The sequence below is a fragment of the Geminisphaera colitermitum TAV2 genome, from assembly GCF_000171235.2.
Classification (GTDB): domain Bacteria; phylum Verrucomicrobiota; class Verrucomicrobiia; order Opitutales; family Opitutaceae; genus Geminisphaera; species Geminisphaera colitermitum.
In genome coordinates this window covers 35,001-92,671 of record NZ_ABEA03000104.1, presented here as the reverse complement: position 1 = coordinate 92,671, position 57,671 = coordinate 35,001, and the positions used below count along the sequence as shown (strand labels likewise).

The window sequence follows — 57,671 nt, the reverse complement described above, 5'->3', positions numbered from 1 at the left end:
CGATGGTTTCTTTGGCGATGTCGGGGAAGAAGCGTTTGACGAAGGCGATGGCGCAGAGGCGTTCGTCGGGATCGAGGTTGAGCGCGTTGTGCGTTATGGCGGCGGCGTTGGCGCGGAGTTTTGCCCAGAAGACATCTTGTTTGGAGCGTTGTTGCGAGCGGATGAAACCGGAGAGTTCCTGATAATCCGGCATGAGCGTGCAATGGTCGCCGCCTTCGGTGGTGAGTGGTGGCGTGCGCCAGTTTTTGCGGCGGTCGAGGAGGCTGCCGTCGGGATTTCCATTTTTGTCAGGTGTGCCGATTGCCCATGAGATTTCCCAGAAATTCTCGGTTTGGCGTTCCCAGATTTCGGTGGCGGACGCGCCGGTGACGGCACTGAAAGGGGCGACTGGGGCGAGGAACTTTTTCCAGACAACGGCGGCGATTTTTTGCCACTCATCCTGCAATGCTTTGGTGGCTGATCGGGCGGCGGTGGCGGCGGCATTTTCGTCGGAAAATTCGGCGACAAAACGGTTGGGTGCGCCGCCGTGTTTTGTGTTGGGGTCGTCGGCAAGTTTTTGGAGCGCGTCGAATTTTGGCAGGAGGATTTTTCCGCCAGCGTCGTTGGTCGCTTTCATTGCGGCTCTCGCGAGGTGCGAGAGCAAAAACGAACCGGAAAAAAGGTCGCGTGTGCGTCGCGCTTGCGCGACAAAGCCCTGAACCGGGCCAAAGGTGAAGTGCAGGTGGGTGCTCATGAGTGCTGCCAAAGTTGGGGGTTGGTAAATTTAACTTTTCCGCTGCCGTTTTGAAGGCGGGTCAGAAAGTCCGTCACGGGTTTCCAGAATGCCACGCCGCCATTGTTACCGAGTGGAACATTCATGCCACCGACGGAAATTTTGTCGTGGTTGGGCGGAAGAAATAGTGATGGCAGGAAGGTCAACACGCCGAGTGGCGCGTCGTCTGGCCCGGCTTGGTGAATGTGGAAAAAAAGTGCCGAAGCGCGGCGGTCAAAGTCGTGTTCGGCGGGTTTTACGCTGTCAGAATCGCGTTTTCCGTAATTTTGCGGAAGTCCAAACGCGACACGTTGCGGGTGAGTGCGCCGCTGATTTGGGAATTGTTTCATCAAGTCGTGATCGTGTTTGAAGTTCCCTTCGCGAGGTTCGCGAAGGACCTTTCCCTCGTGTCCCCAACTGCGGAAGAACACCAAATCGCGTCCGATTTCAGAGAGCGTTTCCAATGGAGCGTATTTAGATTCGTCTTGGAGCAAAAGAACCTGGCTGTTCCCGGCGGCGAATGCAGTCCAAAGCGGTGTGGAAGTGTTTCGGGAGGTTTGGCGAGGGAACAGAAGGTTCAAGGCGTGCGTGAATGCGGCGGTATTTCTTGGTGCTGCCCAAGTTTCTGCGCCGGACAATTGCCTCAGCGTCAACGAGCCGTAGCCGCGCCGACTGCGGCTACCGAGACCACCGCAAAGTCCGAGCAGTTTGAGCGCGTCGGCAACAGCGCGGATTTCCTCGCCGGATGTTTGTTTGGCGAAGGAAACGCTTACTGTGAACTCGAACGGCACGGCGAAACACGGACGGGTGAGCTGGCCCGCCTTTGTGTTTTTCTTGGTGGACTCAAGCCCGTAGCCAAAGTATCGCGCACCGTCGCCGACTGCATCGTCTTTTCCGGAGACGGCACCCGATCCTTGGGCGTTTAACACGCTGCCGATGGGAATTATTTGGGGTAGGTTTTCACTTTCGACGGAGAGCCAGACGCGGCTTTGTCCCGTATCGCTGCTGCCGAAGAGCGCTGCCTCTTGTTTGTGAAGCTCCTCCACGTTTTGGATGCCGCGTCCCCACATCAGTGCCCGCCACCAGAAGCGCAGTGCGCCTTTGATGCTGGCAGGGCGCAGTTCGGCTTCCCCGTTGGGATTGGCTCCGCCAAGAAACATCGGCGTGGTAACTCGGAAGGTGGCTGTGATGGAATTGTTCATAAAAAAGAGGGGGATTGAGCAAACGTGTGCAGGCAGGGGGGGGGGAGGATGGACAAGTCAGGATTGGGTGATGCGGGATTCCCAGATTTTCATGAGCGGCGTCCAATCGGATTTGTCCGCTGCTTCAAGCGCACGAAAATAGGTTTGCCGAAGGTAGTCGGACTCCGGCTCAAGATCGAGGCGGGGGAAATCAAGACGACGAAGCACAATGCGTAAAAAAAGCCGGATTACCCGCCCGTTAAAATCTTGAAAGGGATGAATGCTGAGAAACCGGCCTTCAATGAAGGCGAGCATTTCCAAGGTCTGATCGGTGAGGTCTCCCGCAAAATATTCCCATCGGGTTTTTGTATCCTGAAAATAATTACGCATCTGAACGGACACTTCATGGGGCGGTGGAGGCGTCCAGTTGCCGACGGTCACCGGGATGTCACGCCAGCGTCCTGCCCAGTCAGGAACAAAGGGGGCGGCGATCTTGCGGTGAATGTCCAGCAAGAGGGTTTCGTCAAATGGGATATTGTCGTAGTCCCCCTTGTAGATCGCCGCCTCGACGGTTTCGATCTCGCGAGCAACCAGCGGGGCCAGTTGGGCGTTACTCAGGATGCCTTGCGTTGTTTCAATATAGCGGGTGGCTCGATCCGGGCGTGGTGCTCCTGAAGCATTCTGAGGCTGACCGGCTCCTGTTCGAATGCCATGCTGCGCGCGACGTCCTCCGGAATCCCGTTCCAAAAAACATGAGCTTTCTGCTCCTGCGGAAGGGTTCTCCATTGTTGAACTTTTTGCTGCCAAGTCATGGGGAGAAACTGTGGTCTGATTTGTATTTGTGACAAGTCGTGATCCTTCTGCGTCGGCGGCGCGGAGAAGGGTTTCGAGCCAGGCGAGGCGGAAGATGCCGAGGGTGGGAGCGTCGCGGAGGGCGAGCATGCGCGTGGTCCATGATGGGGTGCCATCAGAGGCGTCGCCCATCTGCATTGGCGTTAGATCGAGTTTGAGCGGGGTTGAGGAATCGAGGGGGACTTCTTCGATGGAGAGGGTTTTTGTGGGGTCGCCGGGAAGTGGATCGTCTTGCCAGACACCGCGGGCGTAGAGGCAGTCAGAATCAGGCGGGCGTTCGCCGGGAAAGGCGCGGAGGGAGAGACGGACTTTTCCGTGATGCGTGGCAATGAGCCAAGCAACGAGGTTTTGGGTCTCGCGGTCGTGGGTGTTGGCTGAGAACTGGAGCCAGGCGAGAGTAGAGGCGAGTTCGTGACGAAATTGAGGGCGTTCGTTTTTTACGCCGGGTAGCCAAGTGGATTTGGCAAGGTAGCGATCACGGAGTGTTTCGGGGATGTCGTCGCGGGATTGGGTCAGGTAGTGCTGGAAACTGGCATGGGCTTTGCCGGTGTCGTGCCAGCGAGCGGCTGTGATGAGTTGCGCGGTCCAAGGCGCGGCAGCAGGAAGGGTTTGGAGTTTTTCGTCGAGAGCACGGAGGACGGCTTCGGTGTGCTGCTCGATGCTTTGGTAAGTGTTGGCGAGTTGGCTTTCGTCGTCGTGTGCGCCGTCGCGAGGTGCGGGTTTGGCAGTGGGGGGGGGGGGGAGGGGGATCGGTTCTTTGGTTTTTTCACCGGTCCAGCCGAGCGTTTCGGAGTAGCCGCCGCAGGTGGCGTTGATGAGATAAATCTGGCCGGGCGCGATGCGCCAAGTGTCACGAAATTCCTGCCACTCACCTTCAAGCGGTACCCATTTCCAGATGTTTTTGTCGCCTTTGTTTTTGTCGGCGAATTTCTTGAAGTCGGCGACGGAGACGCGGACGAGTTCGGGACGCTGGGGTTGGATTTCGGGCAGAGGGGCGGCGGAGGTGTTTTTGTCGGTTTTGGGGAGTTCGCGCCAGAAGAGTTGAACGTCGCGGTCCTCGCCGTCGCGGATGTAACGGCCAACGTCGATGTCGAGGCCGGAGAGGTCGGGGGTGGTGTCGAAGAGTTCAACGAGGTCTTTGCAGCGGAGGATGCTGGTCTCGGGGAGGGCTTCTTCGGCGTGGAGTTTTTCGAGAGCGGCAGGCGAGGCGTCGGTGGTTTGGCGAAGGAGGGCGCGGGCGATGTTGAGTTGTTCGGGAGTATAGGGAAGGGCGAGGGAGTCGGCGGTCTTGGCGTCGCCGGGAGGGGATTCGAGGTTGATCCAGAGGATGTCGGCGCCGCCGGTGGGGTTGTATTCGCCTTTGCGGTTGCAGCGTCCGAAGCGTTGGACGAGCGAGGACCAGGAGGCGAGTTCGGTGATGAGGGTGCGGGCTGAGATGTCCACGCCAGCTTCGATGGCTTGGGTGGCAATGAGGATTTTGCCGGGGGGGGGGGGGGGGGAGTTGAGGGTAGCAGTGAGTTTTTCGCGTTCCATAGGACGGAAGCGCGAGTGGATGAGGGTGAGTTCGGGTGTGTCGTTAGCGTTGGCGCTCGCAGATGTTGCGAGGGCGGCGGATTTTCGCGCGGGGCGAAGGGTTTTTTCGAGGGTAGCGTAGAGGTCGCGGGCGCGGTTAACGCGGTTGAGGATGACGATGGTGAGGGTGCCGGGTTGGTGTTTTTCGAGAATAGTGGCAGTCAGGGTATCGATGTAGGGCGCGACAATTTTGGCGGAGTCGGCGGTGAGGGTGAGTGGTGTGGATTGTGAATCGGCGAGAGGAGCTAGTTTTTTATTCGAATGCGTGCGTGCGGAAACGGAGGTCGAGGCGTGATCGTTTTCGCCGAGTGCAAGAATCGGGGGGAGGGTGAGATGATCGGGCGTAACGAGGAGGCGTTGATCGAGAGTGGCGCTGGCCCACCAGGTGACGGAGTTGGCGGCGAGGCCGAGGCGTTGACGGAGTCCTTCGAGTTGAGCGGAGGTGCGGACACCGACGCCCATGAGTTGGGTTTCGTCGAGAACCCAGAGGGCGTCGTTGTTGAGGAGGCCAAAATGCATGGGCCAGCGGGCGCGGGTCATGCCGTAGCCGCGGTTAAGAGCGCGGGAGAGGAGCATGTCTTGCGTGCCAATAAGGATGGCCGGGCGTTCGGGGTAGATGTCCCACTCACGGCGGGCGTCGTCGTTTTCCTCGCCGCCCATGAGAATCACGGGCGAATGGTCGCGAAGCCAGATGAGTTGCTCCCGGATGCTTGGGGCGAGGCCAAGTTTGTCGGCATGGTCAATAAGGTTGCCGATCCATTTCGAAACTTCACCACGGGTTTGCTCAACGAGCGTGCGCATGGGGAGGCAATACACGAGGCGGCGGGGCCAGTCTTCTTTTTGGAGAATAGCACGATTCCACAACCACGCAATCACGACAGCCGCAGTTTTGCCGAGGCCGGTGGGAATGGTGATAAGTTGCGAACAACAGGGAGTGTCTGGCGCGGCGCAGGCGAGACGGGTTTGATAGTCGTAGGGGGCGTTGCCGGTAGCCGCGTGGAAAAAGTCAGCGTAGGGAGGCATGTTCGTTAGTGTTGGCTGATGAGCGGTTATGTAAGCAATGATTTTATTGGTTTTGAAATATTATGTCAGAGGGAGTGGGACATATGGTGGCACAGTCTCTATTTTTTTGATTATTTTTTGAGGGGACTTTTGGCAGTGCGTCTGGCGGGAGATTGCTGGGTGTGGTTGACGGCAAGGGCGGCGGCTTCGGTTTTTATGGAACGAACGAGGGCGGCGGGGGAGAGGGCGCGGGCGTGGCGGCCCCAGCCAAGAATGCGGCGACGAACGTCAATGAGGTTGTTGAGGTGCAGGGTGACTTCGATCGCGCCACGAGGTGATGTCAGATCGCGGATGGTTTGCGATGCATGCCAGGGGCGTTCGCGAATATAGGGGGCGGCGGTAGCGTCGAATTGGATACGAACAGCGTTTGCTCTCTCTCCGGTGAAAAGGCCCATGTTGCCGGTGAGATGAGCATGGGCGTCAAAATCGGGAGGCGGAGTGAAGGTTGCTCCGGTTGTCGTTATTTTTTCGATACGCGAGAGCAGGAAATTGCGCAAGGCGCGGCGTTGCATATCGTGGGCGACGAGCAGCCAGCGGTGCTCAAGGATCGCAAGGTGGAACGGGTGAATGAGACGCGGCGCAGGGCGTCGAGCGCGGGGTTTTTTGTAGGTGATACGAAGTTCACGGTGGTTGTGGATCGCGTCGAGCAGGCAGACGAGGTGGCCTTGCTCGGCGTCCGTGGCCGCATCGATTTCAGGGTTGCTGTCGGGTTCGTAAACGAGGCGGTTCAGCTCGGCTGGATCAAGTGAGATGGCAGAACCAAGGGCGGGGGCCATTTTTTCCAAGACGGCAGCAAGTGTCCGCCCAAGCGTCGAACCTCGCCAGGCAGCGAAGGTGCGTCCGGCAAGGATCAGGGCAAGGGCTTCGTCGGCATTGATGCGGGGAAGCGGGCTAAGTTGCAGCGTGTCGTAGGGGCGAGTGTAGTAATAGGTGCGACGGGAGGCATTCCACTCAACGGGGGCATTGTGAAAATCGCGGAGGTGCTCGATGTCGCGCTTGATGGTGCGTGAGGAAATGCCGGACCATTCACGAACAAAGGATTCGGCGGTGAAGGAACGCCCAGTGGAGAGATATTCGTGAAGACGACGGATGCGAGCGATGCAAGCAGGGCCTTCTGAATGGTTGGCAGGTGACAGGCGGGCAGTGAGGGAACTGGCTCGAACCATGATGATGCCATCAATGGCATCGATTGAATTATTTCAAGGCCAATTCCACTGCGTAGTTGCATGTAAGACACAATAGGCCATCTCGGCCAAAAATCAAAAACGTAGAATCACTCGTTCCTCCCCTCCCTGTCTGTTGCTTCTAGAGCATTTACAATTGAGATGTAGCCGTTGTCTTAACGGTAGGGAGGCCTCTCCGAGGCCTCCGAAACCACGCTCCATCTACCTATGAATTTCGCATTCTCGCACTACGCACGGCGGAGGTCTCGGAGAGGCCTCCCTACCAGGTATCAAATGGCTCCAGTTTAAATGAAACTGCTCTAGCGAATCGTGAGGGAGGCGATGTCGATGTCCTCCGGGAGGGTGAGATAACTGACCGAGGTGGTCTTGATGGTCACGCTGCCGCCATTCGGAAGGCCGGGGCCGGTGAGGGTGAACGAGGCGGATGCATCGGTGGTCCAAGTGGCGAGGACGGGCCGGTTATCCTCGGCGCGTCGTAGGACAAGAGCCCAGGCAGTGGCGGTGGCGATAGCAGTATCGGCAGGGGAAATACGTCGGATGAGAACGGGGGAGGAACCGAGCTGACGAGTCATTTCAGTGTAGGCGTGGAATGCGGGTTTCGGTGACCAATCCCAGCGAGTGAGTCCGAAGTTGTGTTCGCGTTCGCCGCGTTTTTGTCCGTCGTCGTGAAGGTCGTAAATGAAGAGGCGTTCCACGCCGGATTCGGGCGTGCCAAGGTAACTGAGATAAATGCGCGGGATGAGTTCCGCCTGTTCCTCTTCCGTCCAACCGCCACCCAGCGAAGGCGTGGAAGCAAGCAAGCCGCCTTTCCAGTCGGCGTAAGTGTAGAGCGCCACGGCAGCAGCATCCGGGATCGGTTCACCACGCGTGTTGCGAATGCTGAGAAGCGGAGTGAACGTGTCGCCAGGTTGGAGACGTGCAGGGGAAAAGAAACGGTTCACGTAAACTTTGGATACAGGCGGGATGCCAGCAGCCAGGGCGGCGTCGGGAACAAAAACATTTTCCGTCTGGTCCGGGATTCCCTTCGTGTTCCAGTGCACGGCAAGGCCCATGCGAAAGATCGGGTAAGTTTCGCTGACGGCATCACGACGTTGCCAGATACCGTTGGCGTCCTGCGTGTTCAGAACGTAAAAGGGCGGGTGTCCGATGGCGACAAGGAGGCCGCCGCGCGCAATCCAGTCACGGAGGGCGGGGAGAAGTGGCGCGTCGATGTGTATCCCATTTTCCGTGACAAGAACAGGACAGTCGTCAGGTGAGAGTGTGGCGATTTCGTCGAACAGGACGCGCCGGAATTGAACTCTGGGAAGCCAGCGACGAGTTGCATCAATCTCGTCACGGTTGGCGCGAATGATGCGTGGAGAGAGCGCAAAACCCGCAGTGATCGGCACGTCGTCAGCGAGCGGACGCCCGATGCGGGCCAGCGCGTGACGAATGGCTTTTTCCATGAAGAGAGGCTGTTGCGAGAGGAGCGGAGATTGGAATGTGCTGCCGCCGCTTTCCAGGAGCCAGACGGGGATGTGAGCTTCGTTATTCGCAGCCATGAGGGCGCGGAATTCGCGCATGGTTCGACGAACGACCGGACTGGCGTCGGGACCGGGACCGTAGCGGTGGACGCCAATGATGTCGTAGTATCCAGCGGCTCCGGCGCGATACATGTCGCGCAAGTATTCACTGTTCCAATACTCAAGTCCGCCAGTGATGACTTTTGCACCGGGATCGATGCGCTTGATTTCCTCATGCGATATTTTGAGGAGCGACACGTATTCGGCTGCGTTGGGTCGCCCGCCCCAGAAGCCTCCGTCCTGTTCGTTCCAGATGACCCAGTGGCGCACGCGGTCATGGTAACGGCCAACCATTGACCGGACGTAGATGCGCCATGCCTCGGGGTGGCGATGGATGGGCACGATGTCGGCGTGTCCTTTTTGGCGGAGATCGCTGTCGAAGGCGCTAAGGATGCCAACGGTGCCGACGCCTGCTTTTTCAAGGCGGTCAACGAGCACGTCGAATTTGGAAAAATCACGTTGGCCGTTTCGGGTGAGAATGCGTGGAAAGGAAAAATCCTCGCGCAGCCAAGTCATTCTGGCCTGACCCACGCGCTCGACCAAGGTGTCGAGGTGATCCCATTCGGTGCTGCGCAAGGGGTGGGAGGAGATGCCCCACGGGCTGCTCGTGGGGGGCGGCGTTGCCACCGCGACAGGCGCAGTGGCTGGAGCGGTTTTGGCGAGGGTGAATTCGATCTGGAAGGCGGAGTCGGCAGCGTTGTCTTTTTTCAGGAAATTCCAGCGTGCGCGTCCCCATTTGTAGGCGACAGGTTTTTCCGCAGTGAATTCCACGCGGTAGCGAATCAGCGTGGCGGGGGTAGGCAAATTGACTTCGCTGGTGGCGGGCGGCGGGGCAACGAAGCGTGTGCTGTTGAGGGATCGCAGTTCGTGCCAAGGGCCTTTGTCGTCGGCTCGCCAGGATACTGTGATGGCAGCCCAGTTGTCGGGTTCCGGTTCAAGGCGGAGCATGTCGCGCACGTTCATGCGGACCACGCGCGAGGTGCTGCGGCTGAAGTCGAATTTGTATTCGAGCACGGCGGTTTTGACTCCGGGCCGGACGTTGACCGTGCGGATGCCGTTGGCGGTGTCGTTGCCCACGCTGAATCCGGAGACGTGCTCGGCGTCACCGAAAAAGGTGCCGGCGGCTTTGGCGCGTTCTCCCGCAGATTCGGGGATCAGGGAATCCCAGCCTGCGGTGTAGGTGTAGCGTCCTGCGTTGATGTCTTGTTCTTCCACTGGCGGCAGCGCGGCGCGGCTTGTCACGGCGATGAGCGCGAACAGGAGAGCGAGCAGGGGGGATGTTTTTAATGGGTTCATGCAATCGCAGATTCAAAGATGGGATTGGATACGGAGAGGACGCGGTGTCCGGTGGTGTCGGGGGCGGATTCGTTGTAAAAAATTGTGGAGCCATCGGGGCTGAAAATGGGATGCGGGTGGAGATGGCAGTCGTTGCGGAGGCGGCTGCGAGCGAGAAATTGGCGGCTGCCAGTGGCGGTGTCGATGAGGAGGATGTCGCTGATGTCGGCGGCGTTTTCCCAGCCGCGTCCGGGGGCGTCGTGCGGACCGGTGGTGTCGATGACGAGCCAGCGTCCGCAGTGGCTGGGAGAGACGTGCCAGTCGCGGTTGCCTTCGCTGATGAGGCGTGGGGAACGGGTGTCGTTAAAAATTTGATACACACCGCGCGGGGAGCGGGGGCTTTCGCCGTAGGCGACGGCGTAGGCGCAGGGGGCGTGAAAGGCCCAGCGTTCGTGTCCGATGGCGAGGCCGACGGCGGCGTTGTCAAAGAGGGTGCGTCCGTGCGGAGCGTGTTGCGCGTGCCAGGCCCAGACGCGTGCGGCGATCTGAAGAGCAGGGCCTTCGTGGCAAAAGCCGATCCAGGATTCATCGGCGGGGCAGAGGTGGAAATGGTTGGCGGACCAGTCAAAGCGAGCGAGGGGGGGGGGGGGGAGGGTGTTGGCGAAACGGCCGTGCGGAGGGAGGGGGATTTCGATGAGGTCGATGGTTGCGTGTCCGTTGATGCCGATGCGTTGACCGAGGATGACGCGGGTGCCGTCGGCAGTGATCGAGGGGAGCGGGATAAGCGTGGCGTTGGCAGGCGGGCGATAGACGAGTGTGGAGGCGGAGCGAGAAAGCCAGGAGTGGCGAGAGAGGCGGGAGGGGGGGGGGGGGGGAGGGACAGATCGAGGATGTGTAGTGCGTTTTCTATGACAAGGGCGAGGAGCTTGGCATGGCTGGCGATGTCGAACCAAAGCATGTCACCGGTGCAGTGAGCGCGGGGCCAAGTGGCGAGGTGCGTTTCGTTGCCAGTGGCGAGGTCGTGTTTCCAGAGGCTGTATTCTGTCGTGCCACGTTGTCCGAGCACGAGGCTGCGTCCCTTGTCCGCAAAGCCGTTGGCGTGCGGATATGTCAGGTAACGGCGTTGCGCGTGGGCACAGAGTGGCCGGGGCACAGGCGTCGTGGACGCGAACGCAGGTGATGGTACGATGAGGGCGGGCATCTCAGGGTTTGAGCATTTCTTCAGTGATGTCGTCGGGGCGGACGAGAGTGACGTGGCCGTCGGCCCAGAGGACATGGCCTTTGCCGCCAAAGGGAGCATCCATGCGGTCGGACATGGTACCGAGCGCTCCGCTGCCCATGCCCCACTTGGTATCGTTGGCAATGGAGTCGAACATCATGATGATGCGCGAGGGGGAGCGGAGGCTGGAAATAGGAACAGGGGTGACAGGCGCTCCAACTGTTACATCTGTGCCGTGCGACATGACCCAGTAGTTGACGCGGTAGGGATAACCGTAGGCGCTGGTTTTTATAATGCTGGTGTCAAGACGGTTGAGCGGACTGATGGTAATTTGGTTGAGTGCCCGCCAGTCGCTTACAGGTGTGCTCAGGTAAGCGCCAAGGGGTGTTTCATAACGAGCGGGGTTGCTCTGGTCGGCGTATTTTTGTCCGTACCAAGACCATTGGTAGGCATCTTTGTTGATGGCTTCTCCCTTGGCTGGCATATAACGGTCTTTGTTGTCGCCGGCCCAGAGCATGACGCCAGCGTGGATTTGTCGGAGGTTGCTGCCGATGGTTGCTGCGCGGGCACTCTGGCGGACTCGGCCCACCGTGGGGATGAGGATGGCGGCGAGGATGCCGATAATCGCAATGACGGTGAGCAGTTCGATAAGCGTGAAGCCAGTCACCTTATGGCAATCCGGGGCAGATGTGGCTTTGTTTTTCATGGGGCGGAAATCTCAATGATCAGGAGCGGCGTTGACGGGCAAGCATGCAAGCAACGACGCCAAAGACGCCGAGGAGAATCGCCGTGGTGGCGGGTTCGGGAATGGCGTTGTTAGCGCGGATTTCAACGTTGTCGATGCGCACGCTTCCGTTGCCAACGAGGCTGGCCAGGGACCAGGTGAGTTTCACGTTGGATTGATTGTTGAGGGCAACGATGGAGGAGAGGTCGGCTGTCCACTCGTAAAATTGGTTGCTGCCTGTAGTAAAAGAAAGTGTCGCCGGAATGGCAACAGGAGCGGCTCCGTCGATGCTGTAAGTGAAAGCACTGAATGTCTTGAGAACGGATGTGCCGGTGTTGGCAGCGCGAACATCCAAGCGGACGCTGAGATCTTTGAGCCCCGTGGTGTTGAGCGTGACGGAAAATGAATTTCCCGTGCTCGGATCGCCCCACGAGATGGAGTGTCCTGGTGTTCCTGAAGCACCGCTGCCTGTCCAAGTGTTGCCAGCCGGATCTGTGTATGTGGCTGCTCCACCATCGGTGCCCAGTTTGCTGCCGGCGTAAGAGATGTTGGATGTAGCGACAAATCCACTACTGCCGCCTGGCGCCAGCGTGAACGCGCCCGTGCCATTGGCCGTCGTGTCAAAGGTGTAAAAAACGTAGGCGGCATAGGTTGCCGGAGCCGAGAGAACGGTGCCGACAAGTGTCAGCAGGGCGGAAAACAGGATGCGTTTAAGGATAGTGGTTTTCATGGGATTTGAGGTCGGTGTCATGGACTGCGGGCAGGCTGTAATGCGCAGCAAACAAGCTCAACGGCAGCAGACTGCGACACGTCGCATTTTTGTCGCAAGGCGCGGGCAACTGCTGTGTTTTTTGCGGGTATGAGCACTCGCCCGCAATCCGGTCCTGTATCCGAAATATCAGCACAAGCGAATCCGCCGACGGTGCGCGAGCTGGCGGCGGAGTTGGGCTTGCATCACGCGACGGTGGCGCGCGCGCTGGGCAATCAGCCCAACGTGGCGGCGGCAACTCGCGAGCGAGTGCTGGCGGCGGCGAAGGCGCGGGGCGGGTATCGGGCAAATGCCTTGGTCAATGCGCTGATGGCGCAGGTGCGCCGGCATCATCGTTTGAAACCAACTGGCGAGGTGGTGGCGTTCTTGACGGGTTTTGAGAGCGAGGAGCGGTGGCGCGAGTTGCCGTCACACGTTGCGCAGTTTGAAGGCGCGAAGCTGCGTGCGTCCAAACTGGGTTTTAGTTTGCAGCCGATGTGGATGGGGGAACGCGGAGCGCAGGCGCGTCAACTGGGTCGGGTGCTGGCGGCGCGCGGGGTGCGAGGTGCGTTGCTGGCCCCGCCGCCATCGGGCGAAAACGAGGACGAGGCGCAGAAGTGGGCGGGCGAGTGGGAGGGGTATTGGGAGAAGCATGTTTTTGTGGCGATTGGATACGGGTGGCGTTGGATGCGTCTGCATCGGGCGGTGCATGACAGCGTGAGCTTGGCGTCAGAATGTTGTGCGCGTTTGCATGGCGCGGCTTGTCGTCGGGTGGGGCTCGCAATCCCTGAGCAATACGGTGCGCGTGGTCGCCATTTGCTGGTCAATGGTTATCTGGGCGCGTGTTGGTTTCATGAGCTGGCAGCGGTGCCACCCTTGTTGTTAACGGGCACAAACGACGCGGGCGACGAGGCGGCTTTTGTGCGGTGGTTTAAGCGACACAAGCTGGATGCGGTGATCGGAATGTGGCCGGACAAACCGCTGCGGTGGTTGCGCAAGCAGGGGCTGCAAGTGCCCCGGAAGGCGTGTTATGCGACGCTCGATCTGGGCGACCGACGCGGGCAACTGGCCGGGATGGAGCAGGACAATCACACGATCGGCGCGGCTGCGATGGACTTGTTGGCGAGCCAGCTTTTTCTCAACGAAATGGGTTCGCCCCAAACGCCAACCGTCACGCTGGTCGATGGCACATGGCGGGACGGGCCAACAGTGCGGCGAGGGACGTAGTGGGGACAATCGAGTTCCAGCGACGAAGGACATCGGCGGCGGGTTTTCCGGCGAGGGTGAAACCGGTGTCGCCCGCTGGGTCGGTGGCGTATTGGGGACGGGGTTGTTGTTCGTCCCACTTCCACCAATACTGGGCCCTTCACGCCTACCGCATGGCCGCGAACGACGCCTACACCGGACTCGAATACAGCAACGACCAGCGCGACAACAAACGCTACCCCGACACCAACCGGATCCGCCTCTACAAACACTACCTCGACCCACGAAACGACAACACCCCGCCGCCTGCGTATGACCGCACATTGCCCGACGCGCGCGTCCCGCAAACTCCCCCCCCTCCTCCCTACGTGTTGTCTGTTGTTTCCGCCAAAAACCAATCCGTCAAAATCACCTGGGTTCCCACGCCCGACACTCAAAACTACTCCATCAAACGAGCCCTTTCAGAAACCGGTCCCTTCGAAACCTTCGCCGAAATCCCAGCCACCAAGCAGCAATACGTGATGGACCACACCGACACGACCGCCTCTTCCGGCACGAAGTATTTCTACGTGGTCACAGCATCAAACCCCCACGGCGAAAGCCCCCCCAGCAAAGCCACCACCCCAAGCGCCAACTAACCCCCAAGTGGTGTCCTAAATGTGGCGCGGGCGTCTCGCCCGCGCACGCTATTCGATGCCACATCCTGCATACGCGGGCTTCGCAAGCGAAGCCCCTACGCACGCAACGCGTGCCTCACACAAACGCCCCCTGCTCGCGCAACGTCTGCCGTAACAAAGCCGCGTCAAGATCACGCGTGCCGGACAAGCCCTGTTTCACACAAAGCGCCGCCGCCGTTCCCGCGCCCTGCCCAATCGCCATCACCTGCGGAGTAATGCGAATGGCGGCGTGCGCCTCGTGCGTGCAGTCAATGCAGCGCGAGGCAACGAGCAAGTTGTCCACACCCTGCGCGCAAATACTCCGGTAAGGAATCTCGTACCACCTGCCCGCCGGCGGATGAATCCGCACCGTGCCCTCACCAGACGGATTGTGAATGTCGATGAACCAGTTGCCACGCGCAATGCAGTCCGCGAACTCCGGCACCTTGATCACATCGTCCGCCGTCAACGTATAGTCGCACGTGATGCGACGCGATTCGCGGACGCCAATGTGCGGAGCCATCCCCGACAAATACGCATTTTCAAAACCCGGCACCCGTTTGCGCAGAAACGCGCTCACCTCCGCCACCTGACGCCGCCCCTCCAACATGGCCGCCGTCACATCGCCCAACTTCGTCGGATCGCGATTGATGATGCGCGTCACATTAAAACTCCACTGACCACTCCGAGGCATATTGAACGCCAACACATCCTCACGCGGCACAGTGATCTCACCACACGCCTTCGCCGCCTTCCACGCGCGAGTGAAACCCGGATCCTCCTTCTTGCTGATCTCCGCGCGCGCATCGTCCGCGCCATCCATTGTGAAAATCATGCTCATCGGCTGACAGCCCTGATCCGAATCGCGCCCCTGCGCAAAAGGCACACCGGCGAGCACGCTCACATCACCATCGCCCGTGGCGTCGATCACCATGCGACCCGTCAAAACATGACGCCCCTGCTTGGACTCGATCACCACGCCACTGATACGATTGCCCTCACGAAACACGCCTGCCACCTGCGCGAAAAAATACGGACGCACCCCGGCCTCCGTGACGAAGCGATCCAGCACAATCTTCGCCACCTCGATATCATAAGTCGCGCCGGAGCCGTAGGTGTTCTTGGTGGATAACCAGCCGCCTGCGTCCCGAAGACGATCGGACAACTCCTCGAACAATCCGCGCACAAAGGGAAACGGCATAATCGCGCCCAAATGCCCGCTCGTCCAAGTGCCGCCGATCAAACCAAAACGTTCGACGAGGATGACGCTGGCTCCGTTGCGCGCCGCAGCGATGGATGCCGCCACGCCACCGGGACCGGCTCCGAGGACAAGGACATCGGCCTCGTCGAGAACGGAAAGCTCACGGGCCGGCTCAACAAAAATGCGAGGAGTTTGCTTGCCTTGGTTTTTCATAAAAACGTCATTCCATGCTGAACGACCCAAAAGAAAACAGAGAGCAAACAGAGTTGCAGAAACTTTTAAAAAAGTTGCAAAAATCACAGATCAAATGAATCCCCGCAACGCCACTCCCGCACGGCTCCCCTCCCCCCCCCCCCCTCCCGCCAACGCAAGCACCACCGCTCAGGGCGGGATTGCCGGTGCGCGTTCATTTGCGCGATGGCAGGCCATTTATCCGCAACTGATCTGGGCCTACGCGGGACGCGTCGATGCGCCAACGCAACACCTGCTGGAAGTGTTCACCCGGCGCATGACAGCGTGGCTGGTCACACGCGGCCACGTGCAACTCGTATCCGATGATACGATACTCACGGTGAAACGCGGCCAATGGGTTTTCTTTTGCGGACGATTTCAAAAACACGATTTCAGCCCGGCAGCCGAGTTGGTTTCGATCAGCCTGCGCATCCCCGCCGAAAGCGAGACGGAATGGCGTCATGCGCCCTTTGTCGTGAAGGCGGCGGAGCATCCGCAACTGGAGAAAACCGCCCGCGCACTCATCGCGCTGGTGACGCGCAACAGCCCCGCGAGCAACAGAAGCGCCTTGCAACGACCAATGCCATTTGCGGAAGCCTTGCGAATCAACGCCCGCGCCTTCGAGTGGGCGGCGGCGTGCATGGATGCGCGAATGGCCGCAGGTGTTCCGATGGGCGAACCCCGCCGCGGACACCCCAAAGTGACACGCGCCCTGACGGTGTTGATGGGAACGCCCTTGCACGAGGCTTGTTCGGAGACGCGACTGGCGGCGGAAGTGGGTTTGAGCGCGGGACATTTGGAGCAACTTTTTGTGCGCGAAATGGGCACGACACCGCGACGCTTGCGCGAACGACATCGCCGCGACGAGGCGGCGCGCCGTGTGCGTCACGACGACACAAGTCTCAAACAGCTTGCCTGGGAACTCGGCTTCGGCAGCCCCTCCCATTTTTCCAACTGGTTCCGGCGTGTATTCGGAATGTCACCACGCGCATGGCGTCGCATGGAAGGATGAAGGAAGGGGGGGGGGGGGGGGACGAGGGACGGGGAAAAACGAAGCTAGGATGTGTCGTATTTCTGGAAGCAAATGACGTAAAATCGTAAATATGGTCGAGCCCGGATCGGTTAACATTTGTCCACTTTGACAACCGTGAAACCATTACCCGATTCCACCTCAGAAACGGTCCAAACCGCCTCTGGAATTCCCTCCGGAAGCCTCCCCGCTGGAAGCACCACCGGACGACGGCTTGTATTCACCGCCCCAAGGCAAGCCGTCTTGCAACCGTTCGCGTTGGATTCGCTTTCTCTTGGCGACGATCAAGTGATTGTCCGCGCCGAACGCACGCTGCTGAGTCCGGGCACCGAGCTTGCGTTTTATGAAGGCACTCATCGCGGCTTGCCCGATCCCGCCAACACATGGGCCAAGTATCCGTTCAAGAGCGGTTACTCCGCCATCGGCACCGTTATTGCCGCCGGCTCCCGCGTCACGTCGCCGCGCCTTGGCGACCGTGTGATGCACTACGGACCTCATGCCACATGGTCGCTGTTGTCTCCGGAAAAGGAACCGTGGGCGCCCGTCACTTCCGACCTGCCGGATGACGCGTGGTTGATGGCCCGCATGGTGCAAATCGCGGAAACGGTTTCCTATGGTCTTCGTGCGACGCCGCAACGCGCGCTGGTTCTTGGCGCCGGACTTGTCGGCGTGCTGGCCGCGCAAGTTCTGTCAGCGCACGGCGTATCGGAAGTGGCAATACTCGACACCGTGGCCGACCGCGTTGCACTCGCCCGACGTTGCGGACTTGAACGTGCGGTGGCCGTCCGCCCCGGCGATTTAGCGCCCGCGCTCGCGCTGTTGAGCGACGCGCCCGATTGCGTGGTGGAGGCCACCGGCGTTTCCTCGCTCATCCCGCTGGCGCTCGGCGCGGTGCGCCGTCGCGGCGACGTCGTGTTGCTCGGTTCGCCACGCGTCCCCGTCGAACTCGATGTTTATGCGCACATCCATTTCAAAGGCGTTGCCCTTCTCGGAGCGCACGAAGGCATGGTTCCGAATCGCACGACCGATAAAACCCCCTCGCGACAAAGCGGACTGGAGCAAGCCATCGCGTGGATGAAGGCAGGCCGGGTTAACATCGCGCCACTCATTTCAACCGTGATTCCGCCCGAAGATCTGCCCGCGACCTACGCCCGGATTTCCGCCAACCGCGACAAGCTCCTCGGCGTGGTCGTCGAATGGAAATGATAAAACCATAACAATCCTCCCATGAGCACTCCCTTGACCACAGTTCCCTCCCCCCTTCGCATTGCCATCGTCGGCTACGGCAACGCCGGTTCCAAATACGCCGGATTGCTTGAGCGCGGCGCGATTCCAAGAGCCGTGCTTTCGGCGATTGTTTCCCGTTCCGCAAAACAAGCCGCGCCGTCTGCAACGCCGCGTTTTTCCAACCTGGCCGCGCTTGTCGCCGCGCAAGCCGCCGACGCGGTTATCATCACGACACCGCATCCCAGCCATCCCGCGCTCGCAGAGGAAGCCGCCTCCGCCGGACTTCACGTGCTCGTCGAAAAACCGCTGACCGTGACCATTGACGAGGCCCGGCGTCTTGCCGCGTTGCCCGCCCCCCCCCGGCAAGTGCGGGCCGTGATGCTCGATCGCCGGACAAATCCGCTTTGGCGCCATGTGCGCGCGGAGGCACGATCCGCCGCATTCGGGCCGCTGCGCCGACTCGGCTGGACGGCCACCGGCTGGTTGCGCACCGACGCCTATTATCGCAGCGCCGCCTGGCGTGGCACGTGGTCGGGTGAAGGCGGCGGCGTTCTGATCAACCAGGCCCTGCACGATCTCGACCTGTTGGTGTGGATTGCCGGCGGTCTCCCCAAACGGGTTTTTGCCCGCGCGACATTTGGCCGCGACCATCCGATTGAAACGGAAGACAATGTTCACGCGCTCCTCGAATGGGACAACGGTTGTCTTGGACATTTTGTCGCGTCAACCGGCGAGGCACCCGGAGTCCAGCGTGTGGAACTTGCCGGTGAAGGCGGCCTCCTTCAGATGGAAAACAACTCGACCACGATCTGCCGCAACGCCACCCGCACCTCGGAACTCCTGCGCACATGCCCGGATGCGTTTCCACAATTTCGGGCACCCCGAACTCTGCAAACTTTCGCCGCCGACTTTGACACGACAGCCGCGACCATTGCCCAATTCGCGTCTGCCTGTCGTGGCGACCCTGCGCCCGATCTGCCGACGTGGGACGATGCACTGGCGTCCGTGGAACTGGCCAATGCGTTCATTCTTTCCGCCGAGACGGGCGCGTTTGTCGATTTGCCTCTGCCCGCCGGAGCGGCCACCGCCTGCCTGCAACGGCTTCAAGACGGGACGATGAGCCGCGGTCGAGCAAATCGAGTTTCATGAACTGGTGTTACGCGGGCAGCACCAAGGAAAGCGGGTCTCCCGACCCGCCAGACGCGGCGTAGCCGCGCCATCCGGAATTGCGGTGCTTCGCACCGTCGGCGGGTCGGGAGACCTATACGCGCTAACATCTTTTCAATCGCCACGCATTTCTTGAGATTATTTCAGCAGAAAACAGCGATTTTTAGATTTAAAAGGCTGGTTTGAATCAAAAAATGAAGAAAAAAACGAAACATGTTAGCGCGTATAGGTCGGGAGACCCGCCCTCCACCCTCTATGAAGGAGTCGTTGGAACCGGTTTGCTGCGTATTCTGGCAACCGTTTCCAACTGTGCGCGCTGGCAGCGTTGCGGGGGCAGACCCTTCAAAATCTGCTCAAGATCATCCACGACCAAACGCCCCATCCACGGCCAGATTTCCGGGATGTTGCCCGCGCGATGCGCTTGCAAAAGGGTGTTTGGCGTGACGCGGGCGCGATGGCCGGCGGGGATCGGCTCGTCGGGCCACACATCAATGGCGGCGCGTATGCGACCGGACGCCGCAGCGTCGAGCAAATCGTCGAAATTCACAATGCCCGCCCGGCTGGCCAAAACAACAATGGCGCCGGGCCGCATGGTGGAAAAATAACGGGCGTCAATGCCCCCGGCATTCTCCGTGGTGGTCGCGGCAAGCAGAAACACGACGGACGCCCGCCGGAAACATTCGTCGAGCGAGGCCGGGATGACGCCCGCCTCGCGCAGAATCTCAGGATGTATCCAGGGATCACATACGAGGATTTCCCCGCCAAAGGGTTTTATGAGAGGCAGCAGGGCGCGGCCCAGGTTGCCAAAGCCGACAATGGCGAGTGTTTTCCCGGAAAGGAGAATCGAGTCATGATTGTCTCCCTCCCCGTAAAGCGTCTCCTGCCCGGCGCGGATGGACGCATCCGCCTCGTGGATACGGCGTGCCGAGGAGAGCGCCATGCCCAGGGCCATTTCGGCAACGGGCCGCGCAAACACCGGCCCGGTGGAGAGCACCGGGATGCCGCGGCGATGACATTCGAGGTAGTCGATGTTGGGCAAAAAATTGCTCTCAACATTGAAGACCGCCTTCAATTTTGGCGCGCGATCAAGACGTTCTTTCGGCAGCGGAGACTGGCCGATAAGCGCCACGGCTTCGGGCAGATAACGGTCAATGTGCTCCGGCGGGGCGGGCGGGCCATCGTGCCAGATGACCTCGCCAAGTGATTCGAGGCGGGCCTTGGTCGCCGCGTCGAAAATCAGGTCGAGCGGGCGTGGATGCGGATCCAACAGGATGAGCGGGCGTTCGGATTTCATGAGTTGCTAATTTTATGCGGAATTTTGTGGCGCGGGCGTCCCGCCCGCGCCGCTCCGTTGTAGGGGCTTCGCTTGCGAAGCCCGCGACTGCGTTGCGGCCTGCGACTGCTCTTCTGATATTCGGTAAATCTGTCCGGCTGACGCGGGCGTCGCAAGCGACGCCCCTACAGCGGGCGGGACGCCCGCGCCACTTTTGGGTCAAAATAGACGGGCCATGAGACCGGTGAGCGTGGCGTTGGCCGGGATGCGAACCACACGCGTATCCGCCGCCCACATCGTGCCCGACTCGCCATTGAGTCCGCGAGGGAGTGTCGCAAATGTGATGTCGAGTTGAGTTGCGTCAGCGGGGAGCGCGTCGAGTTCGAGGAGGACGGCTTGCGTCTGGTCGGCGAGCGGGAAACGCGCCGAGCGCACCGTCAGAGGAGTGGTTCCCGCTTTGAGCTGGATTGTTTTCGGTGTGAGCGAGGCAGGCTCCAGCGGTGTTGAGAAAAACACGGCAAGCGTTGTATCGCGGGCAAAGATACGGACGATGCGGGGGCGCTCTTTGTAGAGTGCGCCGCCGGGTGGTTCACGATAGAGAAAGGGCGGGCCGTAAACAGGCTGGTCGCCGTCGTAAGCGCCCGCGTCTGGAGCGCGTCCGGTGTGCCAGAGTGTGAAGCCGTCGATGATTTTTCCGGCGTCGCGGGCGGCGCTGTCGGGCGCAGTGCGATAGTCGTTCCGGGCGGGATCGACAAACTTGGGATCGGTGGCCGCGATGCCGTGCGTTTCGTAACCGGCGGCGGAAACATCGGGCTGAAAGGGCGCGGAACTGATGTCGTGGTCGAACTGGCAATCCTGGCCGGGCCATTCAATGAGACCGAGATGGGAGTCGCCCTGATGTGTGTAGGCGTTGTTGAAGTGGCGCAGGTGGTCGTCGGCTTTGCGCACTTTGCTGCCACGCGCGAAGGCAGCGCCGTAAGCGAAACTGTTGTGGTAAATGTGCAGAGGGTAATTGAGCGTCTCCTTCTTGTTGTAGTCGGCAAATTTATACACGGTCCATGCTCTGACTTCAGTGGCGCCATCCTGATCCCAGCGTCCGGTGTTGCCGTAGATGTAGATTTCTCCGCCCGCAACGCCGTCGATGGAAAAGACACCTCGGGGGCAGGAATCCAATCGGTTGTGATAGACGTGGAGGTTCCAGGTGAAGTTTTCCGGTTCGATCACGTTGTCGCGGAAGTGGTGAAAGTGGTTGTCGTAGATTTCGATGTTGGATTGGTGGCGCGCCTGCGCTCCGGTCGCCTCGCCGAGCCACCAGCGCAGGCCGTTGAAACCGTAACCGGCGTTGTTGTGCCGGATGACCGCGCCCCCCGCCGCCGCGCCGCCGCCGTAGATGCCGCCGTTGTAGTGTTTGAACACGCCGTGGTGGAGTTCGGCCCAGTCCCAGGTGGTGTAAACGCGCGTATCCTGAGTCCACTTACAGGCGTCGATGAGGATGTGGTGGGAACGGTCGCCGCGGGCGGAGATGGCGTGCTGGCCGGTCTCAAGAATGTCGCAGCGGAGGATGGAGATGTAACTGGAGTCGTTGATGGTGATGGCGTCGGTCCAGGCGTTACGGATTTCGACGTCTTGTAATGTCACCCAAGATACGTTTTCAAAGGCGAAGGCTTGGTTGCGTTTTCTCGATCCGGGTTCCGCACCGCCGTCGATCACGGGTTTGGTTGTAGTTCCGGATGCGATACCGGCGATGATAAGGGGGCGTTCGGGTTCGCCGGAGCGGGTGACGCGCACGGTGCCATGATAGGTGCCGGGCTGGAGTTGAATGATGTCGCCGGGCGCGGCGGCGGCAATGGCTCGCGTGATGGCTTCGGCGGGGCCGGGCGGGACGTGGTGAACAGCCGCAAATGTCGTCAGCGGCAGGAGCAGGGTCAGGGCAATGGAATACAGGCGGGGAATACGCATGAGGGGGGGGGGGAGGGGGGGATTAAGGGGTGGAAGAGCTAGGGTGCTGTTTTAAGGCAGCTACGTGGCCGTCGGCGTAGAGGTAATTGCGTGTGTTGCCGTGAGCCATCGGTTCAATGGAGTAGGTGGCGGTTTTGATTTTGGAATCCAGATCAACGAGCACCCATGCGCGGCTGGGCGACGCGATGTCTTGCATGGTCCATGGCAACTTAAGTGGATCTTGTGGATCGGCTTTGTAGCCGAAAACAGAGCCCGTGCTGCCGTCGGCTTTGCTGACGTTGGCGTTGGTGTAGTAGGCGGAGTAATCTTTGAGTTTGTCGTCCGCACCGATGATTTTTTTCCAAGCAGGACATTCGAGGAGGATGGCGTATTTGACGCCGTCGCGTTCGATGGTCTGGCCGGACATGTAGGGGAGAAGTCGGTCGGGGCTTGCGAGCTGACCGTTGCCTCCAGTGGTCGAGGCTTTCTGGTTGCTATAGAGGGGGCCGGGGAATTTGCCGTCTTTGCGCTCGTTCATGTAGAGCTGCATGGCGGTGCCGATTTGCCGGAGATTGCTGGTGCAGGTGACCCGATCGGCCTGCCGTCGCACGCGGCTGACGGTCGTCACCACGAGCATGGAGAGGATGCCGATGATCGCGATGACGGTAAGCAACTCAATCAGTGTGAAGCCGAAATGATGGGGTGAGCGATGTTCACAGGTTTTCATAGGGTGGTTGCGGTAGTTGGGGGGGGGGGGGGGGGGGGAGGAGTTGTCAGCGGCGTTGTTGGCGGAGACGGATGGCGAGCGCAAGGGCGCACACGCCGAGCAGGACGGCGAACGTTGCGGGTTCGGGGATGTTCCCGGCGGCAACGAAAAATACGCCCGCCAGTTCGGCGAAGGTCAGCGTGCCGGAAAGTTTTTCCGCGCCGAAGTTGACATAGTTGAGCGTGGCGTCGGCGAAGGCGTTTGTACCGACAACGGACAGGAGATTGGTGTAATCCACGTCGGTTGCGCCAGTACCGAGGAAGTCAACGGTGAACGTCGCCTCGCCCGTGCCGTTTTGGATGAGATTGCCGGCGATTGAGAGGCTGGCATTGGCACCGAGGTCGAAGCCGAGAATCGCGCCGCTGGCGAGCGTGACGTTGTTGACAGTGAGCGCAGTGCCCGCCGCGAATGTCGCATTCGAGGACACACTCACATCGCCCGTCGCCGCGAGGCTGCCTGTGACCATCAGCGTGCCTTGTTCAATGGTGGTGCCGCCTTCGTAGGTGTTTGCTCCGGCAAAAATCTGTGTCGCCACGCCGGTTTTTTTCAGGGCAACGGCTCCGGTGCCGGTGCCATTGGTGATGGTGCCGGAGTAGGTGCGAACGGTGTCGGTGGTGTCGCCAGTTTCGCCTGTGATGGCGAGCGTGAAGGTCGCGCCCGTGCCGGTGGTGGTTTCGCCAATCGTGCCGCCTGTGCCGCTCAGGCTGCGCACGAAAGTTGTTTTGGTTTCCGTATTTTCGACGCCGCCAACGTTGAGATTGAGCGTGCCGCCGTTCATGATGAGGGTGCCAAGTGAGGCATCGGTTTTCATGCGGAAATTCATCGTGCCCGCGGTGATTTGCGTGATGCCGCCAATAGTCAGGGCGTTGAGACGATTGGAAATGCTGCCACCCGTGGTACCGAAGTTAAGCGTGCCATCGAACAAGGAAACGTTGCCGCCAATTGCGAGGCTGAATTCGGCGGTTGCCTCAGCTGTGCCGCGATGCCGGAACGTCAGAGTGCCTATGTCGTATTTGGTGAGGTCGCCGGTGATCGTCAGGGTGCGGGCCACAGCGCCGCTGGTGCGAAACACGATGCTCCGGGTAATATCCGTCACCACATCGGCGGTGCCGTAAATCAGCGACGCCACAGTGCCGTCGCTGGTAAATGACACTTCGGTGTTAGCACTGAGGGTGGTGCTGGTGATGGCGATCTGGTCGCCAGAAGCGGGACGTGTGCCGGTGCCTGACAGCCGCACCCACGTGGCATCTGTGGTAAAACTACCATTGGTATCCGAGACATTGAACACAGACTGGGCCGGAGCGACGGCGACGCACATCAGCGAGAGCAAAAGAGGAAGGGCGAAACGGCTGCGAGATATGGAGACAAAAACAGGGGAAGACATGGATTGGGAGTGCATGAACGAAAGATACTACGATGGGGATTGGATCGACAATATCGACTATCCGTAAAAATTAGGATTTTGTGCTTTCCTGAAGAGTGAAATGGAAACACGATTTGGCCCGCCGGTCTCATGCCGGATGCACAAGTCCTTCGCCACGCAGCTTCCGTTTGCCCATTCAGTTCCCGAGTCTGTTTTCGAGCCGTCTGTTTTCGAGCCGTCGCCTCACATCATGTGCCGAGATAAAAATCCTGTTGATTTCCGGTTTCATTCGTTTTGCCGCCACCGCTTGCCGGTGGAGTCAGGCGAGGGGCTGTCGTTGCCGGTCCGGCCCGGGTTCACGCGCAGTCTGGTGACGCTTTGCGGCATCGCCCGCGTGGAGTGGGCGGAACACCAGTTTTTGTTGGAAACGGACGTGGCGCTGCATCTGGGCGGCGGGGAAGCCACACGGCTCGCCGCCGCGGAACAGGGGCGATGCGTTGTGGCTGAGGTGTTGTTTGAGGGCAGGCGTCCGGCGGAATACGCCGCGTATCTGAATGCCAACTACGGGATGGGGTTTCCCGCCGCGGATCGGAAGGAACTGGCCGCATGTCTGCGAGCGTTCGCCCGTCACGCAAGACGGGAAGGCGCGGGGGACGCGAGGGGGGGGGGAGGGGGGGCACAGATCGCTTTTCGGTGGTTTTTGATGACGCATCGCAATGCCCGGAAGCGTCGGGATAATCTTGGCGGTTTTCTTAAGGGGGGACGCGAGGAGTTGACGCGTGTTGCCAGCGAGCACGGTTTTTCGCTCGCCGTGCTGGCGCAGCATTTCGGGTGCAGTCCGTCGCACTTCGCGTCGCAGTTGCAACACGTCTGGCAACAGCCCGCCGCCGCGCTTTTGAGGGAGGCGCGGTGGGCTTGCGCGCTGCGCCTCATGGAGACAACGGGGCTGCATTTGCGCGACATTGCGAAAAAATGCAGTTACGCCTCGGTGCCTGCTTTTCACGCCGCCTTTAAAAAACGTTTTGGTCTGTCTCCGGGCGAGTTTCGAGCGCATCCGGAGCGGTGGCCGGACTTGGCAAATCCAGCGTCGGAGTCGCAACAAACACCGGCACGCACAGCGGTTTCAGCGATGAACGACAAACGTCCGCAACGGAGCGGCCAGCAGGTAACGCTTGTGCCCATCAGGGTTCCGGTCGCAACGACGCCGGCGGTGGTGCCAGAGGCGCCCTATTACCACTTCGATGGAGGCGAGGTGGATTATCCGTTCAAAAAACCTTTCCGGCTTTCGATTCAGACGATTTCCAACGCAATGCAATGGGGTCTTACGCTGGAGGGATGCGGGGTATTTGAGGTTGGGGGACATCGCATCACGGTCGGACCGGGCATGGCGATCATGTTTCCGCAGCCGATCAATGCCACATGGGTTTCGCCCGACGAGAAGCCGTGGCATCGTGTGTGGATCAAGATGCGCGGGGCGTGGGCGATCCAGACGATGGAACGGTTCATCGAACAACATGGCTGGCTGGTTTCGATCCCGGTGCGTTCGAAGCCCGTGACGCTGGCGCGGAAGTGGGTGTCGTTCTGGCATCAGGAAAACGGGCGGCTTTCGTTCGACGGGTGCGAGGCGGCTTTCGAGTGGTTTTTGAGCTGGAGCGATTTGGTGGAGAGCGGACGCGTCACACCGCTGGCGGCGCCCAATATGCGGCAATTTTCGTCGCGGCAATTTTTCCGGCAAATCAAGTCGATCACCTCCTATGCGCGCGAGGTGGGTTATTCGCGTTCGCACCTGAGCCGGAAATTGAAATATCAGTGGACCGAGACGCCTCAACCCGGCACGTTTTTGCGAAAACAAAAGCTGGCCGAGGCGGCGCTCGATCTTCGCACCACGTCGCTCTCCGTGGAGAAGATTGCGCGTCGCGCGCACTACGCGCATACGAGCACATTCATCCATGCATTCACCCGCGAACACGGCACGAGTCCGTTGCAATACCGTCTCCACGCGCAACGCCAGCAATGAGGACCAGCCATGCGACTTCGACATAAGCCTGTAAAAATTGCCTGTTTCACCTCCGGCATGAGCCTCGTGGGCCGTCGCGTGTGGAACGGCGTGGTGGCTTTTGCCCGCGATAGGCGGGATGTAATCGTGCAGCAATGGTCACTGGCCCGGCTGGCCGACCCCGGATTCATGGCGGCGTCCGGATGCGATGGGGTGGTGATGATTGACGGACGCGCCGGGGATTTTGCCCGCCTGCCGCAAGGACTGCCGGCAGTGACAACCAGCGCCTATTTGAAGTCCGCCGGCATACCGCGAGTGTGCGACGACCAACGCTGGCTCGGCGAACTGGCGGCGGGGTATTTCACGCGCCGGGGATTCCAGACGGTGGCGTATTGCGGCTATCCCTTTCATCACGGCTCGCAATTGCGCGGAGCCGGGTTTGCGGAGGCTGCCGGGGCGGCGAGGGCCAGGGTGCTGGTTTACGAGGTGAAGGGTTCGCCGGAGGAAGACGTGGCGTTCAATTCCGCCAGGGAACAACGCCGGCTGCGCGCGTGGTTGCGCCGGCTGCCGAAGCCGTGCGCGCTGCTGGCATTCAGCGACACGCTGGCGGGACTCGTCATGCAACTGGCCCTGGATGAAGGGCTGCGGTTGCCGGAGCATGTCGCGCTGCTGGGCATCGACAACGACATGCTCCTGCAACGGGCGCTTCCTCTGGGACTGTCGAGCATTGAAATCGGTTCGGAGAAAACCGGAAAAAAGGCAGCCGAAGTAGTATTAAATTGGATACGCGATGGAACGGCCCCGGCTGCGGAAACCCTGGTGCGTCATGCGCGCCTGGTGCCGAGGCAGACCACGGACCGGCATTACACGGAGGATGATTTTATCGCGCAGGCGCTGGATTTCATTCACGAGCACAAGACCTCGGCACCGACGGTGACGGAGATTGCGGCCCACATGGGTTGCACCCGGCGAACGGTGGAGCGGAGGTTTCGCGCGGCGCTGGGAAATTCCGCGCACCAGGTGATGCAGGAACTGCGGCTGGAACGAACGCAGGCGTATTTGCTGGAGTCGCAGGCGCCACTAAAGGCGGTGGCGCTGGCGTGTGGTTTTTCGAACGACCGGCATTTGTGCACCGCGTTTCGCCAGCGATTCGGCATGACACCGGGCGGGTTTCGACTGTCCGGCGCCGGTTGATTGAGCCCGAAAGATGTGGTCAAAAAATCCATGTTTTTGGCACGACTCTCCATCCTGTTCGTCGATCGATTTCTGTAAGATGGGCGACTTTCACTCTAATATACATGAGCAAGATCCCCGTTTCCCTCCAACTCTGGTCCCTCCGCGACCTGACCAAAGATGACTTTGCCGGCACCATGCGCAAAGTCGCTGAAATCGGCTTCCAAGGCGTCGAGACCGCCGGTTACGGCAACCTTTCCGCGGAAGACGCCGCCAAGGCCATCGCCGACGCCGGTCTCAAAGTCTCCGGCCAGCACATCGGCCTCGCCGCTCTCCGCGCCGACCTCACCAAAGTCGCCCAAGAAGCACTGCTCCTCGGCACCAAGCACGTCATTTGCCCGTCCTCGCCGCGCGCCCTCTTTGTCAGCCCCTCCGCCTGCGCGCAGATCGGCGAAGAACTCAACGAAATCGGCGCGAAGCTGCGCGGTTTCGGTCTCGAATTTCACTATCACAACCACGCCTTCGAACTCGTTGAACTCGCCGGACGCCGCGGTTTTGACTGGCTCCTCGACGCCGCCGCGCCGCGCAACCTGCTCTGTCAGGCCGACGTTTATTGGGTCCACACGGGCAACAAAAACCCCGCCGAATTCATCCGCGAACAAGGCCGCCGCATCAAACTCCTCCACATCAAGGACGAGAAGGAAATCGGTCTCGGCCCGGTAAACTTCCAGGAAGTGTTCACCGCCGCCGAAAGCATCGGCTCAGTCGAGTGGTACGTCGTCGAAGTCGAACGCTACAACCACGCCCCGCTCGAATCCGTGCGCCTTTCCTTCGAACAACTCAAAAAGTGGGGCAAAACATAAGCAGTGAACAGTGAACAGTGATGCAGTGAACAAAACACATCACTGCTCACTGCTTCACTGTTTCACTGCTCACTGTTCACTGCTCACTGTTTCTTCCCATCATGGCTAAATCTACCAAAACCAAATCCACCAAAACTGCGTCCGCCCCGGCGTCCGCGTTTTCGCAAAAAGACTCGTTCAACGTCGCCGTGATCGGCGCCGGCGGAATCGGCCTCGACCACATCAACTCCTTCAAGCAACACCCGGCGGCCAAAGTCGTTGCCATTGCTGAAGTGTCGCCCGAACGCGGCAAGGAAGCCGCCGACAAATTCGGTATCCCCGAAGTCGTTACCGACTACCGCAAGCTCCTTGCGCGTCCCGACATTGACGTATTCTCAATCGCACTACCCAACTACCTGCACGCGCCCGTGTCCCTCGCCGCCCTGCGCGCCGGCAAGCACGTGATGCTCGACAAGCCCATGGCGACCAACGCCAAGGACGCCGCCGCTCTCGTCGCCGAAGCGAAAAAGCAGAAAGTGCTCCTCATGGTCGGCCAGAACAACCGCTTCACGCCCGAAGTGCAGACCGCCAAAGGCCTCATCGCCCAAGGCGTGCTGGGCGACGTTTACCACGCCAAGACCGCCTGGACCCGCCGCTCCGGCATCCCGCGCATCGGCTCCTGGTTCACGCAGAAAAAGTTCGCCGCTGGCGGCGCCACCTACGACATCGGCGTCCACGCGCTCGATCGCTGCCTGTATCTGATGGGCGAATTCGAAGCCGCCGCCGTCAGCGGGCAGACCTACGCCAAATTCGGTCCTCGCGGCCTTGGCGACGGTTCATGGGGCAAGGGCGAGATTGATCCCAACAAACCCTTCGACGTGGACGATCTCTCTGTCGCGCTCATCAAGCTCAAGAGTGGCCGCACCGTGTTGCTCGAAGCCTCTTGGGCCGCGCACCAGCCCTTCGCTGATTTCAACGGCACGCAAATGTTTGGCACCGAGGCCGGCATCCTGTTCCCGCCGCTGCAACTCTTCCGCAACACCCCGCTTGGCTACTCCAGCGAACTCGTCAAAACCTCGACCGCGCTCGTCAATGGCAACCGCATGGTTCACTTCATTGACTGCCTGCTCGGCAAGGCCGAACCCTACGTGAAGCCCGAGGAATCGCTCGCCGTCCAAAAGATCCTCGACGCCATCTACCTGTCCGCGAAGACCGGCAAGGAAGTGCGGATCAAATAACACCGCCTGCCTGACGCAGCCGCGCCCTGCCGCGCGCGGCATCGCCAAAAAGTCAGGGCCCGCCGATTACCCCTAACGGCGGGCCCTTTTGTTTTCTCGTCCGGTCCCTTGCGGGCCGGACGTCCATGTTACCCCTTTAACCCTGCTGGGCAGGGAAAGAACACCTCAACTCTGAGCAACCCGCGTGCCAATCCGTGGCAGTGCTAAAATTTTTCGCGTCGTTTCCAAACCACGCTTCTCCCCCCGCCATTTTTTCGTCTTGTTCATGCGCATGACTCAGCCGCCTTCGACTACCACCAGGCGCATTCGTCGCCCGTCTTTTGTCGCCGCCTTCGGCCTCTGCCTCCTGCTTGCAACTGGCTCTCGCCTTCACGCTCACGCCGACCACCACGACACCACCCTCGCAACGGCCACAACCACCTTATCCACACCGCCCGCTGCCAAAAACGAAGGCTATGCCACGGGCGTTGTCATCAAACCGTTGCTCAAAACCCGCACGGACAACGCCGGCCACCCGCTGGTCTACCCGGCCACCGGCCCGGCTGAAGTCACGGGACTCATCGTGGAAATCCCCGCCGGACAGGAAACCGGCTGGCACCGTCATCCCGTGCCCTGCCTCGCCTACGTGCTCGAAGGTGAAATCCGCGTCCACCTGCGCAATGGCGACGTCAAAGTCATCCAAGCCGGCCAGGCCATCGCCGAATTCGTCGATCTCGACCACAACGGCGTAAACCCCGGCCCCGGTCCGGCGCGTCTGGTCTTCTTTGTCATCGGCACCGCCGACCAGCCCTTTACGGTCAAGACGCCCGCCCAAACCAGAGAAGAATAAACCACAGAGACACCGGGCACCCGAGGCAGCCATTCGTCATTCGCCTTTCGCCTCACGCCCGCTCCAATACGAGCATGGATTCGGCGCCGTTGAAAAACGCGTAATCCACCGGCACCTCGCGTGCACGAATGCCCTCCGCCGCCAAGCTGTCGCACAACGCGGCGAGTTTCGCATACGGCAACCCATCCGGACCGCAAACCGGATGAATGCGCACTTCGCCACGACTCACGCGCATCATCTCGCGGCACGCCGCCAGATGAAACGCCGCATCGAACTGCGCCACGTGCAAAAACAGCAAATGCCCGCACAGCACCAGGTCGAACTCTCCATCGGCAAACGGCAGCGCCGGCAGGCGCGCGCCAACATAGCGCCCTGAGACAAACCCGCCATCGTAGTCGTCGAGGAAGCGCGCCGCTGCCGCGCGTCGGTCGGCCTCGGCTTCGTCGATCGAACCAAACACCGGACCGCAACGCACCAGCCCCGGACAAGCCCGGAGCTGCTTGAACATCGTGGCATAGTCGATTTTCACATACGCCTCAAGTGTGCCCGGTGTGCAACCGTAGAGCGGATCGACCGCCGTTACGTCGATGCCCAGTTCGCCCGCCTCGACGGCAAACGACGCCGGCCCCGCCGCCACATCAAGCACCCGGCGTCCGCGCAATGTGACAAGGTCGTGCTCAAGCGCGAAGAACCGGACATACTCCGCCAGCGTCCGTCCGAAAAACCGGACAACCGGCGTCTCCAGCGAAAGCGGTGGCGGTCCGTCCGATTCATTTTGGAGGGCGGGTCTCCCGACCCGTCGGCCCGGCGCAGCCGGGCCATCCGGATGGGCGACGCTTCGCGTCGTCAGCGGGTCGGGAGACCCGCTCTCCACTAACAAGGCGGCATCGGCTGATTCAGCAATGGATACAGTAGCAGTCATGATTTTTTTACTTTGGAAAACAGTTGGATTGGGAAACGAGACGGAGAGGAAAACGGACGGGACTGATGGATTTTTCGGGAAAACAAAAAGCCCGGCTCTGGTATTCAAGAGCCGGGCCCGGTTTGGATGGGAAGCACCGCGTTATCGCGGTCTGCGTGTCATTGCGCACGCGTCACCATCGCCGGGCCGGTCGCCACCAGCCGTAACCGTAATAGCCAAAAAAATACACCGCTGGCACGAAAGGCGTGGCGGTGCAGACTGGCTCAAGGTTGCTGGCTGACTTCATAAAAGACGAAAACGAAGGAGGCATGAATGCCCTTTCCGAACCAAAACGCAAGCACGACGACAGCCCCCGTATTGTCGGAGGGCGGGTCTCCTGACCCGCCGACGAGGTTCGCGTCAGCGAGCCTCGTCCATCCGGAAAGCGCGGCTGCGCCGCGTCTGGCGGGTCAGGAGACCCGCCCTCCGATGTCTGACATCACGTCCAGCCCCCCCTCCCCCCCCCCTACATCCGAACGAGATGTTTTATAGGTTGGCCGGTGCACGAAATTTGCTTTCCTCCCCATTGTGCCCACCACCCAAACATCCTCCCTAAAGATCCTGTTTGTCTCCCCTGAAGTGGAGCCCTTCGTCAAGGTTGGCGGACTGGCCGACATGGTCGGGGCGCTCCCCAAGGCGCTGGCGGCCCTGGGACATGACGTGCGCATCGTGTGCCCCGCCTACGGCTGCGTGAAGATCGGCGGCCCCGGCTGGCGTCCGCGCCAGGACCCGCTCGGCGTCGATGTCGGCGATCAGGCGGAGTGGGCCCGCACTTGGGAAACCACGCTGCCGCGCGCCACGACACCCGTGCCTGTTTATTTCCTCGAACACCACCGCTTCTTCGGCCGCCCGGAGGTTTACACCGGTCCATGGGGCGCGCACGAAGACAACGACCTGCGCTTCGCCTTCTTCTCGCGCGCCGCGCTCACCCTCTGCCTGCAACTCGGCTGGACCCCCGATGTTGTCCATTGCCACGACTGGACCACCGGGTTCGTCCCCGTGTACCTCAACACCGTTTTTCAAAACACCGCGCTGCGCGGCACGGCTTCGGTCTTCACCATCCACAACCTCGAGCATCAGGGCACCTTCAGCCGGCGCGCCCTCGACTACGCGCGCCTGCCCGCCTCGGAGTTTCGCCCCGACAGCGTGGAGGCGCTCGGCGGCGTCAACATGATGAAAGCCGGCCTCTACCACGCCACCAAGCTCACCACCGTGAGCCCGACCTACGCGCACGAAATCCGCACGCCCGAGGGCGGCTGCGGACTGCACGATGTGCTCACCTTCCGCGGCGCCGACCTCATGGGCATCCTCAACGGCATCGACACCTCGACGTGGAGCCCGGAGATCGACATGAGCCTGCCCTCGACCTACAGCGCGGCGAACTTCAACGGCAAGGCTGTATGCAAGGCGGCACTACAACGCGAATTTGGCCTCAAGGTTGACCCGGGCATGGCGGTCTTTGGCATCGTATCGCGTTTCGCGCACCAGAAGGGGCTCGATCTCGTGGCCGAGGCCCTGCCCCACATCGTAAAGCGGATGCATGTGCAATTTGTAATTCTCGGCGCGGGCGATCCGGGGCTGGAATATGCGTTCCGCGGCATCGCGGAGGACTACCGCGGACAGGTCGGCACTTATGTCGGATACAGTCCCGGCCTCGCGCGGCTGGTGCAGGCAGGCAGCGATTTTTTTGTCATGCCGAGCCGCTCCGAACCCTGTGGACTCACGCAACTCTACGCCATGCGCTACGGCACTCCGCCCATCGTGCGCGCCACCGGCGGCCTCATCGACACGGTGGACCGGTATAACCAAGAGACGGGCGACGGCACTGGTTTCTTGTTCAACGACGCCACGCCTGCCGCGCTCTACAACACCGTGGGCTGGGCATGCTCAACCTACTACGATCGCCCGCATCACATGCGTCTGTTGCGTCGCGCCGGCATGTCGCGCGACTTCACCTGGCGTCGCAACGCCGAGCTCTACGTGGACGCCTACCACTGGGCGATTCAGTCCCGCCGAGAAGGGCTGAGCGCAGGACGCACCGACGCGAAATCGAAGGCAATTTAGAGCAGTTTCATTTAAACTGTAGCCATTTGATACCTGGTAGGGAGGCCTCTCCGAGGCCTCCGCCGTGCGTAGTGTGAAAATGCGAAATTCATAGGTAGATGGAGCGTGGTTTCGGAGGCCTCGGAGAGGCCTCCCTACCGTTAAGACGACGGCTACATCTCAACTGAAAACGCTCTAACCCGCATATTTCACACACTTACCAATCAGTCATCACGGAAACTGTTCCTTGCGCATCCGCCCTCCCCCCCCCCCCGGCGTCTGCGGTTTTACTGAGGACGCGGTTTTCGCGGGCGGGAGGAGGACTTTGCTTCAGACACGTTCTTGATTGTGACTGGTTTTTTCGTGACGGGTTTTTTCCCTGCGCGTTTGGATGGGGGTTGAGGTGGCCTTTTGCGGGCAGCAGCTTGAGCAGGCGCAGGTGTGGCAACGGGAGCGGGAGTTGGAGTTCCTGGGTCGATTTCGATGCCGAAGACGTCGCCGAGTTGATCGGCGGCAAGCGCGGAGGTGTCAGCACCGATCTGGACGGCACCCGTGGTAGCGGCGGCAAGGAGCTCCATGTGGTCAACGCCGCGCAGCGTGAAAAGGAGTTCGGGTTGCGTGTCGAGACGCGCTCCCACCCCGTAAAGAACGGCAGCAAGGTGTTTGCAAAGGCTGGCCATGTCGGGGCAGGTGCACTCCATTTTGATTTCAGAGGGCGCGGGAAACAGGCCGTCCTTGCGGTCGGTGATCACTTGCATGACGCCGTCGGACAAGCGGCCTTTTAACAGATCAACGAGTGAATTGATGTTGCCTGCGCAGCGTTGTTTGATCGCGTCCCAGCGCGCAGGGGCGAGCGGGGCAATGGTGATGGTTTGCCGGTAAAGTTGGGAGCCCATGACTTGCGCCGTGATGCGCCCGGGGACGATTTGCAGGTCGATGACAGAGCCGTTGCGCACGTAGGTGCGGCCTCGCGGGAGCCGGTTGGCATAGTCGCTGAATGACTCCAGGTGCTGGCACCAGGCATTGCCCCAAAACGTAGTGGAAATTTTCTTGCCAGTGATGTTGACGGGGGAGAGGGGTTCCCCGTTTTTGGCTGCTTTTCTGGCTTCTTTTGCCGCCTTGGCGCGGCGTTCGGCAACGGGGACGTAGGGGGCAAATCCTCCGTATCCATAGTCGGATACATAAAAGCCACGAGAGCGGTTGGATCGGGTGGTGGTAGTGCGGCGGCTGGAGGTGCGCATGTGGTGTGTGTGGACGCCTTAAAGCAGGCAGGAGGCAGGGGAGGCAATGTAACATTTTTTTGGAGACGGAATGCAGGGGGGGGGGGAGCTTTTTTTGAATAAGTGGCGCGGGCGTCTCGCCCGCATCTCACAAACTCAGAGCGGGCGGGACGCCCGCGCCACGCGCTTTCATCGGGGGGGGGGTTATTCGTCTTGCATGGCGGCGCGGAGGTCGAGGCGGACGAGGTTGAGGAGGTCGGTGTCGTTCATCTCGGTGAGGAGGGTTTCGCCGCCGGCTGCAGGACCTAGGATTTCGTCGGCGAGGTTTTTTTTATTGTTTATCATGGCGTCGATTTTCTCCTCCAGCGTGCCGGCGCAGATGAATTTGTGGACAAGGACGTTTTTTTTCTGGCCGATGCGATAGGCGCGGTCGGTGGCTTGGTTTTCAACGGCAGGGTTCCACCAGCGGTCAAAGTGGATGACGTGCGCGGCTTGCGTGAGCGTAAGGCCAGTGCCTCCGGCTTTGAGCGAGAGAATGAAAAAGGGCGGGCCGTCTTCGCGCTGGAATTGTTCAACCAGGGTGCGTCGTTCTTTTACGGATACACTGCCGTGCAGCACGAGGCCGGGGCGTCCAAAGATGCCGGCAAGGTGGTGGTGGAGGGGCGTGGTGAGTTCCCGGAATTGGGTGAAGACGAGGGTTTTTTCCTGTCGGGATGCGATTTCGGAACAGAGTTCGGCGAGGCGTTGGAATTTGCCGCTGGCATCGGGCGCGTAGTCGCCGGAGCCGGTGAGTTGCGCGGGGTGGTTGCAGAGTTGTTTGAGACGCAGGAGGGTGGCGAGGATGAGGCCGCGGCGTTGCATGGCGTCATTCGTGGCGGCGGCGGGAGGGGTGTCGGCGGCGGCGCGGAGTTTTTCGCCGAGGTCTTTGACGATTTGCTCGTAGAGGACGGCTTGTTTTTTGCTGAGTTGGCAGTGGGTGCTGAGTTCGGTTTTGTCGGGGAGGTCGGCGATGATGGCGCGGTCGCTTTTGAGGCGGCGGAGGATGTAGGGGCGCACGATTTGGCGCAGGGGGGCCCAGGCGCCGGGTTCAGTGTTTTGGGCGAGGCGGCGGGTGAAGGTCGTAAATTGTCGGGCGGCTCCGAGGAGGCCGGGGTTGAGGAAGTCGAAGAGTGACCAAAGGTCGCCGAGGTTGTTTTCGATGGGTGTACCGGTAAGTGCGATACGCATGGGGGCGCGGAGTTCTTTGACGGCGCGGGTTTGGCGGGTGCCGGGGTTTTTGATGGCTTGGGCTTCGTCGAGGATAACGTGGCTCCACTCAATGCGGCGGAGCCAGTCTTGTTTGAGGAGCATGCCGTAGGTGGTGAGTACGATGTCGGGGGAGTAGCGAGTAGGGACGAGTTGTGTGGTGAGTTCGGCGAGGGGATCCGTCGCAGCAGCCAGGGCGGAGAGGGTCGCGGGTGGGGCTTCGGAGGGGTGGATGGCTACGAGTTTGAGTTCGGGGGCAAAGCGGGCGGCTTCAGCGAGCCAGTTTCCGAGTAGTGAGGCTGGCAATACAATGAGCGCGGGGGCGGCGGCGGGAGAGGTGGCGGGAGGGGGGGGGGAGGCAGGAGGAGTGGAAATGGCGGGAGAGGAAGCGGCGGGAGGGGCGGGAGGTGTAGTGCGTTTTTGGCTACGGGCGCGGAGGAGGAGGGCGAGGATTTGGATGGTTTTGCCAAGGCCCATGTCGTCGGCAAGGCAGGCTCCGAGGCCCAGGGTGGTGAGGAATTGGAGCCATTCGACGCCCGCCATTTGATAGGGGCGCAGGGTGGCGTTGAGGCCGGGGATCGTGGTTGGGGCTTGCGAGGATTGGGAGGAGGGGTGGGGGGGGGGAGGGGCTGCGGAGTTGCGCAGGGTGGCGAGGGTGGTGGATAGCCAGTCGCCTGCGTTGATGTGCGACCATTCGCGGAGGGTGGCGTTGGCGGGTTCGGGTGTGGCGGAGTCGGTCGCGGCACCGGCAAGCAGGCGGAGGCCTTCGGCGAGTGTTATGCCGCCGTCACGTCGGGCGCGTTCAAGGGTTTTCCAGTGTTCGAGGACGTGACGGATTTTTTCGGGGTCCACTTCGACCCAGCGGCCTTTGAGGAGGACGAGTCCGCCGTCGCTGGCTGCAATGCGCGCCCATTCTTCCTCGGTGATGGGTTCGCCGTCGAGCGAGAGGCCGATGTCGAAGTCGAGGAGGGCGTTGAGGCCGAGTCCGCCGGGGGGCTTGCCGCCAATGGTGACGTTGACGCGGGGGCGCGTGGGTTGGCCGTTTTTCCACCAGTCGGGAACGCGCACGAGGAGTCCGCTTTCCTCAAAGGCGGAGATGTCTTTCAGGAAGCGGTGGGCGTCGCGTGGGGTCCAGGTTTGGGGTTGGAAGATGCGTTGCGTGTCCACGAGTTCGCGCACGAGGGGGCTGCGGGTGGCGGCGCGTTGCACGGGAGCAAGGAGGGCGAGGAGGGTGTCGCGGTGTCCGGCGTATTCTTGGAGGGCGCGGCCCAGGGGGAGGTATTGGGGACGGGCTTGGTCGGAGATGCGGTGGGTGTAGGTCGCAAGAAAGGCAAAGGGGCGTTGGGGGTCGCGTTTGTTTTCGGCGAGGTGAAAGGTGACGCGTCCAACGAGGTGCCAGAGGGGGTTTTGCGCGCGAAGCCAGGCGGGCGGGCCGCCGGGTGTTGTCCGAATGCCTGCTTGCGCAAGGGCATCGAGCGCAGTCCAGAGCGTGGCAAGTATGTCGGGGCGCAGATACTCGGCTCCGCGCATGGGGGGAGCGGTGTCAGCAAGCGCGTTGAGCGTGGCGGTATCAGGCGGCGCAATGAGCGCAGGAGCGGGAGAAGCGGCCGTGGCAAGCGCAGTGGTGTCTTCGGGGAGGTGGCAGAGTTGAGTGAAATATCGCCGGGCAAATTCACGCCAGAACAGGCCCGCCGGGGGCAGTGGCGAATCGAGGGCGCAGGTGGCGAGCGCAAGCAGGATGCGGGCACTGGTGGCATCGAGCGTTGCGGCAAGGGGGGGGGGGGCATCCGTTGCACCGGTTGCCGTTGTTGTGTCATTTGGCCCGGTCGCCGTTGTTGCCGCCGTCAGGGTTTTGATGAGTCGCGCATCGAGTAATGATGCGGCGTCGTGCGCGGCGTCAAAACGGAGGTGGCCTTGCGGTGTGAGCAAAAACGGCATGGATGGGCAGGGTTCCCGGTTGAGCCTTGCGGTGTCAACAGGCGCGTTGGTAACAGGAGCGCTCCTTTCACAAATTAATAAAATCCGCGTTTGCGTGTAGTTTTCATTACCGCACAGCGCCAAATCCGCATCCCCCATGCCAATCCGCCCACGAACCCCATGAACCCGCCTCCCGTCGATCTCTCGATTAACGACCTGATCGCGGAGGCGCTCGCAAGGCACGAGGCGGCATTGTTTCGCTATGCCCAACGTCTCCTGCGCGATGAAGGCCACGCGCGCGACATCGTGCAGGAGACGTTCTCCGCCCTCGGAACCACGCCCCCGTCCGCCTGGCTCGACCACACCGGGGCGTGGTTGTTCACCGTCTGCCGCCGCAAATCCCTCAACCTCCTCCGCAAACTCGGCCGCATCACCCTCCTCGACGACGAAGCCACCGCCCAACTCGTTTCCCACGACCCCACCCCCGCCGCCCAAGCCCAGCACGACGACGACCGCCGCCTCATCCTCGAACTCGTTGAAAAACTTCCGCCCAACCAACGCGAAGTCGTCCGCCTCCGCTATCAAGAAGGCTTCAGCTATCAGGAAATCAGCCGCATCACCGAACTCACCTCCAATCACGTCGGCGTCCTCCTGCACAACGCCGTGCAGACCATGCGCCACCAATGGGAGGTCCAAAACCGGCGACACCGGTAAATCCTGCCCCCTCCCCCCCCCCCTCGAACTCGAAACTCTAAACAACAATCACGCCATGACCACGCTGCCGCGCACCACACCGACCGACGCCACGCCCGATGACCCGCGCCTTACCGCCTACACCTCCGGCGACCTCCCGCACGTCGAAGCCGCGCACTTCGTGATCGACACCGCCCGCAACCCCGAAGTGCAGGACGATGTCGCCCGCACCCACGAATTTATCGCCGCCTTGGAGGATGCCCTTGCCTCTGAACCCCTGCCGCAAGTCGATCCGCCCATCCTCCTCCCGCGTCCCGCGCCCAACCTTGCCCGCCTCACCGAACCGAAGCACCACCCACGACGCTTCGCGCTTTTCCCCGCCCTCGCCAGCGCCCTAGCCATGGCCGCCTGCCTGGTCATGATCGCCGCCCTGCTCATCCCGACAGTTGGCAAAGTGCGCGAATCAAGTGCGAGAAGCGCTGCCGCCAGCAACATCCGTCAAATCGGCCAAGCGTCGTTTATCTATGCCACCGACAACCAAGATAAATTGCCAGACGCCGCCGATCTTCATGCCTACGCCGGCCAACTGGCCGCTGGCGGAGGACTCAACGATGCGTCGGTCTGGCTCGCTGGCATTGATGAGCGAAACCTTGGTTACACCACGGTTCTTTCGCCTGACTTTCGCGTGAGTAATAATTTCAAGCCGGGAGACCCGGTGCCGCTCAACCCAGCGTTTCAGTCCGCCAAGCTCAGTTTAGCCGTCCCGCTTGGTGGTATCACGGCCACCATGCCATCGACTACGCCCATCGCTTGGACGCGTGGACTGCAACCTGACGGGACGTGGGCGGCGCACAGCCCGTGGGGTTCATCGGGAGGGCATATCGTATTCGCAGGCGGCAACGTTGCCTGGTATAAAAACTTGCACGACCGGGCTAATCAATTGCTCCGCTATGATGGTAAAGGGACAACCAGCGACATCCGCGAAGCTCTTCCTCCCGGCACCCGTATCGGTGAATACCTTCCGACCGAAGCCGAACAACTGGCATGGTCACAGCAGACCAAAAACATGGGGAATTATTCCGATAGCCGTCACTTTGAGAACTACGCGCCCTTGATCCTCTTGGCTGCCGCCGGGTTGGGAATTGCGGCTCTAATTTACCTGCGACTGACGGGACGAATCAGTACCATGGCCATGCTCGGGCTTGTGGTGGTGGGTTTCGCTCTTCTTGCGTTGTTCATCCCCTTCCTTGGACGCGTGCGCTGATCCTGACGTGGCACAGGGCGTTCCGCTCGCAATTATGGAGTGCGGCGATTCATCGCCGCTATTGACGGGCTGTTTTAACGGCCCGCCTACTCCGCCATAAGGCGACGCGATAAATCGCATCGTCCAAAGCGGCGATGAATCGCCGCACTCCAAAGTGGTCGACGTGGCGCGGGCGTCCCGCCCGCTTCGAAACAAAAAGCGGGCGGGACGCCCGCGCCACTGGAGGAGACACGTTACCGCAACGCCCCTTTGATCGCCGCGAGGAAATCCGTGTAGTCGTCAAACGCCCGAAACTGCGGGAACTGCTCGCGGACATTGGCCGGGGCGTGAAACAGGAAACCCACATCGGCGGCGGCGAGCATGGTCGTGTCGTTGAACGAATCGCCCCCTGCGATCACCCGGTAGTTCATCGCACGAAACGCCTCCACGGCCCTGCGCTTCTGATCGGGGATGCGAAGCTGATAGTTGGTGATGCGATCATCGTCGCCGATCACGAGTTGGTGGCAAAAAAGCGTGGGCCAGTTGAGCTGGCGCATGAGGGGTTGGGCAAACTGTTCAAACGTATCGGACAGGATGATAAGCTGCGTGATGGAGCGCAGTTCGTCCAAAAACTCGCGGGCTCCCGGCAACGGGTTGAGCGTGCCAATGACGGCCTGGATATCGGCCAGTTTGAGCCCGTGCCGGTCGAGGATGGCGAGGCGGCCTTGCATGAGTTTGTCGTAGTCGGGTTCGTCCCGCGTGGTACGCCGCAGTTCGGCGATGCCGGTCTTTTCAGCCACGGCAATCCAGATTTCCGGCACGAGCACGCCTTCCATGTCCAAGGTGACAATCGCTTGTTTCACGCGCCGGGAGTGTTCTGAGTTTTTTTCCGCTGTCGAGCGCAGCCCCTCACGATTTCGCCGGATTGAGCGCAAGCGCCGTGAGATGCCCCAGCCACACCGCCACGAGGCAGAGCGCCACGCTCCCCAACACATTGCCTCCGGCCCGGAGTAATTCGCCCTCTTGGGCCAGCGTCAGCGTTTGCAGGCTGAACGAGGAAAACGTCGTGAAACCGCCCAACACGCCCGTCATGAAAAACTGCCGTCCGTTCACGCCCACCGGCGTGCGTCCGTCTGGGGCCGTCAGCGTTGCAAAAAATCCAATAATAAAGGACCCGATGACATTGACGGCGATCGTGCCCCACGGAAACGCTCCGCCGCCCGTGCTTTGGTTCACGAATCCGGTAAGCGCAAACCGCGCCATGCCGCCCAGTCCGCTGCCAAGTGCAATGAGGAGATAGAGAATCATGATGTGAACATGCCAAAGTCCCGTGGTAAATTATCCATCAATGTCTCACCGACGCGGCCAACGGGTAAGCGGCACCTGTTTTGCATGACGTACGTAGAGGATGCGAATGCTCTCCTCTCGCTGCGTGTAAGTGACGTGGTATTTGAAGCGTTTGAGGTAGCCCAAACGGATAGCCGGCGCAATTTCGGGGCACGATTCAGGAAACTGTCGAATCTGTTGCTCCCACTCTTCGTATTCCGCTAAAAACGCCGCCCCCAAACCAGCCTTTCGTTGAAACCACCGGGCTGCTGCAATCAGCTCCTCGGAGGCCAGTCGGTTAAAGGAGACTTTCATTGCAAGGCGCGGCGAGCTCTTCGCAAAACGCTGGAGGAGGCGATGCCCTCGTCTCCCTCAATATCCATTTGCAAGGCGCGCACGGAGCTAACCGTCGCCAACTCGATCAGATCAAGGCGTTGCTGGATAGCGGTCTTGTGCAGAGGTCGGCGTGAAGCCGTTGATTGTTTGGAACTCTGATATTTGGTGGCGGCGGACATGGTGGTGGAACATGGCATCGCGCCAACCTGCTGGCAAGCTCACTCACTGCACGATGGCGGCGAGGTCGAGGATGACTTGGCGCACGTCGTTGTTTTCACGAGCACGGGTGATGAGCGTGGCAAGCGCGGCAGAGAGAGCCTTGTCGTCGGTGGCAGGCAACGTCTGGTTGTTCAGGGTTGCAACGAGCGCCAGCGAGTCTGAAACCGCGCCGCCCGCGCCTGCCTTGGCCCTGCCAGTATCCTTGAAATCGATACGCACTCGTCCAAACCACGACGCTGGCGTCTCGTCGTTCAAATATGCCTTCACTATTACCCGCTGCTCCGGCTCGCTAAACGCCTTTAAAAGCTGTTCCAGCACCTCAACCGCAACTCTTCGAGTGCCTCGCGCGTATTGATTAACGGTGCTTCGCGGCATCCCAACCATATCAGCAATGTCCTGCTGGCGACGTCCCTTGGTAAGCTTTTTCAATGCAACGGAGAGGTGGCTCATGCCGTGACTCATGTTGCATCATGATTCAATTGCAATAAACGCTTGATTCTCGTTAAGAAACATGGCTCAAAATGAATTATGCAAAATGCGCAAAGTTTTTACGAAATGGAACTACGTTGGGTGCGCCGGGTTCGCATGTCCCCAAACCCCAAATTGTCGCCCTACGTGAAAGATGCCGCACATCGGGAAAAAGAATTACTCTTGCTGCTTAAGAAATTCTTGCCCGCTCCCCCTGCTGTTTCCCCTGCCAAACCTCCTCCTTCCGACGCGACAAAGGATTCCCTTGCTGGATCGTCAAAAAACGGGATCGGCAACGATTTGAAAAAGAACATGCTCGACTCCGTAACAGTGATTACAAGTGCCCGAAAAACTTGATACAGCCATCCAACTGGAAATCAATGGGTTCAAATCAGACAGCCGTGAGTCAAACCCCTTACTCGGCAAGGCACAATACCACTGTTAGCCAAAAACGTTAAAGATGCATCAAAACACTGATTTCAAATACGAACTACTAACGGCAATCGGAATAGGCATAGGACTATTTTACACAGGTATTCTGCTCTGTTTTATCATTCATTTCCTGATAAGCATTTTCATAATGTTTGTTCTCGACAGCAAAAATTCCATTCCCTCATGGCTCTGTATCTCATTTGTTGCCAGCTCATTCATCGTTCTGATTGGGAGTATATATTTTGGACGATCTTATTATATTAAAGCCAAAGCTCGTTCTACTGAAAATGGCATCAAGGGTTGAATCCCCCCCTAAAAAAGAAGAAATCATCATAATGCCCACGTTAAAATAGCAGCACTTCTTAGAGCGTTCTCAGTTGAGTTGTAGCCGTCGCCTTAACGGTAGGGAGGCCTCTCCGAGGCCTCCGAAACCACACTCCATCTACCTATGAATTTCGCATCCTCACACTACGCACGGCGGAGGCCTCGGAGAGGCCTCCCTACCAGGTATCAAATGCCTACAGCTTACATGAAACTGCTCTAGAGCATTGTCGGTTCAATTTGTCGCAAGATTTAAGAGATCACGCAGAGACAAAGAGACGCAGAGAAAACCCATATTACTAATTATAAGTAAATTAAAAATATTGCATTTCCCTTCCTCTGCGTTCTCCGCGCCTCCGCGTGAGACAAAATAAACCGAAAATGCTCTAGAAACTGATATTACGCGGCTGCCTTGACGGAGCAGCGAGCGTCCCGCCGCTCCTTCCGGCACTGCGTAACATCAGTTACAAAGTGGGCACATACAAATCTTACCACGCATAAGTCACGCCTGCCGACCAGGTGCGGGGAGCGCCGGGGACAAGCGGGACTTCCTCGAAATAGGTGTTCCAGAGATTATCCACCTGCACGGAGAGCGTGAGGCCTCGGATGCCAGGCACGCGGTAATACACGCCAAGTGAACTCAAAATCACATCGTCGCCGCTGCTGCGCAGGGGGTTGTCGGCCTGGAGGCGCAGTTCGTTGTCCATGCGCAACTCGATGCCCGCGCCGGGACGCAGCACGAGGGCTGCTGTCAGGCGATGTTCGGCAAAGTTGTAAGCATAAAAACTCGCCGCGCCAGACGGCAGATAATCCTCATTTTTGTGCAGCCATGTGTATCCAAAAACCAAATCCAACCACTCAAAGCTGCGACGCGCCACCAACTCCACGCCTGTCGTGTCCAGGCTGCCCGCAACCGGAATGCGCGCGGCGGATGGGTTGGCGGGATCGTAATACCAGTCCACCAAATCGTCGTCGTGACGGTAAAACACCGCCGCCTGCACGTCCCAGCGCGCCACGCTGGCCAGTGCGCCGAGTTCGATGTTTTGCGCCTTGGAACGGCCCAAATCGCGGTCACCACGAAACAATCCGCTCGTCGGCGAGGAGTTGAGCGCCGTGTAGGTGGGCAGTTGCGTGGATTCCGCATAGGACACGTAAACGCGCCGCACACCATCTGTCGTTGGATTTTCGTTACCAGACGGTTTGCGCACCCATGCCAGCTCGGCGACAGGCGACACGGCGGAGCCGTCGCGGTTGCTGTCGTCGTAATTGGCGCCGGCGGTGGCTACGATCTGGTGCCCGCCCGCGAGCACGAACGTCTGGTCGGCAAACAGACCCGCATAGACCTGCGTGCGGTGATCGAAACGGCCATCGCCGAGGCCGTCGCCTGTCTTGCTCAGGCGCACCGAGTCGATCTCGTCGGCCACGACGCCCGCACGATAGCGAATAGCGGTCGAGGCTCCCCCCCCCCCCCCCCCCCTCCGTGCCGGCGGTGGCGAATACTGGCACGCTGCCCTCCAAACCCGCGCCGAGCGCCTGGGTCACGTGATGATAGGGGATGGCCGGAGGTGGCGCGAGACGGTCAAACGTGTAGTCGTCCACATTGCGCCGGTAGTAGGCCCCGGCCTGAAACCAACCGCCGTCCACGCCCTGCATCACGCGATGGTTGAGCGCGACGAGGAGGGTTTCCAGTTGGTCGGTCTCGTAGCGGTTGTAGGGCGCGGCGTAGAGGTTTTGCAGACCGAAAAACTTTTTTTGCCAGCCCGCGAAGAGATCGGTTTGCGCGTTGTCGCCCTGAAGTTGGAAACGCAGATTGTAACGCTGGAATTCGTGATCGTTGTAATCCAGCGCACCGTCGCCCTGCGACCACGAGGCCGAGGCATCGACGGCGAGCGTGCGTCCGCCGAGTTTCACGTCGCTCACGTAGCCGCTGTAAAGGTCAGCGTTGAACAGGCTGTCGTTGCCCGTGCCGACCGACGCGAAGCCGCCCGTTTGCACCCGTTGCCATCCGTAGGCGACGCTGCCCGCAGTGGCGTTCCAGCCAGAGATGGCGTTGTCCGCGCCCGTGCGCACTTGCGGTGCGCCGAGCAGCGCGGGAGCCACCGGTTGTTCGGAGAAAAGATAATGTCCCGTCTGCGGATCATAGATCGGCACGGCGCCGATGCTGAATCCGGTGTTTTCGAAGGTGCCGCCGCGAATCGACACATCCGCCTGCGCCTCGCTCGCGCTGCGCGCCTGCACGTCCACGAGCGGCTCATAACGCAGCGCCGTCACCGGCATCGCAAAGGAATCCGTGGACTCCTGATTGGCTACGCGAGGCGAATACACCACCAGTTCGGGCAAGGTCAGTTGTTCGGAGTCCGTGGCCGTCGGGAGCGCATCAGCCGCGGCGGCGGTGGCAGCGGCCATGGATGGCAACATTGCCAACAATGCCCGAAATCCCAATCGCGCGGTAGCGCGCGTAGCGTGTCTGCTATGGCGCGGGCGTCTCGCCCGCTGTAGGGGCGTCGCTTGCGACGCCCGCGCACGCCATTTGATGCCGTCTCCTGCATACGCGGGCTTCGCAAGCGAAGCCCCTACGTGTGGCGCGGGCGGCCCGCCCGCTTCGGAACAGATTGCGGGCGGGACGCCCGCGCCACGTTTGGATTCGGATTCTGCAACTTCAATCGTGAGAGACGACATGGCCGCCACCGTTGGCAAACAATAGGACGGCTTTCAAGTCGCTAGTTAATCGAAATCGGAGATATTAAGTTAACCAGCATGTTATCATGCTTATTTTCAGCATGATAAAAAATTAAAATTAGCGTCGCCTTGGCTCGAATTTGTTTTCGTTGCGCGGTTTGCGGTTGCCGCCTGCGCCTTGTGCGCCGCCCACACGACTGCCACCGGGACGTCCTGAACGTCCGGCCCCTCCCCCCCCCCCGCCGGGGCGACCGCCACCACCACCGCCGCCGCTATTGCCACCGCCGCCGCCACGACGACGCGGGTTTTTCATCGGACGACTCGTGTCAACGCGAGGCGGGCGTCCGCCGTCGGAATACGGGAAACCGTCGAGCGTTTGGAACGGAATCTTCGCCCCGATGAAACGCTGGATGTCGTGCACGTCGCCCGCCTCGTCGGGCGTCACGAGCATGAACGCGTCGCCCACCGCCATTGCGCGTCCCGTGCGACCGATGCGATGCACGTAGTCCTCGGGGTTTTCGGGAACGTCGTAGTTGATAACATGTGACACGCCCGCGACGTCGATGCCGCGCGCCGCGATGTCGGTCGCCACCATGACTTCGTAACGCCCATTTTTAAAACCCTCCAACGCCTCGACGCGTTGGTTTTGGGAACGGTTGGCGTGGAGCACGGCCACGGAGTGTTTTTTGGATTTAAGCCGGCGCGCAATGCGGTCGGCCCCGTGTTTGGTGCGCGAAAAAATGATCACGCTCTCGTAGTCGAGCTTGTCGAGGATGGCGCACAAGAGGTCGAATTTTTGTTCAAACGTCACCGGGTAGATCGCGTGTTTGACGGACTCGTTGACCGTGCGTGCGCGGCCAATCTCGATGCGTTCCGGGTTTTGCAACGCGAAGCGCGCCACGTCCTCGATTTCAGGCGGGATCGTGGCGGAGAAAAACAAGGTCTGCCGTTGCTTTGGGCACAGGCCCACGATGCGTTTCACGTCGTTGATGAAGCCCATGTCGAGCATCCGGTCCACCTCGTCGAGGATGAGCACTTCCACGCTATCGAGTCGGATTTCCTTCTCCTTGATGAAGTCCATGAGGCGACCGACGGTTGCGATCACGATGTCGGTGCCGGCGCGCAGGTCCGAGCGTTGTTTGCCGTAGCCGACGCCGCCGTGGATGATCGTGCTGCGCACGTCGGTGAAACGTCCGAAATCGCGGAACGCCGTCTCCACTTGCGCGCCCAGTTCACGCGTCGGTTCGAGCACGAGCACGCGTGGTCCGCCGGGTCGGTGTCCGCCGAGACGCGCGAGCACGGGCAGCGCGAATGCGGCGGTTTTGCCCGTGCCGGTTTGCGCCGAGGCCACCAGATCGCGTCCGGCGAGCACCACGGGAATGGCGCGAAGCTGGACCGGCGTGGGATCGACGTAGCCCATGGCTTGCACGCCACGAACGAGGCTGGAAGGAAGTCCGAGTTTGGAAAACGGCATGGATCACTACCGACCATCCCGCCCTGCGGACGCGAGGTGATTTTTTTCCGATCCGTTCACCACTGAGACACAGAGGCACAGAGTTCAGACCGGAGCTTTAACCACTAATGCACACTAATGGACACTAATAATCAGACAGGGAAACCGTATTCTAATTAAGGATACACTACCCCCTCATTAGTGTCCATTAGTGTGCATTAGTGGTTAAAAAAATCAGCAGACCAGACTGCGGAAATCCGCGAAATCCCCGGCAAAGCCGCCCGGCACGCCCTTGCAGATCACGCTCACGGCGTCGTGCGAATGCAACGACTCCAAGTGTGCGCACGCCACCTCGAAGTCCGCGATGCGCCGGTCGGCATCGAGTTCCGCGAAGAGCAGGCGCGCCGCGTCCTCGACAAATTTCAGGTTGGCCCCGTTGAGCTCGGCAAACGCCTGCTCGTCCTCGCGCCGCACCATCACCTGCGTTTCGGTGCGCAGCGCGCGCACGCAGTGCCGCTGCAAATCCTCCAGCGACAACCGCGCGCCCGGCGCCACCTCCACGCGCAGACGCGCCTTGGAACGCTGGTTATGCCCCACCGCGTAAACCCCGCGCACATCGCGCGCGTGCTCCGCCAGTTCCGCGCTGCACGGACAGGCCGACGAATACACAAAATCAAACTCGATGAACCTCCTAAAAACGCCGTGCCCGTCCATCCGCCCCTCGAACACCGCCGCGTAGTATTGCCAGCCAGCAAGCCCGCTGCGCAGCGCGTCCTGTTTTATTGGATACGAAAACGCCAGCCGCAACCGCGCCGACAACGCGCCCACCTCCCGCCGGTATTTAGCCAGTAAACGCTGCAACGATTCAGGTGAGAACACGTCGTCCTGATGTTCGTAAAACGAACGCACAATGCGGCTCATGTTGATGCCCTTGTCCGCCGCATCGACCGACACCGTGCCCGTTACCGACGTCTCCAAAGTCACCGTCCTTCCCTTCCCCCCCCCCCCTCGGTTGCGGAATCGCAACGGCAGCCGGAAACCCGACACGCCCACGTGCTGGATCGGCACGCGCCCGCCCTCGATGGAATTTTCCGCCTGCATCACGTCCGGCAGCGCGGCCCGGTAGGCAGATGTCACCTTGAACTGCGCATCGTATTTCCTCCGCAGCGGACGCGCGGCGACGGTGGAAACAGCCTGGGATGCAGATTTGGACGTTCTTTTTGGCATCAAAAGGTCAAGCCGTTACCACAAAACCCACGCGGGTCAACAGAGCCCGCTCCTCCCCCCCCCCCCTCGCCTCCCCCGCCCTTTCTCTTGCGCCATTGACCCCGGCGCGGGCCACCGCTTAACGTCTCCCCTTTATGTCCACGCAGTCCTCCGAGTCATCCAACCTCATGGAAGCCGTTGTTTCGCTCTGCAAACGCCGCGGCTTCGTTTTCCCGTCCTCCGAAATCTACGGCGGCCTTAACGGGTTCTTCGATTACGGTCCGCTCGGCGTAGAACTCAAAAAGAACATCCGTGACTGCTGGTGGAACGACTTCGTGCGCCGCCGCGACGACGTCGTGGGCATCGAATCGTCCATCATCATGCACCCCAAGGTCTGGCACGCCTCCGGCCACGTCGGCGGCTTCACCGACCCGCTCGTTGACTGCAAAGCCAGCAAACAGCGTTACCGCGCCGACCAACTCTTTTTCGCCGCCGTCGTCGTTGACGGCACCACCCACGGCTACGTCTCCGCCCTCGAAAACGAAGACATCCCCGGCACCCTTCAGGCTGCCGCCGAGACGTTTAAACGCAAAAAAGCCATCCAAGGCACCCTCGCCCCCGTCCAGCCCAAGGAATTTACCGAAGCCACCGCCGAGCAAATCCCCCTCATCCCCTCCCCCGCCACCGGCGAACCCGGCAGCCTCACCGCGCCGCGCGACTTCAACATGATGTTCGAGACCCACGTCGGCGCCCTGCGCGACGACTCCTCGCTCACCTGGCTGCGTCCCGAGACGGCGCAAGGCATGTTTGTCGATTTCAAGAACGTCGTGGACACCGGCCGCGTAAAACTCCCCTTCGGCATCGCGCAGACCGGCAAGTCGTTCCGCAACGAAATCACCCCGCGCAACTTCATCTTCCGCTCCCGCGAATTCGAGCAGATGGAGATGCAATACTTCATCCACGAAGACGACGACTGGGCCAAGTGGCACCGCCACTGGATCAACTGGTGCGCCAACTGGCTCAAAAGCATCGGCCTGCCCGAGTCCCACCTCTCCGAATTCGACCACCCCAAAGCCAAGCTCGCCTTCTACTCACGCGGCACCACGGACATCATGTTCAAATACCCCTTCGGCGTGCAGGAACTCTGGGGTATCGCCGCGCGCGGCAACTACGACCTCACGCAACACGCCAAGCACAGCGGCAAACCGCAGGAAATCTTTGACGAGGCCACGAAGAAAAAATTCGTCCCCCACGTCATCGAACCCGCCGTCGGCCTCGACCGCATTTTCCTCGCCGTCCTCTGCGCCGGTTATTCCGAAGAGGAAGTCAAGGACGAGAAGGGCAACGTGGAAAAACGCGTCGTGCTCCGCCTCTCCCCGCGCATTGCTCCGGTCAAAGTCGCCGTGCTCCCGCTCCTGAAAAACAAGGAGGAACTCACCGCTCGCGCGCAGGAACTCTACAAAAAAATCAAACGCAAGTACACCGCCTTCTACGACGAGTCCGGCGCCGTGGGCCGCCGCTATCGCCGTCAGGACGAAATCGGCACGCCGTGGTGCGTGACGATCGACTTCGAAACGATCGAAAAAGACGGCACCTTCACCCTTCGTGACCGCGACACGATGCAACAAAAACGCATCACCGAGGCCGAACTCTTCGCCCTGCTCGACGAGCAGGTGTGGTAAACGGGCGACCCATTTGGAGTGCGGCGATTCATCGCCGCTTTGACGGGCCGTTTCAACGGCCCGCCCTCCCCCCCCCCGCCGGGCACCACAGTGCAGCGCGATAAATCTCGCCGTCCAAAGCGGTGATGAATCACCGCACACCAAACTCCGAATATCCATTTTATGACTACAAAACAGGCGCATGGCACCACCGCCGCCGAAGGAACCGTCTTGAGCGTGCTCATTGCGCTCAGCGTGTCGCACATGCTCAACGACACGGTCCAAGCCATCGTGCCTGCGATTTACCCGCTGCTGAAAGACACCTTTCAACTCAGCTTCACGCAGATCGGACTCATCACACTGGTCAATCAACTCACCGCCTCGATCCTTCAACCCGTTGTCGGCAGCTACACGGACAAGCACCCCAAGCCCTACTCGCTCGCCATCGGCATGACGCTCACGCTCATCGGCCTTGTCATGCTCGGCCTTGCGCATGGCTTTCCCATGCTGCTCGCGGCGGCGGCGCTTGTCGGCACCGGCTCCTCGATCTTCCATCCTGAGGCCTCTCGCATGGCCCGCATGGCGTCGGGCGGCAAATTTGGCCTGGCGCAATCCATCTTCCAAGTGGGCGGCAATTTCGGCTCCTCGCTTGGCCCGCTGCTGGCGGCGGCGGTCATCATCCCGCGCGGCCTGCCGCACACCCTTTGGTTCACGCTCCTCGCGCTGGTGGCGATCATCGTGCTGGCACGCGTCGGCAACTGGTATAAGGCCCGCCTCCTCCAGGCAGCGCACGCACGCGCCGCATCCCCCTCCCGCGACAGCTGTAACAAAAATTCCACTACCGCTCTGCGCCTGCCAAAACGCACTGTGATCCTTGCGCTCACGATTCTCTCCGCGCTGATTTTTTCCAAATACATCTACCTCGTCAGCCTGACCAACTACTACACGTTCTACCTCATCGACAAATTCGGCGTCTCGCTGCAAGCCGCGCAGATTTGCCTGTTCGTGTTTCTGTTTGCGGTGGCGGCGGGCACGATTGTCGGCGGTCCGGTGGGCGACCGCATCGGACGCAAAAGCGTAATCTGGACCTCCATTCTTGGCGTGGCTCCGTTCACGCTCGCGCTGCCGCATCTCCCGCTGACGTGGGTGGTGGTTTTCTCGGTGATGATCGGCTTCATCCTCGCGTCGGCGTTTTCGGCCATCCTCGTGTATGCGCAGGAGCTGATCCCCGGACGTGTGGGCTTGGTGGCGGGAGTGTTTTTTGGCTTTGCGTTTGGCATTGCGGGCATTGGTTCGGCGGCACTCGGCACGCTGGCCGACCACACGAGCATCGGCTTCGTGTTCAACGTCTGCGCCTTCCTCCCTCTGATCGGCCTCGTCACCGGCTTCCTGCCCGAGGTGGAAAAACGCCCCAAACGCACCCGCTAGAGCTTTTCAGTTGAGATGCAGCCGTTGTTTTAACGGTAGGGAGGCCTCTCCGAGGCCTCCGAAACCACGCGCCATCCACCTATGCGTTTCGCATCCTTTCACCACGCACAACGGAGGCCTCGGAGAGGTCTCCCTACCGGATAGGATATGGCTACGACTTTCTTGAGATTGCGTTAATCCGTCCGCGGCTTCGCCGAGCTGTCGCGGTTTCCGGGGGCCACGCCGTCGTAGCCTCCGGTGTAGCCGGCTTCCACGTGACCGATGCGCACTTCGTCATAATAAATTTCCCGGTCGGGCACATCGTGACGCCCGGATTTCCATGTCCAGTTATAGACGCCGCACTTGATGTAATAACTCTGCCCGGCAGGACGCCCGCCCTCGTCCAGCAGATCGACATTCGGCCCCTGTTGGACGTAGAGCCGCTGTCCGTTGCGCCAAACTTCCAGCAACCCGTTTTCCTCCGGGGACGGACGGACATGGATCACCCAATCCTGCCACACGTCGCTTTCAACCGAAGCCTTCCACACTGGAACCGCCGACGCCGGACCGCGTGCGGGGCCGTCATGCGGCTTGGTGATTACCTGCAATTGCATTTCACCCTTCTCGATGAAGATCGAAGTGATGTTGCGTCCGGAACGCCACGTATGGTCTCCCTTGTGGGCTGCGGCATGGAACTGGTGCACCATTTCGCCGAACCGGCTCGTTTGCCAGTTCTTCAAATAAAAGCTGAAACCGATCCAGTATTCGTTTCCCCACTTCAACCCACCGTGTTTGTTCACCAGTTCGGTGCGTTCACAAGCGCGGCCTTCGTCTTCAGGACGATTGACGATGCGAACCGCATGCTTCCCGGCGCGGACGATATCGGACTGGACGGCCACATTCGCCGCGTCGGCAGGCAGCCATTGGATGCTCCAAGGCGGCTGGTTCAACGTCCCGCTTTCGAAATCCTCATCGAGTTGCAGGGGCTGAAGCTGGAGCGGCGCGGCTGCCGAAGGCTCGTCTGCCCAGGCAAGCGCAGACAAAAGAAGCGGAAGTGAAAAAATAACAAATGAGCGAAACGACATCATGGCCGGAGTTGGTCGTGCGGTGCGGATTGAGGTTAATGCCGGAAGCGGCGGCGAATGGATTGAAGTAAAAACACAGCCGCGCAAAGGCCGGCCACGAGCAACCCGGCATTGGCGGGTTCCGGAATCGACGCGGCAAGCAACTGCGACGAGGTCAGGACCGTGTTCGAGAGCCTGACTTCATCAATCAAACCCGACCAGCCGCCTTCCATGTTTGAGGCGCTTGTGCCCTGCAACGCTCCGATGGTGAACTGCGCATTCGGCGTGCCGTAAAAGGTGCTGAAACTGTGCGCGAAGCTTTTTGTCTGCAATTCGCCGCCGTTGAGATCTTGCAGATAAAAGGTCACTCCCGATGCCTGGTTGTTCAGGTCAAAGGAAAAACCCACGTAATAATCCACCCCCGCGGTGAGAGTAAGCGTGGAGTTGAATGTGGTGGCGGCCGTCCCATCGGCACTGACCCTTCCAATCAACACGCCCGCGCTGTTCACCCCGAAGCTCCAACTGCATTCCTTTGTGGTGCTGTTGGAAATCCAGCGCGAAGCGATGTAGCGGTTGCCCGTCGCGCTGGTTGTCGCGACATTGACGAATGCCTCGACGGTGAACGCCGTAGTGAGTTTCAGGATACCTGTGGAGGTGGTGCGCCGCAGCAGCCCCGCCTGATCGCCAAAGTTGGCGCCGCGAAGATTCGAGTCCCCCGTGTTCGGAACCAACGGACCAAAGTGCGAACCGGCCCCGGTTTCTGGCAGGAGGAGAGAGGTGACGGTTCCGCCCGTGCTGTTCAAGTCCATGCCATTGCCGCTGGAATCGAGGTAAAGGTTCGTTCCGTTTTCGAAACGCCAGTAGCCGAGGACACTGGCGAAGCTTTGCGTTGTTGTGCCAGCCAGTCCCAAGACGGTGGCGATAAGCATCAGGACAAAAAAGACGCGGACAGGAGAGCAGGGTGATTTCATGGCGGTTGGGTTTGTAGAGGACGGATTTGCGGTCGGAGGAAACATGCCGCCCTTATGCGCCCAATCTGCGGGGACGAACAATGTCATCCGCCTTCTAACTGTAGAATTTCCCCTTTGTTTTCCTCCTGCCTCCCCCTCCCCCCCCCCCCCCCCGCTCAGACACCGGCGTTCCGCCAGGCAGCCTTGTTCCGATCCGGCAACGAGGGGCCGGACTGCCAGGTGCTGTCCACCAAGAGATGTAGTGGCATTTCGGGGACACCGGTTTCGCCGCCGTGCAACATGCCGACGAGTATGTCCACGGCTTTGCGCCCGATGAGCAGACTGTTCTGGCAGATGCCCGCCACGTCGCCACCGCGCCGGGTGTCGAGGTTGGCGAAAGCAACGTCTCTGGGTATCCTCACGCCCAGCATCCTCAGTTTCTCGTAAATCGCGGTGTGGGAAACGATCACGTCCGGGCGGAGTTTTTCGATGTCGGCAAGCAACTGATCAGACGCCTCCATTCGGATGATTTCCAACGGATGTTTGCATTCATCCTCATAAGCCCTTGCACAACCCCAGTAAGCAAAGCCCACTTTTTTGTCCCACCCCTTGTCGATGCGCAGCCCTATCCGGCGGTAGCCGAGCGCTTCGAGGTGGGAAAGCATCAGCCACATGTTGCGGAAGTTGTGGCTGGTGACGACATGCAGGGCCGGGGAGAGCAAACTGTAGCCAAACGACACGGCCGAGAAACCGGCAAAATCGAAATCGATGACCAACTCGGAGTTTGGCTGCGGGGCCAGCAACAATCCCTGAATGCCGCGGGCCTTGAGCACGCGACCGAGCTTCGGCAACGGAAGCCCCTCCTCGTGAAGCCAGAACGTTTCCAGTCGATAACCCAACTCCCGGGCACGCGCATTGGCACCCTCGAAGTATTCCCGGAAGGTATCGTTGGCCAGCAGGTCCTCCTGTCGCGGCCAGTTATTGAGCCATGCGAGCGTGGCCTGATAATGCGGAGAGCGAACGGTTTTGCGGTAGGCGTTGAGCGCGGTAAGCGCCGGGTCGGGCCGGTAGCCAAGGCGCGCCGCCGACGCCTGGATTTTTTCGCGCGTTGCCTGCCGGATTTTCGGGCTGTTGCGCAGAGCAAGCGCCACGGTTGTGAAATGCAGGCCAACGTCGTCGGCAATATGGCGGATGGTAATTCGCGGGGTCGTCATAGAGCGGGCTTCAGGCGTGTGGATTCTACAGTTAGAAATCAAACATAATTGTTGCCCCAAAAGAATCTGCCATTTGTGGCTCCCATGCTTTTTCAGCACAGCACTCCTCCCCCCCCCCCATGAAAAACAGCCGCGCCTTCACTCTCATCGAACTTCTTACCGTCATCGCCATTATTGGCATTCTGGCGGCGATCATCATCCCCGTCGCTGGCAAAGCCCGGGCAGCCGCCGCCAACGCCCGGTGTGTCACCGGCCTTCGCCAGTGGGGCATCGCAATCCAGCAATACCTAAACGACAACCGCGACAAACTCCCCGGCCCGGCCAACACCTACGTTATCCACACCAACATCGGCAGTCAGACGAATCACCTGCCCAACATCCTCGCCCCCTACATCGGCCTCGCTGACGGAGTCAGGAGCAACCCCGATTCCAATCTACCCGACTCCTACTTTTGCAGCCTCTGGCTCAAGAAAACCCCTAACCGCAACGGCCCGTTCCTCATGCTCAACCCCAACCCCAAGGATACCAGCGGAGACGAAATAAAATACGTCTGGGGTTACAAGGGCACCGGCACGGTCACATCCCCGCAATATCCGAGCCACCAATACAGCGAGGTCGGCAACCATTCCCGCACGATTGCCCTGAAGGACATCGATAAGGGCAATCTATTGAAGGATTCCGGATACGATGACAAGGTCCCCGCCGAACCCGTCCACGGACGACATCGCAACAACCTCTACTTCGACTGGCATGTCGCCGCCACTGCCGTGAAGTGACGCACCGCCGTCCGTCCGGGAAAAAGCCGATCAGGGGATCGGCGTTCCCAAACACCGCGGATCGCAAATCCTCCGGTGCGGGCTGAAACTCCGAACTACGGTTTGTGCCTGCTGCATCCTCCACATCGGGCCAATGTTTGCCGGAACACCCGCCGACTTCGCCCGGATCATTCAAATCCTTTCGCCCGACGGACGCTGGCCCGACATCGACTACACTCACCAAAACCGCCTCAACTGGTCCCCCGCCCAGCACCTCACGCGCCTCGCCCAACTGACCGTCCTCTGCGCAGCCGACGCCGCCCCCGTGACCCGCGCCATTTTCAAAAGTAGTCATGATGAGATCTGACAGTTGAGGGAAGTTCCATGGGGATTCAGGGTGGTCAAAAAGCAAATAACCGTCTTGGAATTAGGAGATTAAAAAAAAGACCCGAACACTGTTTTTGCAGTATTCGGGTCATAAACCTGGCAACAACCTACTCTCGCAGAGCCTAACGCTCGACTACCATCAGCTGCTCGGGGCTTAACGGCCGTGTTCGGGATGGGAACGGGTGGAACCCCCGGCATATAATTACCAGGAAGTGGATCTCCAAGATTAATGGAGAAAGTGTAAAGTCTGAGTCTTTTGTTTTGTCCTTATGTAAGGAGGTTAAATAAACGCCTAGGAACCAGTAGAGATTTGCATAAACTTTCAAGGCAATTAGTAACAGTAAACTGAACGTGTTACCACGCTTACATTTCTGTCCTATCAACCGGGTGGTCTACCCGGGCCTTGCACTGTATTGCTACAGATTGTGATCTTATCTTGGGATGGGCTTGGCGCTTAGATGCTTTCAGCGCTTATCCCTTCCGAACATAGCTACCCGGCGCTACCGCTGACGCGATAACCGGAACACCAGAGGTTCGTCATTCTCGGTCCTCTCGTACTAGAGAATGAACCCCTCAAATCACAAACGCCCACAGCGGATAGAGGACCGAACTGTCTCACGACGTTCTGAACCCAGCTCGCGTACCACTTTAATCGGCGAACAGCCGAACCCTTGGGACCTTCTCCAGCCCCAGGATGTGATGAGCCGACATCGAGGTGCCAAACCGCGCCGTCGCTGTGAACGCTTGGGCGCGATCAGCCTGTTATCCCTAGCGTACCTTTTGTCCTATGAGCGATGGCGATTCCATATTCAACCACCGGATCACTTGAACCTGCTTTCGCAACTGCTCGACTTGTAGGTCTCACAGTAAAGCTCCCTTATACTCATGCGCTCTATAGCCCGATTACCGACCGGGCCGAGGGAACCTTCGTAATCCTCCGTTACTTTTTGGGAGGATTCCGCCCCAGAAAAACTGACCTGCTATCACTGTCCCACAACCAGATCATGGTATGTGGTTAGACGCCTAATTAACATAGAGTGGTATTTCACATTGTGACTCCGACTGGCCCTGAAGCCAGCCCTCAAAGTCTCCCACCTATTCTACGCAATGAAAATCAAGCGACAATAACAGCTTACAGTAAAGGTGCATAGGGTCTTTCCGTCCTGCTGCGGGTAGGCGGCATCTTCACCGCCACTACAATTTCACCGAGCCTCTCTCCGAGACAGTCAACAACTCGTTACACGATTCGTGCGGGTCGGAACTTACCCGACAAGGAATTTCGCTACCTTAGGACCGTTATAGTTACGGCCGACATTCACGAGGGCTTAGACGCGAAGCTTGCACCTCACGCTTTCACCTTTTCGCATTGGTCACGTGTCACTCCCTATACATCGTCTTGCGACTTAGCAGAGAGCTGTGTTTTTGCTAAACAGTCGGTTGTTGCAATTAACTGCGGCCCCTTGCGGGGCACCCCTTATACCGAAGATACGGGGTTAATTTGCCGAGTTCCTTAGAGAGATTTAACTCGCGCGCCTTGGAATACTCATCCCGGATACCTGTGTCGGTTTGCGGTACGGGCGGCCTGCATAGTGGCCAGTCAAATTTTCTTGGAATCTCCTTTGCCAACACCCACTCAGCCGTAGCTTTGCAGTGCCCTGTCAAAAGGGTCTGTTGGTTCCGTCAATCCGTCTTCGACTGGATAGTTACAGGCGGGTGCAGGAATATTAACCTGCTGTGCATCGACTACTCCTTACGGCCTCGTCTTAGCTCCCGACTAACCCTGAGAGGACGAACCTTCCTCAGGAAACCTTATCCTTACGGCGAGGTGGAATTCAACCACCTTTATCGTTACTTATGTCTGCATTCTCACTTCCAAGAACTCCACGGTCGGTTACCCCTTCCGCTTCACTGTCACTTGGAACGCTTTCCTACTGCGCACCTTGCGGTGCACCCATGGCTTCGGTATATAGCTTGAGTCCCGATCATTTTCGGCGCGAATTCGCTCGATGGGTCAGCTGTTACGCACTGTTTAAATGATGGCTGCCTCTAAGCCAACATCCCCATTGTCTAAGCAAACTCACATCCTTTTACACTGAGCTATATTTTGGGACCTTAACCGATGGTCTGGATTATTCTCCTCTCGACAATGCAGGTTAGCCCGCACTGTCTGACTGCCGACCTTCACCCCATGGTATTCGGAGTTTA

Annotated in this window: 46 protein-coding genes and 2 rRNA genes (2 of these 48 cut by a window edge); 18 read left to right on the top strand and 30 right to left on the bottom strand. The window is 60.0% G+C overall.

Going from position 1 to position 57,671, the window contains the following annotated elements:
• From cas10 to OBACDRAFT_RS12385, 8 genes are all read right to left on the bottom strand, one after another.
• A protein-coding gene (gene cas10 / locus OBACDRAFT_RS12420; RefSeq protein ID WP_052361883.1) for a type III-B CRISPR-associated protein Cas10/Cmr2 crosses the window boundary here: on the bottom strand, positions 1-733 show its start. The gene continues 1,109 nt to the left of window position 1, outside the view; the window shows 733 of its 1,842 coding nt (coding positions 1-733); it begins with the start codon at positions 731-733; the stop codon falls past the left edge of the window.
• Positions 730-1,953, bottom strand: a complete 1,224-nt coding sequence (cmr1, locus tag OBACDRAFT_RS12415; protein ID WP_043586017.1) for a type III-B CRISPR module RAMP protein Cmr1 — start codon at positions 1,951-1,953, stop codon at positions 730-732. The genes cas10 and cmr1 overlap by 4 nt, the downstream gene beginning before the upstream one ends.
• A 57-nt stretch (positions 1,954-2,010) precedes the next feature.
• Positions 2,011-5,379, bottom strand: coding sequence for a type I-G CRISPR-associated helicase/endonuclease Cas3g (cas3g, locus tag OBACDRAFT_RS12410; RefSeq protein ID WP_052361880.1), 3,369 nt, complete (start codon positions 5,377-5,379; stop codon positions 2,011-2,013).
• A 110-nt stretch (positions 5,380-5,489) separates the two neighbouring features.
• Positions 5,490-6,584, bottom strand: coding sequence for a helix-turn-helix transcriptional regulator (locus OBACDRAFT_RS12405; RefSeq protein WP_052361878.1), 1,095 nt, complete (start codon positions 6,582-6,584; stop codon positions 5,490-5,492).
• Between the two features lie 317 nt (positions 6,585-6,901).
• Entirely contained in the window at positions 6,902-9,460 is a 2,559-nt protein-coding gene (locus OBACDRAFT_RS12400; protein WP_043586016.1) for a hypothetical protein, read from the bottom strand.
• Entirely contained in the window at positions 9,457-10,392 is a 936-nt protein-coding gene (locus OBACDRAFT_RS12395; protein WP_232767064.1) for an oligogalacturonate lyase family protein, read from the bottom strand. The genes OBACDRAFT_RS12400 and OBACDRAFT_RS12395 overlap by 4 nt, the downstream gene beginning before the upstream one ends.
• Before the next feature lie 249 nt (positions 10,393-10,641).
• Positions 10,642-11,364, bottom strand: a complete 723-nt coding sequence (locus OBACDRAFT_RS12390; protein WP_043586015.1) for a type II secretion system protein — start codon at positions 11,362-11,364, stop codon at positions 10,642-10,644.
• A gap of 19 nt (positions 11,365-11,383) precedes the next feature.
• Entirely contained in the window at positions 11,384-12,112 is a 729-nt protein-coding gene (locus OBACDRAFT_RS12385; RefSeq protein WP_052361876.1) for a hypothetical protein, read from the bottom strand.
• A gap of 129 nt (positions 12,113-12,241) precedes the next feature.
• Here OBACDRAFT_RS12385 and OBACDRAFT_RS12380 point away from each other — a divergent pair, with 129 nt between their 5' ends.
• The gene (locus OBACDRAFT_RS12380) at positions 12,242-13,357 is read left to right on the top strand and encodes a LacI family DNA-binding transcriptional regulator (RefSeq protein ID WP_052361875.1); all 1,116 of its coding nucleotides are present in this window, start codon (positions 12,242-12,244) and stop codon (positions 13,355-13,357) included.
• Positions 13,358-13,509: 152 nt separating this feature from the next.
• On the top strand, positions 13,510-13,974 hold the full coding sequence (locus tag OBACDRAFT_RS12375) for a fibronectin type III domain-containing protein (protein WP_043586014.1): 465 nt from the start codon (positions 13,510-13,512) through the stop codon (positions 13,972-13,974).
• 115 nt (positions 13,975-14,089) lie between these two features.
• Here the strand turns inward: OBACDRAFT_RS12375 and OBACDRAFT_RS12370 are convergent, their stop codons facing one another.
• Positions 14,090-15,406, bottom strand: a complete 1,317-nt coding sequence (locus OBACDRAFT_RS12370; RefSeq protein WP_043586013.1) for an FAD-dependent oxidoreductase — start codon at positions 15,404-15,406, stop codon at positions 14,090-14,092.
• A gap of 94 nt (positions 15,407-15,500) precedes the next feature.
• On the opposite strand from OBACDRAFT_RS12370, the gene OBACDRAFT_RS12365 reads away from it, so the two are divergent.
• The 3 genes from OBACDRAFT_RS12365 to OBACDRAFT_RS12355 all read left to right on the top strand — a co-directional run bounded on the left by OBACDRAFT_RS12365 (position 15,501) and on the right by OBACDRAFT_RS12355 (position 18,830).
• Entirely contained in the window at positions 15,501-16,436 is a 936-nt protein-coding gene (locus OBACDRAFT_RS12365) for an AraC family transcriptional regulator (RefSeq protein ID WP_052361872.1), read from the top strand.
• Positions 16,437-16,571: 135 nt separating this feature from the next.
• Complete coding sequence (locus tag OBACDRAFT_RS12360) at positions 16,572-17,660, top strand: zinc-binding dehydrogenase (RefSeq protein WP_157837048.1); 1,089 nt, start codon at positions 16,572-16,574, stop codon at positions 17,658-17,660.
• A 21-nt stretch (positions 17,661-17,681) separates the two neighbouring features.
• Complete coding sequence (locus OBACDRAFT_RS12355) at positions 17,682-18,830, top strand: Gfo/Idh/MocA family protein (protein ID WP_052361870.1); 1,149 nt, start codon at positions 17,682-17,684, stop codon at positions 18,828-18,830.
• Between the two features lie 271 nt (positions 18,831-19,101).
• On the opposite strand, the gene OBACDRAFT_RS12350 is transcribed toward OBACDRAFT_RS12355, so the two are convergent.
• The 5 genes from OBACDRAFT_RS12350 to OBACDRAFT_RS28915 form a co-directional block, all read right to left on the bottom strand.
• On the bottom strand, positions 19,102-20,142 hold the full coding sequence (locus OBACDRAFT_RS12350) for a hydroxyacid dehydrogenase (RefSeq protein ID WP_043586011.1): 1,041 nt from the start codon (positions 20,140-20,142) through the stop codon (positions 19,102-19,104).
• Positions 20,143-20,340: 198 nt separating this feature from the next.
• Positions 20,341-22,080, bottom strand: a complete 1,740-nt coding sequence (locus OBACDRAFT_RS12345; RefSeq protein WP_043586009.1) for a right-handed parallel beta-helix repeat-containing protein — start codon at positions 22,078-22,080, stop codon at positions 20,341-20,343.
• 22 nt (positions 22,081-22,102) lie between these two features.
• Entirely contained in the window at positions 22,103-22,870 is a 768-nt protein-coding gene (locus OBACDRAFT_RS25370) for a prepilin-type N-terminal cleavage/methylation domain-containing protein (RefSeq protein ID WP_052361868.1), read from the bottom strand.
• The gene (locus OBACDRAFT_RS12335) at positions 22,833-24,224 is read right to left on the bottom strand and encodes an autotransporter-associated beta strand repeat-containing protein (RefSeq protein WP_043586007.1); all 1,392 of its coding nucleotides are present in this window, start codon (positions 24,222-24,224) and stop codon (positions 22,833-22,835) included. Before OBACDRAFT_RS12335 ends, OBACDRAFT_RS25370 begins: the two co-directional genes overlap by 38 nt.
• A gap of 283 nt (positions 24,225-24,507) precedes the next feature.
• Positions 24,508-25,140: a hypothetical protein gene (locus tag OBACDRAFT_RS28915; RefSeq protein WP_232767062.1), complete on the bottom strand. Its 633-nt coding sequence runs from the start codon at positions 25,138-25,140 to the stop codon at positions 24,508-24,510.
• Here OBACDRAFT_RS28915 and OBACDRAFT_RS28910 point away from each other — a divergent pair.
• From OBACDRAFT_RS28910 to OBACDRAFT_RS25365, 5 genes are all read left to right on the top strand, one after another.
• The gene (locus OBACDRAFT_RS28910; protein WP_425601739.1) at positions 25,048-26,205 is read left to right on the top strand and encodes a helix-turn-helix domain-containing protein; all 1,158 of its coding nucleotides are present in this window, start codon (positions 25,048-25,050) and stop codon (positions 26,203-26,205) included. The two genes, OBACDRAFT_RS28915 and OBACDRAFT_RS28910, sit on opposite strands and share 93 nt — an antisense overlap.
• A gap of 9 nt (positions 26,206-26,214) precedes the next feature.
• Positions 26,215-27,378 carry a substrate-binding domain-containing protein gene (locus OBACDRAFT_RS12325; RefSeq protein ID WP_081722009.1) on the top strand — a complete coding sequence of 388 codons (1,164 nt, stop codon included), beginning with the start codon at positions 26,215-26,217 and terminating at the stop codon, positions 27,376-27,378.
• Between the two features lie 104 nt (positions 27,379-27,482).
• Positions 27,483-28,220 carry a sugar phosphate isomerase/epimerase family protein gene (locus tag OBACDRAFT_RS12320; RefSeq protein WP_043586004.1) on the top strand — a complete coding sequence of 246 codons (738 nt, stop codon included), beginning with the start codon at positions 27,483-27,485 and terminating at the stop codon, positions 28,218-28,220.
• A gap of 101 nt (positions 28,221-28,321) precedes the next feature.
• Positions 28,322-29,437 carry a Gfo/Idh/MocA family protein gene (locus OBACDRAFT_RS12315; RefSeq protein ID WP_043586003.1) on the top strand — a complete coding sequence of 372 codons (1,116 nt, stop codon included), beginning with the start codon at positions 28,322-28,324 and terminating at the stop codon, positions 29,435-29,437.
• 271 nt (positions 29,438-29,708) lie between these two features.
• The gene (locus tag OBACDRAFT_RS25365) at positions 29,709-30,266 is read left to right on the top strand and encodes a cupin domain-containing protein (protein WP_088179304.1); all 558 of its coding nucleotides are present in this window, start codon (positions 29,709-29,711) and stop codon (positions 30,264-30,266) included.
• Between the two features lie 52 nt (positions 30,267-30,318).
• Here OBACDRAFT_RS25365 and OBACDRAFT_RS12305 read toward each other — a convergent pair whose 3' ends face one another.
• Positions 30,319-31,188, bottom strand: a complete 870-nt coding sequence (locus OBACDRAFT_RS12305; protein ID WP_232767060.1) for a class I SAM-dependent methyltransferase — start codon at positions 31,186-31,188, stop codon at positions 30,319-30,321.
• A 567-nt stretch (positions 31,189-31,755) separates the two neighbouring features.
• On the opposite strand from OBACDRAFT_RS12305, the gene glgA reads away from it, so the two are divergent.
• Complete coding sequence (gene glgA, locus OBACDRAFT_RS12300) at positions 31,756-33,291, top strand: glycogen synthase GlgA (RefSeq protein ID WP_052361864.1); 1,536 nt, start codon at positions 31,756-31,758, stop codon at positions 33,289-33,291.
• A 266-nt stretch (positions 33,292-33,557) separates the two neighbouring features.
• On the opposite strand, the gene OBACDRAFT_RS12295 is transcribed toward glgA, so the two are convergent.
• Both OBACDRAFT_RS12295 and OBACDRAFT_RS30725 read right to left on the bottom strand, forming a co-directional pair.
• Entirely contained in the window at positions 33,558-34,511 is a 954-nt protein-coding gene (locus OBACDRAFT_RS12295) for an SWIM zinc finger family protein (RefSeq protein WP_052361862.1), read from the bottom strand.
• Between the two features lie 183 nt (positions 34,512-34,694).
• The gene (locus OBACDRAFT_RS30725; RefSeq protein ID WP_052361860.1) at positions 34,695-37,673 is read right to left on the bottom strand and encodes a DEAD/DEAH box helicase; all 2,979 of its coding nucleotides are present in this window, start codon (positions 37,671-37,673) and stop codon (positions 34,695-34,697) included.
• A gap of 159 nt (positions 37,674-37,832) precedes the next feature.
• Between OBACDRAFT_RS30725 and OBACDRAFT_RS12285 the strand changes: the two genes are divergently transcribed.
• Positions 37,833-38,366, top strand: a complete 534-nt coding sequence (locus OBACDRAFT_RS12285; protein WP_043586060.1) for an RNA polymerase sigma factor — start codon at positions 37,833-37,835, stop codon at positions 38,364-38,366.
• A gap of 55 nt (positions 38,367-38,421) precedes the next feature.
• Positions 38,422-39,609 (top strand): hypothetical protein, encoded by a 1,188-nt coding sequence (locus OBACDRAFT_RS25360; protein ID WP_052361858.1) that lies wholly within the window; start codon positions 38,422-38,424, stop codon positions 39,607-39,609.
• A gap of 233 nt (positions 39,610-39,842) precedes the next feature.
• On the opposite strand, the gene thrH is transcribed toward OBACDRAFT_RS25360, so the two are convergent.
• The 5 genes from thrH to OBACDRAFT_RS12250 are packed head-to-tail and all read right to left on the bottom strand — an operon-like array spanning position 39,843 to position 41,919.
• The gene (thrH, locus tag OBACDRAFT_RS12270) at positions 39,843-40,451 is read right to left on the bottom strand and encodes a bifunctional phosphoserine phosphatase/homoserine phosphotransferase ThrH (RefSeq protein ID WP_043586001.1); all 609 of its coding nucleotides are present in this window, start codon (positions 40,449-40,451) and stop codon (positions 39,843-39,845) included.
• 46 nt (positions 40,452-40,497) lie between these two features.
• On the bottom strand, positions 40,498-40,893 hold the full coding sequence (crcB, locus tag OBACDRAFT_RS12265) for a fluoride efflux transporter CrcB (RefSeq protein WP_043586054.1): 396 nt from the start codon (positions 40,891-40,893) through the stop codon (positions 40,498-40,500).
• Positions 40,894-40,941: 48 nt separating this feature from the next.
• Positions 40,942-41,229, bottom strand: a complete 288-nt coding sequence (locus OBACDRAFT_RS12260) for a type II toxin-antitoxin system RelE/ParE family toxin (RefSeq protein ID WP_043586000.1) — start codon at positions 41,227-41,229, stop codon at positions 40,942-40,944.
• Positions 41,226-41,429, bottom strand: a complete 204-nt coding sequence (locus tag OBACDRAFT_RS12255) for a hypothetical protein (protein WP_125068986.1) — start codon at positions 41,427-41,429, stop codon at positions 41,226-41,228. The genes OBACDRAFT_RS12260 and OBACDRAFT_RS12255 overlap by 4 nt, the downstream gene beginning before the upstream one ends.
• A gap of 43 nt (positions 41,430-41,472) precedes the next feature.
• Positions 41,473-41,919 carry a helix-turn-helix domain-containing protein gene (locus OBACDRAFT_RS12250; protein ID WP_043585998.1) on the bottom strand — a complete coding sequence of 149 codons (447 nt, stop codon included), beginning with the start codon at positions 41,917-41,919 and terminating at the stop codon, positions 41,473-41,475.
• A 165-nt stretch (positions 41,920-42,084) separates the two neighbouring features.
• On the opposite strand from OBACDRAFT_RS12250, the gene OBACDRAFT_RS12245 reads away from it, so the two are divergent.
• The gene (locus tag OBACDRAFT_RS12245) at positions 42,085-42,294 is read left to right on the top strand and encodes a hypothetical protein (RefSeq protein ID WP_198529894.1); all 210 of its coding nucleotides are present in this window, start codon (positions 42,085-42,087) and stop codon (positions 42,292-42,294) included.
• Positions 42,295-43,178: 884 nt separating this feature from the next.
• On the opposite strand, the gene OBACDRAFT_RS29750 is transcribed toward OBACDRAFT_RS12245, so the two are convergent.
• The 3 genes from OBACDRAFT_RS29750 to folE2 all read right to left on the bottom strand — a co-directional run bounded on the left by OBACDRAFT_RS29750 (position 43,179) and on the right by folE2 (position 48,049).
• A complete protein-coding gene (locus OBACDRAFT_RS29750) occupies positions 43,179-44,093 on the bottom strand; it encodes a TonB-dependent receptor domain-containing protein (protein WP_232767066.1) in 915 nt (304 codons plus the stop codon).
• Between the two features lie 1,394 nt (positions 44,094-45,487).
• Positions 45,488-46,843 carry a DEAD/DEAH box helicase gene (locus OBACDRAFT_RS12235; protein ID WP_043585994.1) on the bottom strand — a complete coding sequence of 452 codons (1,356 nt, stop codon included), beginning with the start codon at positions 46,841-46,843 and terminating at the stop codon, positions 45,488-45,490.
• 213 nt (positions 46,844-47,056) lie between these two features.
• Complete coding sequence (gene folE2, locus OBACDRAFT_RS12230) at positions 47,057-48,049, bottom strand: GTP cyclohydrolase FolE2 (RefSeq protein WP_043585992.1); 993 nt, start codon at positions 48,047-48,049, stop codon at positions 47,057-47,059.
• 134 nt (positions 48,050-48,183) lie between these two features.
• Here folE2 and OBACDRAFT_RS12225 point away from each other — a divergent pair, with 134 nt between their 5' ends.
• Together OBACDRAFT_RS12225 and OBACDRAFT_RS12220 are read left to right on the top strand one after the other, a co-directional pair.
• On the top strand, positions 48,184-49,710 hold the full coding sequence (locus OBACDRAFT_RS12225; protein ID WP_043585990.1) for a glycine--tRNA ligase: 1,527 nt from the start codon (positions 48,184-48,186) through the stop codon (positions 49,708-49,710).
• Between the two features lie 162 nt (positions 49,711-49,872).
• The gene (locus OBACDRAFT_RS12220) at positions 49,873-51,117 is read left to right on the top strand and encodes an MFS transporter (protein WP_043585988.1); all 1,245 of its coding nucleotides are present in this window, start codon (positions 49,873-49,875) and stop codon (positions 51,115-51,117) included.
• A 173-nt stretch (positions 51,118-51,290) separates the two neighbouring features.
• On the opposite strand, the gene OBACDRAFT_RS12215 is transcribed toward OBACDRAFT_RS12220, so the two are convergent.
• The 3 genes from OBACDRAFT_RS12215 to OBACDRAFT_RS12205 form a co-directional block, all read right to left on the bottom strand.
• Positions 51,291-52,139: a polysaccharide lyase family 20 protein gene (locus tag OBACDRAFT_RS12215; protein ID WP_157837047.1), complete on the bottom strand. Its 849-nt coding sequence runs from the start codon at positions 52,137-52,139 to the stop codon at positions 51,291-51,293.
• Between the two features lie 77 nt (positions 52,140-52,216).
• Entirely contained in the window at positions 52,217-53,131 is a 915-nt protein-coding gene (locus OBACDRAFT_RS12210; RefSeq protein WP_043585984.1) for a LamG domain-containing protein, read from the bottom strand.
• Positions 53,132-53,286: 155 nt separating this feature from the next.
• The gene (locus OBACDRAFT_RS12205; protein WP_043585983.1) at positions 53,287-54,324 is read right to left on the bottom strand and encodes a LacI family DNA-binding transcriptional regulator; all 1,038 of its coding nucleotides are present in this window, start codon (positions 54,322-54,324) and stop codon (positions 53,287-53,289) included.
• 119 nt (positions 54,325-54,443) lie between these two features.
• Here OBACDRAFT_RS12205 and OBACDRAFT_RS30720 point away from each other — a divergent pair, with 119 nt between their 5' ends.
• Together OBACDRAFT_RS30720 and OBACDRAFT_RS12195 are read left to right on the top strand one after the other, a co-directional pair.
• Positions 54,444-55,100: a prepilin-type N-terminal cleavage/methylation domain-containing protein gene (locus OBACDRAFT_RS30720; protein ID WP_043585981.1), complete on the top strand. Its 657-nt coding sequence runs from the start codon at positions 54,444-54,446 to the stop codon at positions 55,098-55,100.
• A gap of 133 nt (positions 55,101-55,233) precedes the next feature.
• Positions 55,234-55,446, top strand: a complete 213-nt coding sequence (locus tag OBACDRAFT_RS12195; protein ID WP_043585979.1) for a hypothetical protein — start codon at positions 55,234-55,236, stop codon at positions 55,444-55,446.
• A gap of 114 nt (positions 55,447-55,560) precedes the next feature.
• On the opposite strand, the gene rrf is transcribed toward OBACDRAFT_RS12195, so the two are convergent.
• Positions 55,561-55,676 (bottom strand): 5S ribosomal RNA (gene rrf / locus OBACDRAFT_RS12190).
• A 100-nt stretch (positions 55,677-55,776) separates the two neighbouring features.
• Positions 55,777-57,671 (bottom strand): 23S ribosomal RNA (locus OBACDRAFT_RS12185) (it continues 951 nt past the right edge of the window).

What these genes read in the sequence shown, in the direction of transcription:
- cmr1 (WP_043586017.1), bottom strand. Translation starts at nt 1,953, where the DNA reads ATGAACAATTCCATCACAGCCACCTTCCGAGTTACCACGCCGATGTTT.
- cas3g (WP_052361880.1), bottom strand. Translation starts at nt 5,379, where the DNA reads ATGCCTCCCTACGCTGACTTTTTCCACGCGGCTACCGGCAACGCCCCC.
- OBACDRAFT_RS12405 (WP_052361878.1), bottom strand. Translation starts at nt 6,584, where the DNA reads ATGGTTCGAGCCAGTTCCCTCACTGCCCGCCTGTCACCTGCCAACCAT.
- OBACDRAFT_RS12400 (WP_043586016.1), bottom strand. Translation starts at nt 9,460, where the DNA reads ATGAACCCATTAAAAACATCCCCCCTGCTCGCTCTCCTGTTCGCGCTC.
- OBACDRAFT_RS12390 (WP_043586015.1), bottom strand. Translation starts at nt 11,364, where the DNA reads ATGAAAAACAAAGCCACATCTGCCCCGGATTGCCATAAGGTGACTGGC.
- OBACDRAFT_RS12385 (WP_052361876.1), bottom strand. Translation starts at nt 12,112, where the DNA reads ATGAAAACCACTATCCTTAAACGCATCCTGTTTTCCGCCCTGCTGACA.
- OBACDRAFT_RS12380 (WP_052361875.1), top strand. Translation starts at nt 12,242, where the DNA reads ATGAGCACTCGCCCGCAATCCGGTCCTGTATCCGAAATATCAGCACAA.
- OBACDRAFT_RS12375 (WP_043586014.1), top strand. Translation starts at nt 13,510, where the DNA reads ATGGCCGCGAACGACGCCTACACCGGACTCGAATACAGCAACGACCAG.
- OBACDRAFT_RS12370 (WP_043586013.1), bottom strand. Translation starts at nt 15,406, where the DNA reads ATGAAAAACCAAGGCAAGCAAACTCCTCGCATTTTTGTTGAGCCGGCC.
- OBACDRAFT_RS12365 (WP_052361872.1), top strand. Translation starts at nt 15,501, where the DNA reads ATGAATCCCCGCAACGCCACTCCCGCACGGCTCCCCTCCCCCCCCCCC.
- OBACDRAFT_RS12355 (WP_052361870.1), top strand. Translation starts at nt 17,682, where the DNA reads ATGAGCACTCCCTTGACCACAGTTCCCTCCCCCCTTCGCATTGCCATC.
- OBACDRAFT_RS12350 (WP_043586011.1), bottom strand. Translation starts at nt 20,142, where the DNA reads ATGAAATCCGAACGCCCGCTCATCCTGTTGGATCCGCATCCACGCCCG.
- OBACDRAFT_RS12345 (WP_043586009.1), bottom strand. Translation starts at nt 22,080, where the DNA reads ATGCGTATTCCCCGCCTGTATTCCATTGCCCTGACCCTGCTCCTGCCG.
- OBACDRAFT_RS12335 (WP_043586007.1), bottom strand. Translation starts at nt 24,224, where the DNA reads ATGCACTCCCAATCCATGTCTTCCCCTGTTTTTGTCTCCATATCTCGC.
- OBACDRAFT_RS28915 (WP_232767062.1), bottom strand. Translation starts at nt 25,140, where the DNA reads ATGCAGCCCCGTTGTCTCCATGAGGCGCAGCGCGCAAGCCCACCGCGC.
- OBACDRAFT_RS12325 (WP_081722009.1), top strand. Translation starts at nt 26,215, where the DNA reads ATGCGACTTCGACATAAGCCTGTAAAAATTGCCTGTTTCACCTCCGGC.
- OBACDRAFT_RS12320 (WP_043586004.1), top strand. Translation starts at nt 27,483, where the DNA reads ATGAGCAAGATCCCCGTTTCCCTCCAACTCTGGTCCCTCCGCGACCTG.
- OBACDRAFT_RS12315 (WP_043586003.1), top strand. Translation starts at nt 28,322, where the DNA reads ATGGCTAAATCTACCAAAACCAAATCCACCAAAACTGCGTCCGCCCCG.
- OBACDRAFT_RS25365 (WP_088179304.1), top strand. Translation starts at nt 29,709, where the DNA reads ATGACTCAGCCGCCTTCGACTACCACCAGGCGCATTCGTCGCCCGTCT.
- OBACDRAFT_RS12305 (WP_232767060.1), bottom strand. Translation starts at nt 31,188, where the DNA reads ATGACTGCTACTGTATCCATTGCTGAATCAGCCGATGCCGCCTTGTTA.
- OBACDRAFT_RS12295 (WP_052361862.1), bottom strand. Translation starts at nt 34,511, where the DNA reads ATGCGCACCTCCAGCCGCCGCACTACCACCACCCGATCCAACCGCTCT.
- OBACDRAFT_RS30725 (WP_052361860.1), bottom strand. Translation starts at nt 37,673, where the DNA reads ATGCCGTTTTTGCTCACACCGCAAGGCCACCTCCGTTTTGACGCCGCG.
- OBACDRAFT_RS12285 (WP_043586060.1), top strand. Translation starts at nt 37,833, where the DNA reads ATGAACCCGCCTCCCGTCGATCTCTCGATTAACGACCTGATCGCGGAG.
- OBACDRAFT_RS25360 (WP_052361858.1), top strand. Translation starts at nt 38,422, where the DNA reads ATGACCACGCTGCCGCGCACCACACCGACCGACGCCACGCCCGATGAC.
- OBACDRAFT_RS12260 (WP_043586000.1), bottom strand. Translation starts at nt 41,229, where the DNA reads ATGAAAGTCTCCTTTAACCGACTGGCCTCCGAGGAGCTGATTGCAGCA.
- OBACDRAFT_RS12255 (WP_125068986.1), bottom strand. Translation starts at nt 41,429, where the DNA reads ATGTCCGCCGCCACCAAATATCAGAGTTCCAAACAATCAACGGCTTCA.
- OBACDRAFT_RS12250 (WP_043585998.1), bottom strand. Translation starts at nt 41,919, where the DNA reads ATGAGCCACCTCTCCGTTGCATTGAAAAAGCTTACCAAGGGACGTCGC.
- OBACDRAFT_RS12235 (WP_043585994.1), bottom strand. Translation starts at nt 46,843, where the DNA reads ATGCCGTTTTCCAAACTCGGACTTCCTTCCAGCCTCGTTCGTGGCGTG.
- folE2 (WP_043585992.1), bottom strand. Translation starts at nt 48,049, where the DNA reads ATGCCAAAAAGAACGTCCAAATCTGCATCCCAGGCTGTTTCCACCGTC.
- OBACDRAFT_RS12225 (WP_043585990.1), top strand. Translation starts at nt 48,184, where the DNA reads ATGTCCACGCAGTCCTCCGAGTCATCCAACCTCATGGAAGCCGTTGTT.
- OBACDRAFT_RS12220 (WP_043585988.1), top strand. Translation starts at nt 49,873, where the DNA reads ATGACTACAAAACAGGCGCATGGCACCACCGCCGCCGAAGGAACCGTC.
- OBACDRAFT_RS12210 (WP_043585984.1), bottom strand. Translation starts at nt 53,131, where the DNA reads ATGAAATCACCCTGCTCTCCTGTCCGCGTCTTTTTTGTCCTGATGCTT.
- OBACDRAFT_RS12205 (WP_043585983.1), bottom strand. Translation starts at nt 54,324, where the DNA reads ATGACGACCCCGCGAATTACCATCCGCCATATTGCCGACGACGTTGGC.
- OBACDRAFT_RS30720 (WP_043585981.1), top strand. Translation starts at nt 54,444, where the DNA reads ATGAAAAACAGCCGCGCCTTCACTCTCATCGAACTTCTTACCGTCATC.
- OBACDRAFT_RS12195 (WP_043585979.1), top strand. Translation starts at nt 55,234, where the DNA reads ATGTTTGCCGGAACACCCGCCGACTTCGCCCGGATCATTCAAATCCTT.